Origin of the sequence: Photobacterium sp. S4TG1, from assembly GCF_036040035.1 — a bacterium.
GTDB lineage: Bacteria > Pseudomonadota > Gammaproteobacteria > Enterobacterales > Vibrionaceae > Photobacterium.
Map to the genome: position 1 here is coordinate 115,343 of NZ_JAYXUH010000007.1, position 57,671 is coordinate 173,013.

The 57,671-nt window shown below is 40.2% G+C and carries 47 protein-coding genes (2 of these 47 running past the window's edge); 23 read left to right on the forward strand and 24 right to left on the reverse strand.

The features are described from left to right. The 7 genes from nusA to nlpI form a co-directional block, all read left to right on the forward strand. Positions 1-522: the 3' end of a transcription termination factor NusA gene (gene nusA, locus VXS03_RS10730; protein ID WP_297474683.1), read on the forward strand. 966 nt of this gene lie to the left of the window's left edge; the window shows 522 of its 1,488 coding nt (coding positions 967-1,488); its start codon lies beyond the left edge, outside the window; its stop codon occupies positions 520-522. A 28-nt stretch (positions 523-550) separates the two neighbouring features. Then, positions 551-3,283: a translation initiation factor IF-2 gene (gene infB, locus VXS03_RS10735; protein ID WP_327763703.1), complete on the forward strand. Its 2,733-nt coding sequence runs from the start codon at positions 551-553 to the stop codon at positions 3,281-3,283. 98 nt (positions 3,284-3,381) lie between these two features. Then, positions 3,382-3,783 (forward strand): 30S ribosome-binding factor RbfA, encoded by a 402-nt coding sequence (gene rbfA, locus VXS03_RS10740; RefSeq protein ID WP_080158450.1) that lies wholly within the window; start codon positions 3,382-3,384, stop codon positions 3,781-3,783. Positions 3,784-3,785: 2 nt separating this feature from the next. After that, positions 3,786-4,733 carry a tRNA pseudouridine(55) synthase TruB gene (gene truB, locus VXS03_RS10745; protein WP_327763704.1) on the forward strand — a complete coding sequence of 316 codons (948 nt, stop codon included), beginning with the start codon at positions 3,786-3,788 and terminating at the stop codon, positions 4,731-4,733. Between the two features lie 198 nt (positions 4,734-4,931). Then, entirely contained in the window at positions 4,932-5,201 is a 270-nt protein-coding gene (rpsO, locus tag VXS03_RS10750; protein WP_006646210.1) for a 30S ribosomal protein S15, read from the forward strand. Between the two features lie 393 nt (positions 5,202-5,594). Further along, positions 5,595-7,718, forward strand: coding sequence for a polyribonucleotide nucleotidyltransferase (pnp, locus tag VXS03_RS10755; RefSeq protein WP_442957440.1), 2,124 nt, complete (start codon positions 5,595-5,597; stop codon positions 7,716-7,718). A 105-nt stretch (positions 7,719-7,823) separates the two neighbouring features. After that, the gene (nlpI, locus tag VXS03_RS10760) at positions 7,824-8,729 is read left to right on the forward strand and encodes a lipoprotein NlpI (protein ID WP_327763706.1); all 906 of its coding nucleotides are present in this window, start codon (positions 7,824-7,826) and stop codon (positions 8,727-8,729) included. A gap of 167 nt (positions 8,730-8,896) precedes the next feature. On the opposite strand, the gene VXS03_RS10765 is transcribed toward nlpI, so the two are convergent. The 3 genes from VXS03_RS10765 to VXS03_RS10775 form a co-directional block, all read right to left on the reverse strand. After that, on the reverse strand, positions 8,897-9,772 hold the full coding sequence (locus tag VXS03_RS10765) for a U32 family peptidase (protein ID WP_327763707.1): 876 nt from the start codon (positions 9,770-9,772) through the stop codon (positions 8,897-8,899). Between the two features lie 9 nt (positions 9,773-9,781). Continuing rightward, a complete protein-coding gene (gene ubiU / locus VXS03_RS10770) occupies positions 9,782-10,789 on the reverse strand; it encodes a ubiquinone anaerobic biosynthesis protein UbiU (RefSeq protein WP_327763708.1) in 1,008 nt (335 codons plus the stop codon). A gap of 141 nt (positions 10,790-10,930) precedes the next feature. Next, positions 10,931-12,970, reverse strand: coding sequence for a sensor domain-containing protein (locus tag VXS03_RS10775; protein WP_327763709.1), 2,040 nt, complete (start codon positions 12,968-12,970; stop codon positions 10,931-10,933). Between the two features lie 222 nt (positions 12,971-13,192). On the opposite strand from VXS03_RS10775, the gene ubiT reads away from it, so the two are divergent. The 5 genes from ubiT (at position 13,193) to rimI (ending at position 16,549) form a co-directional block, all read left to right on the forward strand. Then, entirely contained in the window at positions 13,193-13,714 is a 522-nt protein-coding gene (gene ubiT / locus VXS03_RS10780; protein ID WP_327763710.1) for a ubiquinone anaerobic biosynthesis accessory factor UbiT, read from the forward strand. Beyond that, positions 13,704-14,210 carry a GNAT family N-acetyltransferase gene (locus VXS03_RS10785; RefSeq protein WP_327763711.1) on the forward strand — a complete coding sequence of 169 codons (507 nt, stop codon included), beginning with the start codon at positions 13,704-13,706 and terminating at the stop codon, positions 14,208-14,210. The genes ubiT and VXS03_RS10785 overlap by 11 nt, the downstream gene beginning before the upstream one ends. 233 nt (positions 14,211-14,443) lie before the next feature. Continuing rightward, entirely contained in the window at positions 14,444-15,541 is a 1,098-nt protein-coding gene (locus tag VXS03_RS10790; protein ID WP_442957441.1) for a glycerol dehydrogenase, read from the forward strand. Positions 15,542-15,702: 161 nt separating this feature from the next. Continuing rightward, on the forward strand, positions 15,703-16,104 hold the full coding sequence (locus tag VXS03_RS10795) for a DNA polymerase III subunit psi (RefSeq protein ID WP_327763712.1): 402 nt from the start codon (positions 15,703-15,705) through the stop codon (positions 16,102-16,104). Continuing rightward, positions 16,094-16,549, forward strand: a complete 456-nt coding sequence (gene rimI, locus VXS03_RS10800; RefSeq protein ID WP_327763713.1) for a ribosomal protein S18-alanine N-acetyltransferase — start codon at positions 16,094-16,096, stop codon at positions 16,547-16,549. Before VXS03_RS10795 ends, rimI begins: the two co-directional genes overlap by 11 nt. Positions 16,550-16,637: 88 nt before the next feature. On the opposite strand, the gene prfC is transcribed toward rimI, so the two are convergent. Then, on the reverse strand, positions 16,638-18,233 hold the full coding sequence (gene prfC / locus VXS03_RS10805) for a peptide chain release factor 3 (RefSeq protein ID WP_442957442.1): 1,596 nt from the start codon (positions 18,231-18,233) through the stop codon (positions 16,638-16,640). Positions 18,234-18,328: 95 nt separating this feature from the next. Between prfC and VXS03_RS10810 the strand changes: the two genes are divergently transcribed. The 6 genes from VXS03_RS10810 to deoD all read left to right on the forward strand — a co-directional run bounded on the left by VXS03_RS10810 (position 18,329) and on the right by deoD (position 25,807). Then, positions 18,329-19,198 carry a TatD family hydrolase gene (locus VXS03_RS10810; protein ID WP_327763716.1) on the forward strand — a complete coding sequence of 290 codons (870 nt, stop codon included), beginning with the start codon at positions 18,329-18,331 and terminating at the stop codon, positions 19,196-19,198. Positions 19,199-19,416: 218 nt separating this feature from the next. After that, the gene (locus tag VXS03_RS10815; protein WP_327763718.1) at positions 19,417-20,709 is read left to right on the forward strand and encodes a NupC/NupG family nucleoside CNT transporter; all 1,293 of its coding nucleotides are present in this window, start codon (positions 19,417-19,419) and stop codon (positions 20,707-20,709) included. Positions 20,710-21,312: 603 nt separating this feature from the next. Further along, the gene (gene deoC, locus VXS03_RS10820; protein WP_327763719.1) at positions 21,313-22,089 is read left to right on the forward strand and encodes a deoxyribose-phosphate aldolase; all 777 of its coding nucleotides are present in this window, start codon (positions 21,313-21,315) and stop codon (positions 22,087-22,089) included. 233 nt (positions 22,090-22,322) lie between these two features. Next, positions 22,323-23,654 (forward strand): thymidine phosphorylase, encoded by a 1,332-nt coding sequence (deoA, locus tag VXS03_RS10825; RefSeq protein ID WP_327763720.1) that lies wholly within the window; start codon positions 22,323-22,325, stop codon positions 23,652-23,654. A gap of 10 nt (positions 23,655-23,664) precedes the next feature. After that, entirely contained in the window at positions 23,665-24,885 is a 1,221-nt protein-coding gene (locus VXS03_RS10830) for a phosphopentomutase (RefSeq protein WP_327763721.1), read from the forward strand. A gap of 202 nt (positions 24,886-25,087) precedes the next feature. Then, a complete protein-coding gene (deoD, locus tag VXS03_RS10835; RefSeq protein ID WP_327763722.1) occupies positions 25,088-25,807 on the forward strand; it encodes a purine-nucleoside phosphorylase in 720 nt (239 codons plus the stop codon). A gap of 103 nt (positions 25,808-25,910) precedes the next feature. Here the strand turns inward: deoD and VXS03_RS10840 are convergent, their stop codons facing one another. Next, positions 25,911-26,522: an AhpA/YtjB family protein gene (locus VXS03_RS10840; RefSeq protein WP_327763723.1), complete on the reverse strand. Its 612-nt coding sequence runs from the start codon at positions 26,520-26,522 to the stop codon at positions 25,911-25,913. 264 nt (positions 26,523-26,786) lie between these two features. Here VXS03_RS10840 and serB point away from each other — a divergent pair, with 264 nt between their 5' ends. Beyond that, positions 26,787-27,752, forward strand: a complete 966-nt coding sequence (serB, locus tag VXS03_RS10845; RefSeq protein WP_327763724.1) for a phosphoserine phosphatase — start codon at positions 26,787-26,789, stop codon at positions 27,750-27,752. 79 nt (positions 27,753-27,831) lie between these two features. Here the strand turns inward: serB and VXS03_RS10850 are convergent, their stop codons facing one another. Continuing rightward, a complete protein-coding gene (locus tag VXS03_RS10850) occupies positions 27,832-30,180 on the reverse strand; it encodes a PilZ domain-containing protein (protein WP_327763725.1) in 2,349 nt (782 codons plus the stop codon). Between the two features lie 151 nt (positions 30,181-30,331). Between VXS03_RS10850 and radA the strand changes: the two genes are divergently transcribed. Continuing rightward, positions 30,332-31,723, forward strand: a complete 1,392-nt coding sequence (gene radA / locus VXS03_RS10855; RefSeq protein WP_080158430.1) for a DNA repair protein RadA — start codon at positions 30,332-30,334, stop codon at positions 31,721-31,723. 97 nt (positions 31,724-31,820) lie between these two features. On the opposite strand, the gene VXS03_RS10860 is transcribed toward radA, so the two are convergent. Together VXS03_RS10860 and ettA are read right to left on the reverse strand one after the other, a co-directional pair. Then, the gene (locus VXS03_RS10860) at positions 31,821-32,792 is read right to left on the reverse strand and encodes a M23 family metallopeptidase (protein ID WP_327763726.1); all 972 of its coding nucleotides are present in this window, start codon (positions 32,790-32,792) and stop codon (positions 31,821-31,823) included. A gap of 268 nt (positions 32,793-33,060) precedes the next feature. Next, positions 33,061-34,728: an energy-dependent translational throttle protein EttA gene (ettA, locus tag VXS03_RS10865; protein WP_327763727.1), complete on the reverse strand. Its 1,668-nt coding sequence runs from the start codon at positions 34,726-34,728 to the stop codon at positions 33,061-33,063. Positions 34,729-35,017: 289 nt separating this feature from the next. Here ettA and sltY point away from each other — a divergent pair, with 289 nt between their 5' ends. Both sltY and trpR read left to right on the forward strand, forming a co-directional pair. Continuing rightward, entirely contained in the window at positions 35,018-36,955 is a 1,938-nt protein-coding gene (gene sltY, locus VXS03_RS10870; protein ID WP_327763728.1) for a murein transglycosylase, read from the forward strand. A gap of 236 nt (positions 36,956-37,191) precedes the next feature. Further along, positions 37,192-37,509, forward strand: coding sequence for a trp operon repressor (gene trpR / locus VXS03_RS10875; protein WP_327763729.1), 318 nt, complete (start codon positions 37,192-37,194; stop codon positions 37,507-37,509). Between the two features lie 44 nt (positions 37,510-37,553). Here the strand turns inward: trpR and yjjX are convergent, their stop codons facing one another. The 6 genes from yjjX to VXS03_RS10905 form a co-directional block, all read right to left on the reverse strand. Continuing rightward, positions 37,554-38,069, reverse strand: coding sequence for an inosine/xanthosine triphosphatase (gene yjjX, locus VXS03_RS10880; protein WP_327763730.1), 516 nt, complete (start codon positions 38,067-38,069; stop codon positions 37,554-37,556). A gap of 126 nt (positions 38,070-38,195) precedes the next feature. After that, complete coding sequence (locus VXS03_RS10885) at positions 38,196-38,834, reverse strand: helix-turn-helix domain-containing protein (RefSeq protein ID WP_327763731.1); 639 nt, start codon at positions 38,832-38,834, stop codon at positions 38,196-38,198. Between the two features lie 758 nt (positions 38,835-39,592). Continuing rightward, entirely contained in the window at positions 39,593-41,173 is a 1,581-nt protein-coding gene (gene ahpF / locus VXS03_RS10890) for an alkyl hydroperoxide reductase subunit F (protein ID WP_327763732.1), read from the reverse strand. Positions 41,174-41,425: 252 nt separating this feature from the next. After that, the gene (gene ahpC / locus VXS03_RS10895) at positions 41,426-41,983 is read right to left on the reverse strand and encodes an alkyl hydroperoxide reductase subunit C (protein ID WP_080158421.1); all 558 of its coding nucleotides are present in this window, start codon (positions 41,981-41,983) and stop codon (positions 41,426-41,428) included. Positions 41,984-42,260: 277 nt separating this feature from the next. Beyond that, the gene (locus tag VXS03_RS10900) at positions 42,261-42,677 is read right to left on the reverse strand and encodes a universal stress protein (protein ID WP_327763734.1); all 417 of its coding nucleotides are present in this window, start codon (positions 42,675-42,677) and stop codon (positions 42,261-42,263) included. Further along, positions 42,670-43,206, reverse strand: coding sequence for an HPP family protein (locus VXS03_RS10905; RefSeq protein ID WP_080158419.1), 537 nt, complete (start codon positions 43,204-43,206; stop codon positions 42,670-42,672). Before VXS03_RS10905 ends, VXS03_RS10900 begins: the two co-directional genes overlap by 8 nt. 217 nt (positions 43,207-43,423) lie before the next feature. Between VXS03_RS10905 and VXS03_RS10910 the strand changes: the two genes are divergently transcribed. Then, positions 43,424-43,801, forward strand: coding sequence for a hypothetical protein (locus VXS03_RS10910; protein WP_080158418.1), 378 nt, complete (start codon positions 43,424-43,426; stop codon positions 43,799-43,801). 859 nt (positions 43,802-44,660) lie between these two features. On the opposite strand, the gene VXS03_RS10915 is transcribed toward VXS03_RS10910, so the two are convergent. From VXS03_RS10915 to VXS03_RS10960, 10 genes are all read right to left on the reverse strand, one after another. After that, the gene (locus tag VXS03_RS10915; RefSeq protein ID WP_327763737.1) at positions 44,661-44,990 is read right to left on the reverse strand and encodes a hypothetical protein; all 330 of its coding nucleotides are present in this window, start codon (positions 44,988-44,990) and stop codon (positions 44,661-44,663) included. 197 nt (positions 44,991-45,187) lie between these two features. Further along, positions 45,188-48,433 carry a type I restriction endonuclease subunit R gene (locus VXS03_RS10920; RefSeq protein WP_327763738.1) on the reverse strand — a complete coding sequence of 1,082 codons (3,246 nt, stop codon included), beginning with the start codon at positions 48,431-48,433 and terminating at the stop codon, positions 45,188-45,190. Next, the gene (locus VXS03_RS10925) at positions 48,426-50,111 is read right to left on the reverse strand and encodes a DUF262 domain-containing protein (RefSeq protein WP_327763739.1); all 1,686 of its coding nucleotides are present in this window, start codon (positions 50,109-50,111) and stop codon (positions 48,426-48,428) included. The genes VXS03_RS10920 and VXS03_RS10925 overlap by 8 nt, the downstream gene beginning before the upstream one ends. Positions 50,112-50,248: 137 nt before the next feature. Continuing rightward, positions 50,249-51,640, reverse strand: coding sequence for a restriction endonuclease subunit S (locus VXS03_RS10930; protein WP_327763741.1), 1,392 nt, complete (start codon positions 51,638-51,640; stop codon positions 50,249-50,251). Then, complete coding sequence (locus tag VXS03_RS10935) at positions 51,637-54,033, reverse strand: type I restriction-modification system subunit M (RefSeq protein WP_327763742.1); 2,397 nt, start codon at positions 54,031-54,033, stop codon at positions 51,637-51,639. The genes VXS03_RS10930 and VXS03_RS10935 overlap by 4 nt, the downstream gene beginning before the upstream one ends. Positions 54,034-54,198: 165 nt before the next feature. Next, positions 54,199-54,792: an HGGxSTG domain-containing protein gene (locus VXS03_RS10940; RefSeq protein ID WP_327763743.1), complete on the reverse strand. Its 594-nt coding sequence runs from the start codon at positions 54,790-54,792 to the stop codon at positions 54,199-54,201. 59 nt (positions 54,793-54,851) lie between these two features. Further along, positions 54,852-55,430 (reverse strand): YagK/YfjJ domain-containing protein, encoded by a 579-nt coding sequence (locus VXS03_RS10945; protein WP_327763744.1) that lies wholly within the window; start codon positions 55,428-55,430, stop codon positions 54,852-54,854. A 204-nt stretch (positions 55,431-55,634) separates the two neighbouring features. Then, a complete protein-coding gene (locus tag VXS03_RS10950) occupies positions 55,635-55,862 on the reverse strand; it encodes a helix-turn-helix transcriptional regulator (RefSeq protein WP_327763745.1) in 228 nt (75 codons plus the stop codon). 14 nt (positions 55,863-55,876) lie between these two features. Next, positions 55,877-56,137, reverse strand: a complete 261-nt coding sequence (locus tag VXS03_RS10955) for a helix-turn-helix transcriptional regulator (protein WP_327763746.1) — start codon at positions 56,135-56,137, stop codon at positions 55,877-55,879. A gap of 325 nt (positions 56,138-56,462) precedes the next feature. Beyond that, positions 56,463-57,671: the 3' portion of an integrase domain-containing protein gene (locus tag VXS03_RS10960; RefSeq protein ID WP_327763755.1), read on the reverse strand. Its footprint extends 27 nt past the window's final position; the window shows 1,209 of its 1,236 coding nt (coding positions 28-1,236); its start codon lies beyond the right edge, outside the window; the stop codon is at positions 56,463-56,465.

Consider the following 57,671-nt stretch of genomic DNA (forward strand, 5'->3'; position numbering starts at 1 on the left):
CAAAACGTACGTCTAGCATCACAGCTTACTGGCTGGGAACTAAACGTAATGACAGTTGAAGACTTACAGAAAAAACACCAAGCAGAAGCGCAAGCATCAATTGAAGTGTTTACTAAACACCTTGATATTGATGAAGACTTCGCCACTGTATTGGTTGAAGAAGGCTTTACTACACTAGAAGAAATTGCTTACGTTCCATTAAGTGAATTAATGGATGTTGACGGTCTTGATGAAGAGACTATCGAGCAATTACGTAGCCGTGCAAAAGCTGCATTGACTACCTTAGCGCTTGCTAAAGAAGAAACGCTTGATGGTGTAGAACCTGCAGAAGATTTATTAAGTCTGGAAGGTCTTGAGCGCGAGTTAGCGTTTAAGTTTGCAGCAAAAGGTATTTGTACGCTTGAAGATCTTGCTGATCAAGGAACTGATGACTTGACCGACATTGAAGGCGTGGACGATGCAAAAGCGGGTGAGCTAATTATGGCTGCACGTAATATTTGCTGGTTCAGCGACGAAGCGTAATCAAAAAATAAAGCAAGGGAGGAGCATTATGTCAGAGGTTACAGTTAAAACATTGGCGGAAGAAATTGGTACGCCAATTGACCGTTTACTTCAACAGCTTTCAGATGCCGGGATTGCTAAGAATGTTGATGAAAATGTAAGCCAAACCGAAAAACAGGCGTTACTTAACCATCTCCAAAAGGAGCATGGTAGTGACGGCAATACTGACGGCGCTCCAACTCGTCTGACTCTGCAGCGCAAGACACGTAGTACATTAAGTGTCTCTGGCAACGGTGGTAAGAGCAAAAATGTTCAAGTAGAAGTGCGCAAAAAGCGCACCTACGTGAAACGTTCAGCACTTGAGGATGAACAACGTGCAGCAGAAGATGCTGTTAAGCGCGAAGCAGAAGCTGAAGCGCAACGTGAAGCTGATATGATTGCTCACCAAGCCGCAGAAGAAGCAGCGAAACGTAACGCAGAGGAAGCTGCAGTACGTCAAGCTGAAGAGCAGCGTAAGGCAGATGAAATTGCTAAGCGTGAAGCAGAACAGAAATTGAAGCGTGCCGCTGAGGATAAAGCGAATCGTACCGAACAGGATAAGCGCAAAGCTGAAGAAAAAGCTAAGCGCATCGTCGCTGACAAACAGGCTAAGTTAGACGCTGAAGTACTACAGCGTCGTCTGGAAGAGGAAGCCAAGCGAAAAGCCGAAGAAGAAAGTCAGCGTCAGCTAGAAGAGGCTCGCAAAATGGCAGAACAGAACGAGAAAAACGGGATAAAACCTGAGCAAGCAGTAAGTATGGAAAAATCTGATTACCATACAACGACATCAACATATGCTCGTGCTGCAGAAGACGAACAAGACCGCAAAGAAGAAACTTCTCGCCGTCGTAAAAAGAAAAAACCAGCGGCTAAGCAAGACGAACGTGGTGGCCGTGGCGGTCGTAACCAACGTGGTCGCGGTAAGCCTCAAATGAACAAACCAGCTTCAATGCAGCATGGTTTTGATAAAACAGCACAAGTTGCTAAGCAAGATGTTGTTATCGGTGAAACGATTACCGTTGCTGAGCTAGCGAACAAAATGTCTGTTAAAGGCGTTGAAGTTATCAAGGTAATGATGAAGATGGGCGCTATGGCGACTATCAACCAAATCATCGACCAAGAAACTGCATCACTTGTTGCTGAAGAAATGGGTCACAAAGTTATTCTACGTAAAGAAAACGAGCTTGAAGAAGCAGTGCTTTCTGACCGTAATGCAGAAGACTTATTAAAAGTTTCTCGTGCACCTGTTGTTACTATCATGGGTCACGTTGACCACGGTAAAACATCGACACTTGACTACATTCGTAAAGCACACGTTGCTTCAGGCGAAGCTGGTGGTATCACACAGCACATCGGTGCTTACCATGTTGAAACTGAAAACGGCATGATTACGTTCCTTGATACTCCTGGACACGCAGCGTTTACTGCTATGCGTGCTCGTGGTGCTCAAGCGACAGATATCGTTGTACTTGTAGTTGCAGCAGACGATGGCGTAATGCCACAAACAATCGAAGCAATTCAGCACGCAAAAGCGGCTGGTGTACCTTTGATCGTTGCGGTAAACAAGATCGATAAAGAAGATGCAAACCCAGACAACGTGAAGAATGAGTTAGCTCAATACGACGTTATGCCTGAAGAGTGGGGCGGTGAGAACATGTTTGTTCACATCTCTGCGAAACAAGGTACTAACATCGATGGTCTACTAGAAGCTATTCTACTTCAGTCAGAAATTCTTGAGCTAACAGCAGTTGAAGAAGGCATGGCATCTGGCGTAGTTATCGAATCACGTCTTGATAAAGGTCGTGGTCCTGTAGCAACTGTACTTGTTCAAGAAGGTACATTGCGTAAAGGCGATATCGTTCTTTGTGGTCTAATGCATGGTCGTATTCGTGCAATGCGCAACGAACAAGGTCAAGAAATTGAATCAGCAGGTCCATCGATTCCTGTTGAGATCCTTGGTCTTTCTGGTGTTCCATCATCAGGTGATGAAGCGACAGTTGTACGTGATGAGCGTAAAGCTCGTGAAGTTGCACTTTACCGTCAAGGTAAATTCCGTGATGTTAAACTAGCACGTCAACAAAAATCTAAACTAGAAAACATGTTTGCTAACATGGAAGCTGGTGAAGTTGCTGAGCTAAACGTTGTGCTTAAAGCTGACGTTCAAGGTTCTGTTGAAGCAATTGCTGACTCACTACGTAAACTTTCAACTGATGAAGTTAAAGTTAACATTGTAGGTTCAGGTGTTGGTGCAATCACTGAAACTGATGCAGTACTTGCAGCAGCTTCTAACGCTATCGTACTTGGTTTCAACGTTCGTGCTGATGCGTCTGCGCGTCAAACAATCGAAAATGAAAACCTAGACTTACGTTACTACTCAATCATCTACCAACTAATCGACGAAGTTAAAGCGGCGATGGGCGGTATGTTGGCTCCTGAGTTCAAGCAAGAGATCATTGGTCTTGCTGAAGTACGTGACGTATTTAAGTCACCTAAGATCGGCGCAATCGCTGGTTGTATGGTTACTGAAGGTACTATCAAGCGTAACAACCCTATTCGTGTTCTACGTGAAAACGTAGTTATCTACGAAGGTGAGCTTGAGTCACTACGTCGCTTTAAAGATGACGTGCCTGAAGTTAAGAACGGTTACGAGTGTGGTATCGGCGTTAAGAACTACAACGACGTTCGCGTTGGTGACCAGATCGAAGTATTCGAAATTATTGAAATCCAACGTACACTTGATTAATAATCAGTGTAGATAGTTGTTTTTCAACATGATAATGATAATGGGGAGCTTCGGCTCCCCATTCTTTCAAGAGCATTATTCTTAGAGAGAGCAAGAAAATGGCAAAAGAATTTAGCCGTACCCAACGTGTAGCGCAACAGCTACAAAAAGAATTGGCTGTAATTTTACAGCGTGAGATCAAAGATCCTGCGATTGCAATGACTACTATTTCAAGTGTTGATGTATCGCGTGATATGAACTACGCCAAAATTTATGTAACATTTTTCCCAATTGGTGAGCAAACTGCTGAAGGTAGTTTAGAAGCATTGCGTGAAATGGCACCTTACATCCGTTCACTACTAGGTAAAGAGATTCGCCTACGTGTGACACCTGAACTTAACTTCATTTTCGATCAGTCGTTAACTGAAGGTATGCGTATTTCAAACCTAGTATCTAAAGCGGTACGTGATGATGAAGATCGTCGTGGTGATGAAGACGAAGCAGAAAAAGGCGAGGAGTAAACATGGCACGTCGTCGTAAAGGTCGTCCAATTAACGGTGTGATCTTGGTTGATAAACCAACAGGCATTAGTTCTAACGATACCCTGCAAAAAGTGAAACGTATCTTTTTTGCACAAAAAGCGGGCCATACTGGTGCGCTTGATCCTTTAGCGACGGGCATGTTACCGCTTTGTTTTGGTGAAGCGACCAAGTTTTCACAATTTTTATTAGATTCAGATAAGCGTTATCGTGTGGTTGCTAAATTAGGCGAGCGTACAGATACGTCTGATTCTGACGGTGAAGTGGTTGAAACCCGCGCTGTTAATGTTGAACGTGATCAACTTGAAGCCTGTATTGATAGCTTTCGTGGCACGACTGATCAAATTCCATCCATGTACTCAGCATTAAAATATCAAGGCCGTAAATTATATGAATACGCGCGTGAAGGAATTTCTATTCCTCGTGAATCGCGTAAGATTACCGTGTATTCAGTTGAGTTACTGCGATTTGATAACAACGAAGTTGAAATGGAACTGCATGTGTCAAAAGGCACATACATTCGTACTATTGTTGATGATCTTGGTGAAATGCTAGGTTGTGGCGCTCATGTGACTTACTTACGTCGTACTGGCGTATCTAACTTTCCTTATGAGCGTATGGTAACGATTGAGCAACTACAAGCGATGCTTGACCAAGCTAAAGCGGACGAAATTGAACCCGGCACAGTATTAGACGAATTATTATTGCCAACTGATACTGCGGTGCAAGATTTACCAGAAGTAAACATTACAGCTGAAGCTGCGGTGCATGTACTACATGGTAATCCTGTGGCTGCCGAGGTTGTTCCCGCTGAAGGCACTTTAGTGCGTATTACCGTGGGGAATACTGCAGAATTTATTGGTGTTGGTACCATTGATGCAAAAGGCATGTTGGCACCAAAGCGAGTAATGGCAAACGAACAAGAACAATAATGGTACCAGTCGATCGCAAGTAATTATGAACCTTAAATCATTATGATTATTGTGCATGAGTGACTTGAGATTAAAAATAAAACTGGTTAATTATTCGCTTGTAGTTAGTTCCGCTGATCAGTATAATCCGCGGCTTGGGTGTCGGCTGAATCAGAGATTGGCGGCACAAATTAAAACATCTTGTATTAGGAATGAGTTATGTCTCTGAATGCAGAAACTAAAGCAGCAATCGTTGCAGATTACGCACAATGTGAAAATGATACTGGTTCTCCTGAAGTTCAGGTTGCACTTTTAACAGCGCAAATCAACCACCTTCAAGGTCACTTTGCTAACCACAAACATGACCACCACAGCCGTCGCGGTTTATTACGCATGGTTTCTCGTCGTCGTAAGCTTCTAGATTACCTAAAAGGTAAAAACCTAGATCGTTACCAAGACTTGATCAAGCGTCTAGGCCTACGTCGCTAAGATTGCTTTAAGAAAGGAGCCCTAGGCTCCTTTCTTTTTATCTGCTCTTTTTATTATAGATACCGCTATTATTGATACGTCCCCCTGTCATCTTTCGTAATTTCGTCTACTATCTGTACCGGAGTTAAGCTCAAGTTTGTTGTATGAATGCTTACGCAGAGATATGATGGGTGTCGAGTAAATAACTGCATATTTCCACTTGTTATGACTTTGCGAGTCGTTTTCCTCGACCTTTAGGTCGCGGCTAATAAAAGTTTTTCTTGATTATGAGAACTTTCATTAGTCGCGATACGTAAATCATTACAAAAGTGGACATCATTACATGACGCTTATGTTTGTGTTGGTTATAATTAGCCTGCAAATAGAAAGCGGAATATATTTAAGGAAATTCACGTGAATCCTATCGTAAAGACTTTCCAGTACGGTAACCACACGGTTACTCTAGAGACTGGTGTTATAGCACGTCAAGCGACTGCTGCAGTAATGGTTAGCATGGACGACACTTCAGTGTTCGTTTCTGTTGTTGGTAAGAAAACAGCAGTAGAAGGCCAAGACTTCTTCCCGCTAACAGTAAACTACCAAGAGCGTACATACGCTGCAGGTAAAATTCCTGGTGGTTTCTTCAAGCGTGAAGGCCGTCCTTCTGAAGGCGAAACACTGACTGCACGTCTAATCGACCGTCCAATCCGTCCGCTATTCCCTGATGATTTCAAAAACGAAGTTCAAGTTATTGCGACAGTGGTTTCTGTAAACCCTGCTGTTAACCCTGATATGGTTACAATGATTGGTACTTCTGCAGCTCTTGCTATTTCTGGTATTCCATTCAATGGTCCTATCGGTGCTGCACGTGTTGGTTACATTAACGATCAATTCGTTCTTAACCCAAGCAATGAAGAGCTAGAAGCAAGCCGTCTTGATCTTGTTGTTGCCGGTACTAAAGACGCTGTGCTGATGGTTGAATCAGAAGCTGACCGTCTATCTGAAGAGCAAATGCTACAAGCTGTTGTATTTGGTCATGACCAACAGCAAGTTGTTATCAATGCAATCAACGAGTTTGCAGCTGAAGTTGCAACTCCTGCTTGGGATTGGACTGCGCCTGCTGAAAACACAGCACTTAAAACTAAGATCGCTGAGTTAGCTGAAACTAAGCTGGTTGAAGCTTACCAAATCACTGAAAAAATGGCTCGTTACGATCGCATCCATGAGATTGCTGCTGAAGTAAACGACGCGATTCTTGCTGAAGATGTTGATGCAAACGCAAAAGAAATCCACACTATCTTCCACGATCTAGAGAAGACAGTTGTACGTGGCCGCATCATTGCGGGTCTTCCACGTATCGATGGTCGTGAAAAAGACATGGTTCGTGCGCTAGACGTACGTACTGGTGTACTTCCACGTACTCACGGTTCTTCACTGTTTACTCGTGGTGAAACACAAGCACTTGTTACGGCAACGCTTGGTACACAACGTGATGCTCAAATCATTGATAGCATCATGGGTGAGAAGAAAGATCACTTCCTTCTTCACTACAACTTCCCTCCATACTGTGTAGGTGAAACTGGTTTCGTTGGTTCGCCTAAGCGTCGTGAAATTGGTCACGGTAAGTTGGCGAAGCGTGGTATTGCTGCGGTAATGCCATCTGTTGACGAATTCCCATACACTGTACGTGTAGTATCAGAAATCACTGAATCTAACGGTTCATCTTCAATGGCTTCTGTATGTGGTACTTCACTAGCACTTATGGATGCTGGTGTGCCAATCAAATCATCTGTTGCGGGTATCGCAATGGGTCTTGTGAAAGAAGGCGACGATTTCGTTGTTCTTTCTGACATTCTTGGTGATGAAGATCACCTAGGTGACATGGACTTTAAAGTAGCGGGTACTGATGACGGTATCACAGCACTTCAGATGGATATCAAGATTGAAGGTATCACTAAAGAGATCATGGAAATTGCACTTAACCAAGCTAAAGGCGCGCGTAAGCACATCCTTAGCGTAATGGATAATGCAATTAACTCTCCTCGTGAAGAGATCTCTCAGTTTGCTCCTCGCATTCACATGATGAAGATCAACCCTGAGAAGATCAAAGATGTTATCGGTAAAGGTGGTGCAGTTATCCGTGCACTTACTGAAGAAACTGGTACTACAATCGAAATCGAAGATGATGGTACAGTGAAGATCGCTGCGACTGAAGGTACTGCTGCACAAGAAGCAATCCGTCGTATCGAAGAAATCACTGCTGATGTTGAAGTTGGCCGTGTTTACACTGGTAAAGTAATGCGTATCGTTGATTTCGGTGCGTTTGTATCAGTTATCGGTACTAAAGAAGGTCTAGTTCACATCTCTCAAATCTCACAAGATCGTGTAGAGAAAGTGTCTGATTACCTTCAGATGGGTCAAGAAGTTCAAGTTAAAGTACTTGAAATCGACCGTCAAGGCCGTATCCGTCTAAGCATGAAAGAAGCAGTAGAAGCGCCAGCGGCTGCTCCTGCACAAGACGAACAGCCACAAGGCTAAGCGTTTTGCTAATATCATGATATAAAGGGGCTTAATAGCCCCTTTTTTTGATCTAAATATTGTCATAGACGCCGGATCGTCATTGATGTAACAGGGAGAACTGAGTTGATAATACGTCATATTCGATATGCTGTAATTGCTACTGTACTGGTAATAAGTGGGTGCTCTACAGCGCCAACCCAATGGACTCAGCCTCCGATGGCGATCCCTTATCAAGCTAATTTTCAACAACAGATTCAGTTAGCGAGGATTGAGAAAATATTACAACAACCCAATATTCCGCCAACAACATTAGCAACTATTTATTACGATCGTGGTTTGCTGCATGACAGTTTAGGTTTGCGTGATTTAGCTCGACTTGATTTTAATAAGTCACTGACCATTAATCCAAACCAACCGGATTTATTTAATGTAGCAGGTGTACTTTTCACTCAAATGGGCATGTTTGATTCGGCTTATGAATCGTTTGATTCAACCTTGGATTTAGCGCCAGAGCACCCTTATGCTCACCGAAATCGAGGTATTGCTCTGTATTATGGTGAACGTTATGCACTTGCGAATGAAGATTTACTGCCTCATTATCAGCAGAATATTAATGATCCTTACCGTGTGATCTGGCTATATATTAATGATTTGAAATATACGCCAGAGCAAGCTAAAACCTTACTTCAACAGCGTTATGCTGTCAGTGACAAAAAAGACTGGGGCTGGCAGATTGTTCGCATGTATCTTGGTGAAATCAGTGAAGAACAATTTTTAACTGAGATTGCTGAATTGAGTAAAGATAATGAACAATTAGCAATGCGTTTGACGGAAGGGTATTTCTATTTAGCGCAGACTTATCAAAATAAACAAGATTATCCAACTGCGGTGATGCTATATAAACTTGCTTTGGCCGGAAATGTATACGAATTTGTTGAACATCGATTTTCATTATTAGAGTTAAATCGTATTTTTACAGCAGAACAAAATGCGGCATCTTCTTCTTTGGCAAGCCCATCAGTGAAATGATTTTCTACAAAAATAGCCGCTATGATTAGCGGCTATTTTTTATTCTATTGAACCTTGAACCTTGAACCTTGAACCTTGAACCTTGAACCTTGAACCTTGAACCTTGAACCTTGAACCTTGAACCTTGAACCTTGAACCTTGAACCTTGAACCTTGAACCTTGAACCTCTAACGAATATTCAATCCTGCAAGATTATGCCAATAGCCATTACATTGATGCCCATCCGCAAGCGAGTGGCGAACTGCCCCTTGCTCATTAGCTCGAAAATCATCAACGAGGGTGAGGGTATCTAGTCCCATCGGGCTTAAACGAACCACATCAACCATGTCTTTCATGCCTTTCAAATCATTAATTAAGTTATAGCAATAACCTGATTGGGTTTGAATACCATTAAGAGTAAAGATTTTTTGATCTTCTTGGCTATTAACTGTGATCCCTTGCGGGTACTTAATACAACACGTTTCGCAGTCATCTTTGGCTTTATTTTCAGCGCGAGCTGTAAAGCAACGGGCAGAATAAGCTAATGGAAGATAGCCATAACTAAAAACTTCAGTTTCAAATTGTTGGCGAATCCCTAGTTTTTCACATTCGATTAGCGTGTTACTCAACCAATCTCGAGACAGTTCAACTGGCATACACCAGCGAGTCATGCCTTGTTTAACAAACAGTTGTAGCGTTTGGGCGTTATAGCAATTAACGGCGGGTCCAACCACAAACGGAACTTTGTTTTGTGAAGCTAACTGAATAGCAGATACATCGTTAGCTTCTACAATAAAGTCGCCATTATCGATATATTTTTTCATGACGTTAACTTCGCTAGGGGCTTCTAGCAATGCCATGGTTGATAGCACGACTTGCTTACCATTGGTGGCAAGATCTTTTGCAATATCAATCCATTGTGCCGCTTTAAGTGCGCGACGCTTAGAGCATACTGTTTCCCCTAAATAAATAATATCAACGTTGCTATGCTTAGCTTGTTGATAGAAGGTTTCAACATCATGCTGAGGCCAAAAATAGAGTAATGGCCCAAGTGAATATTTCATAATGATCCCTTATTGCCATTTACGGTGGTATGCACCTAATGTTGTTTGTTTGCCTTCTGACAGATTACCTAAACATGCATTCCATGCTGGATTAACACTGTAGCCTTCAGGATTAGCTAAATAGTGATCAATCGCCGCGCGCCAAGTGCGTGTTACTTGTTCAACATAAGCAGGACTACGTTGACGACCTTCAATTTTGACTGAGGCGATATTGGCTTTAAATAACTCAGGCAAAATATCAAGCGTGTTAAGGCTGGTTGGTTCTTCAAGCGCATGATAACGCTTTTGTTCACCATCGATATTAATATCGAAACGGCCTTTGCATAGGGTTGGATAGCCTGCATTTTCACCTTGAGCATAGCGATCAATTAAGATTTCATTTAAGCGCGACTCTAATCCTTGGGGTGTTTCTTGCCAGCGTACATACTTTGCGGGTGAACAAGCCCCAACAGTATTTGGCGATTCACCTGTCATATATGAAGATAAATAACAGCGTCCTTCTGACATGATGCATAAGCTACCAAACGCAAATACTTCTAATTGCATGTCGGTATTACGGGCTAATTGCTTAACCTGATGCATAGACAATACTCGCGGTAAGACTACGCGTTTAATATTAAAATTTTGCTTATAGTAATCAATTGCAGCGGTATTGGTCGCTGATGCTTGAACAGAGAGGTGCAATTCCAAGTCTGGGTAAGTCGTTGCTGCGTATTCAAGTACGCCAATGTCAGCCACAATCAGTGCATCAACACCCATTGCTGCCGCATTATCAACGGCTTTTGCCCAACGACTAAAGCCATCAGGGTGAGCAAAGGTGTTTAAAGCAATATGTAATTTACGATCATGATCTTTAACATACTGCACCGCTTTTTCTAGTTTGCGCTCGGTGAAGTTTAAACCAGCAAAGTGGCGGGCGTTAGTATCGTCTTTAAAACCGATATAAACAGCATCCGCACCATTATCAATGGCGGTTTTTAGTGCCGGAAGATTACCAGCAGGGCAAAGAAGCTCCATGTTATTTAATTATCCAATCTTTGCGTAAAAACGATAGCTTCATAGTAGAAGTGTTTAGGAATTAGAATCTTGATGCGAGGCAGGTTTTGTTGATATTAAACAATAAAATTGTTACTAAATAATAGTGTTTTTAGATTTATATCAACCGTTGAGATAAATTTTTTCTTTTAATAATAAGCTTTCTAATTCTTGTTTTGGCATTGGACGATGGAAATGAAATCCTTGAATATAATCACAATTAAGGTTTGAAAGTAAGGTTGCTTGTTGATGAGTTTCAATGCCTTCAGCGACAACACTCATATTGAGTGATTTGCCGAGATTAATGATATTTTCAATTAAGATTATTTGTTTAGGAATAGTGTCGATATCTTTAATAAAAGCGCGATCAATTTTAAGTTCATCAAGTGGAAAGCGTGCTAAGTAAGAGAGCGATGAGTAGCCAGTACCAAAGTCATCAATAGATAATGCAAACCCTTGTTGTTTGATAGCGTTAAGCATTTGAATAGTATGCTCGCCATCACTCATGACGGTGCTTTCTGTGAGCTCAAAAGTAAAATCATCAGCATTGATCCCTGTTGATTGGCGTAGTTTATCAACAAAACTAATGAGATTTGGGTTTTCAAACTGTTGTGATGATAAGTTAATCGCAACGCGACCTTTTAATAATTGTTGTTTTTTCCATAGGTTAACAGTGGTAAAGACTTCTCGCATAACAACGCGACCAAGTTGTTCGATCAATCCTGAACGTTCAGCAATGGGAATAAATTGTGCTGGGCTTATATAACCTTCAACCGGATGTTTCCAGCGTACCAATGCTTCTGCGCCGTCAATTTCAAAGTTTTTAGCGTTCACTTTTGGTTGGTACCATACTTCTAAGCCGTTATTTTGCAATGCTTTTTGAAGTTCTATCTCAAGCCATAAGCGCATTCTTGCTTCTTTGCTCATCGCTTCACTAAAAATAACGAGTCGATTGCGACCACGATTTTTCGCTTCATACATGGCAGTATCGGCATTTTGCAGCATCATTCGCGCGTCATGACCATTACCGGGTGATTTGACCATGCCGATTGAACAAGAAAGGTGCTTACTGAAATAGCGAAGATCAAACGGTAAGTTAACGAGGGTGATAATCTGTTCAGCGATCATTTCACCACTGTTTTCATGTTCGGGGTTAGTTAATATGACCGCAAATTCATCACCACTTAAATGACCAATAACGGCATCTTTAGGTAACAATTGTTGCAATCGTTGTGCTATTTCTTGTAAGACTTTGTCTCCAATATGATGGCCCAATGAATCATTAATATTTTTAAAGTTATCAATGTCGATATAGAGCATAAACAAAGGGGTATTGGCTTTCATTAGTCGATCAAGTTGGCGACTAAAACCATAACGATTATATAACCCGGTTAATGAATCAAGTTGAGTCAGTTGTTCTATTCTGTATTGTTGGTCATTGGCACTGGCTGCAGGAGCCAGTTTAATTAATAACGCCGACTCACCAAGAATGGTTATTGGCATCGTTGCGATAGTTAATGGCGCACGCTCAATATTATTAATGGAATAATAATGCTGATTGTCAGTATGGAATGCTTGAGTGAATGTTTTGCTGTGGCAAGGTTGATTATTACTGTCTAATAATAAATGCTCAAGCTGCTGTCCAAGTAAGGCGGGCTTAGAGGCCATGCCTAATAGATCTACCGCGTGTTGATTGGCATTTTTGATGATATTTTTTTCTACAATGCAGATACCATCAGTCATTAAATTTTGAAGTTGGATTAACTGATGCTCAGATTCTTGTAAGGAATTGATTAAAATATGACGTTCTGAGGTATCAATAGAATGCGAAATAATATGACTAATGTTACCAGAAGCATTGACCAAAGGAGCCAGACTGATATGTAAACAGGTATGGTGTGACGTATCATTAATTGTCACTTCGGCCTCAATGACTTCACCTTTAAATGCGCGCTCATAATATGGCTTTAAACATTGGTAGTAGTAATGGCCAAGAATGTCAGAGTCAGTACTGCCGATCAATTGATGTTGTGATTTACCACTGATATCACTATAACGATTATTCACCCTATGATAGCGATGTTGGTCGTCAATGATCGCAAACAGGAAAGGACTATTATTTGTTAAAAGTGGAAACCAATAGTCGAGTTGCTCTATCTGCATCAGTGTTTAATCCTTAGTTATATGATTTTAATGTTAATAATAAAGTGTGATTAATTGATAACTAGTGTAAATGTTAGTGAGCGTTAATATAATGCGTATTAACAAAATAATGACTTGTTTTAGATAGGCAATTGCTTTTTTTTGACTCAAGGCATAAAACAAATGGTTAAGATTGCCATACAATTCATTTTTAGCGTTCGACTTTAAACGGGAATACAGATAGTGATTGCTCAACTTAGAAAACAATTAGTTCAACATGGTCCAGCATTATTGCGTGTCCCTGCGAAATTGACGCCTTTCTCGCTTCAAAAAAAGATCATGTTAGATAGTCTTGCGATGGTTTTCAAAGAAGCATTGGCCGATGGTGATTTTGAATTTCTTGAGGATCGCTGGTTAAAAGTTGAAGTGCGAGATTTAGCGTTACAATGGTTCATTAGTTATCAAAATGAGACATTAGTTGTCGCTGAGCACTGTGAACATCATGATGTGAGCTTTAGCGGTGAGTGTAATGACTTAGTGTTAATTGCCGCACGTAAAGAAGATCCAGATACACTGTTTTTCCAACGTCGCCTTCGTATTGAAGGGGATACTGAATTGGGCTTGGAAGTAAAGAACCTAATGGACAGTATTGATCTTGATTCTTTACCTTCTGCCGTGAAATTTGTGTTACAGCAATCAGCTGATTTTATACATCAGGGAATGCAGACTAACGTGATTGATAAAGAGGTTACACATGCTCATTAGATCTGAAGCACCCGCTGATATTTTATTGATCGATGCATTATTAAAATCAGTTTTTGATACCGACGCTGAAGCTAATTTAGTGATGCGCTTGCGTGAGAATGGTTGTCGAACATTATCACTTGTTGCTTGTACCGATGAGGGGGAAGTGATTGGCCATGCTTTTTTTAGTCCTGTAACTGTGGCTGGACAAGAGACAAATTGGCAAGGGCTTGCACCTTTATCTATCCATCAAGACCATCGTAATCAAGGGGTTGGTTTAGCATTATTAGCAGAAGCGCAAGCGACATTAGCTGATTTTGATTATCCAGCTGTAGTGGTACTAGGTGATCCTAATTATTACCATCGCGCGGGTTATGAAGCTGCTTTACAGCATGGACTAACTTGTCGCTGGCCGAGTACAGAAGAGGCCTTTATGGTATTAGAAATTACTCCTGGTAGTGTGCAACAATATCAAGGGGTAGTGGAGTACTGTGAAGAGTTTAACGCCTTAGCATAAGTGATGTACTGATTTTATTACAGTAATTAACAAGCCATGATTCTACTTTTAATGCAGCCGTTGCTTCACTGCTGCGAGGAAGAACATGGCTTTTTAGTATCCATTAATAAGTTATTCATATTGCAGTGCAATAGGGTTAATATTGAGAAGTAAGAACTCTTTATTTGTCATTTAGCTTAATATTTGGTGGTGGTATTTTATTGCTAATAAACAATTATTAAGGAATAACATTCATGATCCCTCGTAGTATTACCTCACCAAAAAAATTCATTATTGGTCAAAACCTATTGCCACAATTAGGCGGTTTTATTAAAGATTTTGGTAATAATGCTGTATTGATTTGTGATGAATTTATTCTTAATAAAGTACAACAAGAAGCATTACCTGCGCTACAACAAGCAGGCATTAGCGCTCATGCAGAACAATTTCAATATGAATGTACTGATACTGAAATTGGTCGTATCCATGAGATCGTAAAACACCTAGGCGCAAATGTAGTCGTGGGTATTGGTGGTGGTAAAACAATGGATGTCGCTAAAGCGGTTGCGCATTTTGCTCACATTCCCGTTATCATTTTCCCAACCATTGCTTCAACAGATGCACCTTGTACTGCATTATCTGTTGTATATAAAGATGATGGTGAATTTGACCGTTACTTGTTCCTACCTCAAAACCCAGATGCTGTTATTGCTGATACGGGTATTATTGCTGCTGCGCCAACGAAGTTCTTTGCTGCTGGTATTGGTGATGCATTAGCAACCTTCTTTGAAGCACGTGCATGTTGTTACGCTGACGGTTTAAACCTAGTACAAAAACGTGTATCACGTACCGGTCTTGGTATGGCACTTATGTGCTATGAGTTGATCGTTGAAAACGTAGAAATGGCAATGGATGCAGCGCGTCGTCATGTGGTAACTCCAGCATTAGAAGAAATGGTTGAAGCAACGATTTACCTAAGTGGTATTGGTGCTGAATCAGGTGGTTTAGCGGCAGCGCACGCTGTTAGTAACGGTATGTCTTCATTACCACAATTACACCATATTCAGCATGGTGAAAAAGTAGCGTTTGGTTTGCTGACTCAATTAGTACTTGAAAAAGCAGACGCTGAAGAAATTGAAAATGTTATTTATGTAATGAAAACAGCTGGTTTACCATTAACTTTAGCTGATTTTGGTATTGAAGAAATGGTGGAAGCTGAATGGCGTCAAGTGGCTGAGATTGCCTGCGCTGAAGGTGACACCATGTGTAATATGGCCGTTAAAGTCAATGCTGATCGCGTTTACCAAGCAATGGTTGCCGCAGATGCATTAGCACAACGTTACCATGACTAAAATGTCATATTGATAATAGCTAAAAAATAATAACCAATGCCGACATCATGTCGGCATTGTTGTTTTTAAGCGGTTGAAGACAGAAGATGATAGTTTATGAGTACAAAGCTGTGCGGATTTGCTAGGATCAGCCTCCATTTATATTCCATAGCAGGTAGGGTATGAAGCAACGCGATATTCAGGTGTTACAGGAAATGGGGATCACTTATTGGCAAGTGCGAAAGCCTGAGCTTTTTCCTAACCAAGTGTTACCTGTGATCAATCTGCCCGCTGAGTGTAAGCTGCTTTTTATTTCGGCTGAGGAATTGAATGAGCATGATGCTTGGTTATTTGGACGCATTTTATCAAGTATGAAATTGACGCCAGAGCAAGCATTATCCTTGCCGTTATCGGCACTTGATCAAATCGCAGAGCATCATTTAACGTGGTGTTGGTTTGCAGGTTGCCAAGGAACATACCCGACGGGTTGTCAGGTTCTGAATTCGGCCTCACTAAAACTTATGCATAATGATCCTTCATCTAAGAAAGCATTATGGCAACAGATTTGTAGTTATGACTCATAAAATTATTCCATTAGAAGCACACCATACTGATGATGTTTGGCGTATTGAACAAGCGGCCAACACTTTTCCTTGGGCTGAATCAATGATTCGTAAAGAGCCAAATCGTATTGCAGCTAACTATGTGTTAATGGTTGATGAGCAGGTGGTCGGTTATTGCTTTGGCCAATTAGTTGCAGGTGAAGGTACGTTATTGAATATTGCCATAGATCCAGCTCAGCAACGTAAAGGCTACGGTAAGTTATTACTTAATGGTTTTATTGATGCATTAGAAGCAAAACAAGCGGAAGAGATTTGGCTTGAAGTACGTGAGAGCAATACGGGTGCATACAAGCTTTATGAAGCAACCGGATTTAATGAAACTAATCGTCGTGTTGGTTATTATCCAGCGGTTGATGGTCGTGAAGATGCGTTGATCATGGCGTATATGTTTATGCCTTTTGGCTGATTTACTTATAAAGTACCTATAAATAAAGACCAATAAAAAGGCCGTATCCAGATGAATACGGCCTTTTGGGTATTAGTAACCTAGGGGATTAGTGTTCGCGAGTGGCGCGGAAATCACCTTCAGGGAAACGCTCTTTGGCAAGGTTAAGATTAACCATGGTTGGTGCGATGTAAGATAAGTTATCACCGCCATCGAGTGCTAGGTGCGTTTGGTTCTTACGCTTGAATTCTTCAAGTTTCTTCGCGTCATCACATTCAACCCAACGTGCAGTTGCTACGTTAACGCCTTCATAAATCGCTTCAACGTTGTATTCAGCTTTAAGACGTGCCACAACCACATCAAACTGAAGTACACCAACCGCACCAACGATAAGATCGTTGTTTTGTAGCGGACGGAATACCTGTACAGCACCTTCTTCTGAAAGTTGTACTAAGCCTTTTAGCAATTGCTTTTGCTTTAGTGGATCTTTTAGACGAATACGACGGAAAAGTTCAGGAGCAAAGTTTGGAATACCAGCAAACTTCAGTTCTTCACCTTGAGTAAAGGTATCACCAATCTGAATCGTACCGTGGTTGTGTAACCCAATAATATCACCAGCATAAGCTGTTTCTGCGCGTGAACGGTCACCAGCCATAAAGGTTACGGCATCAGAAATACTGACGTTTTTACCGGTACGAACATGGTTCATCTTCATGCCCTGCTCGTAAGTGCCTGATACAATACGCATAAAAGCAATACGGTCACGGTGTTTTGGATCCATGTTTGCTTGGATTTTAAACACAAAGCCTGTGAATTTCTCTTCCGTTGCTTCAACTTCACGGGTATTAGCTTGGCGAGGTAATGGTGCAGGAGCCCATTCAGTTAAGCCGTCAAGCATATGGTCAACACCAAAGTTACCCAGTGCAGTACCAAAGAATACCGGTGTTAGTTCACCCGCTAAAAAGAGTTCACGATCAAATTCATTTGATGCGCCAATGACTAATTCTAGTTCTTCACGTAGGTTAGCCGCAAGATCGCTACCAATAGCAACGTCCAACTCAGGGTTTTCTAGCCCTTTGATGATACGTTGTTCTTGAATAGTGTGGCCTTGACCTGTGCTGTAAAGAATCGTTTCATCACGGTGAATATGGTAAACACCTTTGAACTCTTTACCACAACCGATTGGCCATGAAATTGGCGCACATGCCATACCTAATTCAACTTCAACTTCATCCAGTAATTCCATTGGATCACGTGTTTCACGATCCAATTTGTTCATGAAGGTAACAATAGGTGTATCACGTAGGCGCGTTACTTCCATTAGCTTACGGGTACGATCTTCGACACCTTTAGCGGCATCGATAACCATTAGACATGAGTCAACGGCTGTTAGGGTACGGTAAGTATCTTCTGAGAAGTCTTCGTGTCCGGGAGTATCAAGTAAGTTAACCAAACAAGCGTTGTAAGGAAACTGCATTACAGAAGTGGTTACTGAGATACCACGTTCTTTTTCCATCTCCATCCAGTCAGATTTTGCATGCTGGTTAGAGCCACGACCTTTTACGGTGCCCGCTTTTTGGATCGCGTTTCCGAACAACAATACTTTTTCAGTAATGGTGGTTTTACCCGCATCGGGGTGGGAGATAATAGCGAAAGTACGACGTTTCGATACTTCGCCTTGAAACAGTGTTTGCGACATTAGCATGTTCTTTTTGAATGGAGTGCGTTATTCACTATTGTCGCTGATTTTATCCTTATACTCAATCTAGCCGCAGCGAGAATTACTCACAAAGGTAAATAATGACCCGTTTGATGGTTAATTCACGGCATAATATGCATCACCTTCTTAATATAGAGACTCAAATTATGGCAGTAACCACCAAACAACCGGTTGTGATAGATAGCCATTGTCATTTTGACTTTGCGCCATTTGCAGCCGATCCCGCTCAAGCATGGACACAAGCGCAGCAAGCGGGAGTGAAAGCGTTGGTTATTCCAACGGTCGGTAGCAGTAATTGGCACACAGTTGCAACCTTATGTCAGCAATTCTCTGGCCTATATTATGGATTAGGTATTCACCCTTTTTTTAGCCATCAACATGCAGTAGATGTGGTGGATGAATTAGCACGTTTGCTCACTAACGCCAAGAATGATGACCTGTGTGTGGCGGTGGGAGAATGTGGGTTAGATTTTGCTGTGGCGAACGTTAATCGAGACCAACAATTACAGTGGCTACAAGCACAACTTCAATTAGCCAATGAACATCATTTACCGGTGATTTTACATTGTCGTAAAGCCTTTCCTGAATTGGTTACACTATTACGTCAGCAGCCCCCTAAAATGGGAGGTGTTTATCATGGTTTTAGTGGTAGTTACCAGCAGGCAACTCAGCTTGTTGATCTCGGTATCAAAATCGGTGTGGGTGGCACCATTACTTATAGTCGAGCTCAAAAAACCCGCGCTACTATAGCGAAACTACCGTTATCTACGTTGTTATTAGAGACCGATGCTCCAGATATGCCCGTGTCAGGGTATCAAGGTCAAGCTAATAGACCTGAGCGTTTAGTCGAAATTGTTACAACGTTAGCGGATATTCGCGGGGAGACTTATGCACAAATAGCACAAGCAACAACCTTAACAAGTACTGAATTATTTCAAATAAAGGTGTGATTTTGCTGCCAAAGCCAAACGATTGCGTTGAATGAGGGGCTGGTTAAATAAGTGTTATGTGATGCGAGTCACAATAGCTGATTATGGTACATCAAATTTCCTCATAAACTGTGATCTTTGCATTACATCATCAGGAACTCCATGAGTATAATGCGCCGACTCTATAAAAGAGCCTAACTGTCAATACGCCAAAACTTAACTATAGGATTCCATAAATCATGAGCCTGCTAATGAGCCTAGTTGGAATGGTGGTACTGCTATTACTTGCCGTACTTCTATCTGATAACCGTAAAGCAATCAATTTACGTACTGTTGGTGGCGCGTTTGCTATCCAATTTTTATTGGGTGCATTTGTACTCTATGTACCTGTAGGTCGTGACGTGCTGTATGGCATGTCTCAAGCAGTCGCTAACGTTATTGGCTATGGTAACGACGGTATTAACTTCTTATTTGGTGGCTTAACATCAAACAAGATGTTTGAATTATTTGGCGGCGGTGGCTTTGTTTTCGCATTACGCGTACTGCCTGTTATCGTTTTCTTCTCTGCACTTATCAGTGTGTTGTACTACATCGGCGCAATGCAGATTGTTATCAATATTCTTGGTGGCGGTTTACGTAAAGTTCTTGGCACTTCTCATGCGGAATCAATGTCTGCAACAGCTAATATTTTTGTGGGTCAAACGGAAGCACCATTGGTTATTCGTCCGTTCGTTCCTAAGATGACTCAGTCTGAGCTGTTTGCGGTAATGTGTGGTGGTTTGGCGTCAGTGGCTGGTGGTGTACTTGCAGGCTACGCACAAATGGGTGTTCCTCTAGAGTACTTGATTGCCGCTTCATTTATGGCTGCACCTGGTGGTCTACTATTTGCTAAAATCATTAAGCCTGAAACTGAGCAACCTATTGAGCAGATTGCGGGTAACGATGAAGATGAAAGCGAAGAAAAACCAGCGAACATTATTGATGCAGCAGCAGCTGGTGCATCATCTGGTATGCAACTAGCGCTAAACGTAGGCGCAATGTTACTTGCATTCATCGGTCTAATTGCACTAATTAACGGTATGCTTGGTGGTATCGGTGGTTGGTTCGGTATGCCTGAACTAACACTAGAACTGATTCTAGGTTACGTATTCTCACCACTTGCATTCCTTATTGGTGTGCCATGGGGTGAAGCTCAAGTTGCTGGTTCATTCATCGGTCAGAAGATTGTTGTTAACGAATTCGTTGCTTACCTAAACTTTGCCCCTTACCTAAAAGATGTGGCAGATGGCGGCATGTTAGTAGCACAAACTGGTGCTGAAATGTCTGATAAGACTAAAGCTATTATCTCGTTCGCATTGTGTGGTTTCGCTAACCTATCTTCAGTCGCAATTCTACTGGGTGGTTTAGGTGGTCTTGCTCCAACGCGTCGTGCTGAAATTGCTCGCTTTGGTATGAAGGCTGTTGCAGCAGGTACATTATCTAACCTAATGTCAGCAACAATTGCAGGTTTATTTATTACACTAGCATCATAGTTATAAATAAAGACTAACCTCAGATAAGAAACGCCATGGCTAATGCTGTGGCGTTTTTTTTCGTTAGTCAAAAGTCATGAAATTTAAGTTTGGTTTAATGTAATAAAATCGATTGCGTTCCCCTTTCTTAATTTTCACTCTGTTATTATTCCCTTATAGAAACAGTATCGCAGTTGCCAAAGATATGGTTTTTGCTGTTATTTGCATCACTAATAGGTGTTATGCAAAATACGGCTTTTTTTATGTTTAAGTTGCATCAGTTACGAGAACACTTTTTATTTCAGTAAACATATTATCCACCACAGGAAACACGAGATTAATGGTCGAGTCGTGGTTGAGTTGATATTATAAGTGAAGTAACGCCTAAACAGATTAAGGTGACTTAATCTTGTACAGGGTAGCTTACGCGGTGAAAAGGATAGCAACTAGAAGGTGTTTATTTTCTTCTGGGTCTTCAAGGAATAACGTCCGCTCATAGATGACAACGGCAATGAATGCTGTTGCACCGCAGTGAAATTAATGAGGTCACTGCTGAATTCATATCGAGTATTCAGGTAGTAGTATTAACACTACCACGATCAAACATTACGACTGGAGAGAGTCATGAGCGATTTAAAAGCGGCAGCACTACGTGCACTAAAATTAATGGATCTTACAACATTAAATGAAGACGACACTGACGAAAAAGTGATCACGCTATGTAAGAACGCAAAAACAGTTGTTGGTAACACTGCTGCAGTATGTATCTACCCTCGTTTTATTCCAGTCGCTAAGAAGCAGCTACGTGAGCAAGGCACACCAGATGTACGAGTGGCAACAGTAACTAACTTTCCACACGGTAATGATGACATTGAGATTGCTGTCGCTGAAACAAAAGCCGCTGTTGCTTATGGTGCCGACGAAGTAGACGTTGTATTCCCATACCGTGCGTTAATGGCTGGCAATGCAGAAGTAGGCTTTGAGCTAGTGAAGCAATGTAAAGCTGCGTGTGGTGACAATGTATTGCTTAAAGTTATCATCGAAACAGGTGAGCTAAAAACAGAAGCGCTAATTAAGCAAGCATCTGAAATTTGTATCAATGCTGGTGCTGATTTTATTAAAACATCAACAGGTAAAGTGCCTGTAAATGCAACGCCTGAATTTGCCGAAATCATGCTTAATGTAATTAAAGACATGGGCGTAGCTAAAACCGTTGGCTTTAAGCCTGCTGGTGGTGTGCGTACGGCTGAAGATGCTCAACAATACTTAGCAATGGCAAACACTATTCTTGGTGATGAGTGGGCTGATAGCCGTCATTACCGTTTTGGTGCATCGAGCCTACTTGCTAACTTACTTCACACATTAGGTGAAGGCGAGCAAGCTGCACAAGGCGGTTACTAAGCTTTAGTTAACATAAGGTGGTGTCATGCCACCTTATTATTTTCAACGCTTATTATTGATGCTAATCGTTATATATTAGCTGTAATTATTTATTTTATTTAGCGCTATTCTCAATGATGTTTTGTCATCACTGACAGACTTCTTGCACGTAAAATTTATCGTAATAATAGTTTGGCTTTGTAACTAAATAATTTATTTTCCCCATTGAAATCCATATCAGTAAGAGGATCGTCATGTACTTACCTCAAGAAATTATTCGTAAAAAACGCGACAATATTGTTTTAACTGCCAATGAAATTAATTTTTTCATTCAAGGTGTAGCCAAAAATACTGTTTCCGAAGGTCAAATCGCAGCCTTTGCAATGGCGATTTATTTTAATGATATGACCATGGATGAGCGTGTTGCTTTAACGTGTGCAATGCGTGACTCTGGTATGGTGATCGATTGGGGTCACATGAATTTTGATGGTCCAATTGTGGATAAACACTCAACTGGCGGTGTGGGTGATGTGACCTCTTTAATGCTGGGCGCTATGGTAGCGGCCTGTGGTGGTTATGTACCAATGATCTCTGGTCGTGGTCTTGGCCATACTGGTGGTACGCTAGATAAACTGGAATCAATTCCAGGTTACAACATTACGCCAAGCAATGAAGTGTTCGGTAAAGTAACCAAAGAAGCCGGCGTAGCTATTATTGGTCAAACTGGTGATTTAGCGCCTGCAGATAAGCGTGTTTATGCGACCCGTGATGTAACGGCAACAGTGGATAATATTTCATTAATCACAGCATCTATTTTGTCTAAGAAATTAGCAGCGGGTTTAGATTACTTAGTGATGGATGTAAAAGTAGGCTCTGGTGCATTTATGCCAACTTATACAGCATCAGAAGAATTAGCTAAATCTATTGTTGCGGTTGCCAATGGGGCGGGAACCTGTACCTCTGCGTTGTTGACTGATATGAATCAAGTGTTAGCATCAACCGCGGGTAATGCACTTGAAGTGCGAGAAGCGGTACAGTTTTTAACGGGTGAATACCGTAACCCACGTTTATATGAAGTCACTATGGCATTGTGTGCTGAAATGTTAGTTATCAGTAAACTAGCATCAGATTTACCGCAAGCACGTGCGAAACTTCAAACAGTGTTAGATAATGGTCAAGCAGCAGAACGTTTTGGCAAAATGGTTGCAGGCCTTGGTGGTCCAACTGATTTTATCGATAATTATGATAACTATCTTGATAAAGCAGAGATCATTAAACCTGTATTTGCTGAAACAACCGGTTTTGCAACTGCGATGGATACCCGTGGTCTAGGTATGGCTGTTGTTGGTATGGGCGGTGGTCGTCGTGTTGCTAGCGATAGCATTGATTATGCTGTCGGTTTATCAAATATGATTCGCCTTGGTGATGAAGTATATGCAGATACTCCATTAGCAATGGTACACGCTCGTACTGAAGCGCAATGGCAAGAAGCAGCTAAAGCGGTTCGTGCCAACATCAGCATTGCTGATACACAGTCAGAGCCAACCCCTGAAGTATACCGTCGTATTGGCGAACAAGACGTATAACGGAGCAAAAATGAAACGTTCAATTATTTTAGTTTTAGATTCTTTTGGTATCGGCGCGACGGAAGATGCGGTTGATTTTGGTGATGTGGGTGCAAATACCCTAGGTCACATCGCTCAAGCATGTGCCCGTGGTGAAGCTAATAATGGTGATCGTAGTGGTGCCCTTTATCTGCCTAACTTAACTAAATTAGGTTTAGCAAAAGCGTGTGAAGAGTCATGTGGTCATTTTCCTGAAGGTATGGATACTGATGTTGAAATCGTAGGGGCTTTTGGCCATGCGAAAGAAATTTCATCAGGAAAAGATACACCTTCTGGCCACTGGGAAATTGCAGGCGTACCGGTATTATTTGATTGGGGCTATTTCAGCGATAAGACCAATAGCTTTCCAAAAGAGCTAACTGATCGCATCCTTGAGCGTGCAGGCTTAGACGGTTACTTAGGTAATTGCCATGCATCTGGTACACAAGTACTGGATGATTTGGGTGAAGAGCACATGCAAACAGGTAAACCAATTTTCTATACATCTGCTGACTCTGTATTCCAAATTGCATGTCACGAAGAGACTTACGGTCTTGATAAGTTGATGGAACTTTGTCATATCGTGCGTGAAGAGCTAGAAGATTACAATATTGGTCGTGTTATTGCGCGTCCATTTATTGGTGCTGGTAAAGGTCAATTTGAACGTACGGGTAACCGCCGTGACTTATCACTTGAGCCACCTGCAACAACTATTTTGCAAAAGTTAGTTGAAGAAAAGCAAGGTGAAGTTATTTCTATTGGTAAGATTTCTGATATCTATGCGGGTTGTGGTATTTCTCGTAAAGTGAAAGCGACTGGTATTCCTGCTCTATTTGATGCAACGTTAGAACAAATTGACGTTGCTGGTGATAACAGCATCGTATTTACTAACTTTGTTGATTTTGACTCAGCTTACGGCCACCGTCGTAATGTTGCAGGCTATGCTGCGGCACTTGAATATTTTGATCGTCGTTTACCTGAAATTTTAGCGTTACTAAAAGAAGATGATGTGTTAATTATTACCGCTGACCATGGTTGTGATCCAACATGGCCTGGTACTGATCATACACGTGAGCATATTCCAGTGATCGTTACAGGACCAAAAGTTCAGGCAGGCTCATTAGGCCGTCGTGAAACATTTGCTGATATCGGTCAAAGCTTAGCAACACATTTTGGTACTTCTGATATGGATTACGGTAAATCGTTCCTATAAACGTAATACTGTGACGTTATCTTGATCATCAAGGCGACTGATCATGAGATCTATCGCCTTGCGTAGTAAAAATGGACATATTTGTACGATAACGATCGTTATCAGATCGATATTAAACGGTGATCAGCAATAACTGAGCGATGAGTATAAACAAACCTCGTTACCTCTAAACGCTGATTCAATTAACAGAAAGGATATAACTATGGCTACTCCACATATTAATGCTGAAATGGGCGATTTTGCAGACGTAGTACTAATGCCGGGTGATCCGCTACGTGCTAAGTTCATTGCTGAAACATTTTTAGAGAATGTGACAGAAGTATGTAGCGTTCGTGGCATGCTTGGTTTCACTGGTACTTACAAAGGTCGTAAGATCTCTGTTATGGGCCACGGTATGGGTATCCCTTCTTGTTCTATTTATGCGACAGAGTTAATTAAAGACTTTGGCGTGAAGAAAATTATCCGTGTTGGTAGTTGTGGTGCCGTACGTGATGACGTTAAATTACGCGATGTTGTTATCGGTATGGGCGCATCAACAGATTCTAAAGTAAACCGTATCCGTTTTGGTGGCCATGATTTCGCAGCGATTGCTGATTTCGGTATGGTACAAAATGCAGTAGACGCAGCAAAAGCAAAAGGCATTCCTGTTAAAGTAGGTAATATCTTCTCAGCTGATTTGTTTTACAATCCTGATTTTGAGTTCTTCAAAACAATGGATAAATACGGCATTGTTGGTGTTGAAATGGAAGCGGCGGGTATCTACGGTGTTGCTGCTGAGTTTGGTGCTAAAGCACTGACTATCTGTACTGTTTCTGACCATATCCTACGTGGTGAAGCAACAACATCTGAAGAGCGTCAATTAACGTTCAACGAGATGATTGAAATCGCACTAGAATCAGTATTACTTGGCGATGCTGAGTAATTAAATGCTTGATTGACACTGTATATCAGTAGTTATAAGCATTAAAAAAAGCGGTAACAGTGACAAGCTGTTACCGCTTTTTTATGCGAGAAAGATAATATGATTAATGCTGATTACGCAGAAAAGGGAAACTGCCTTGATAACGTTGACGACTAAAGACGACGGTCAGTAAGATTCCAATAATCAGTGCTGCAATAATCAGTCCGCGAATAATTGCCGTCATCGTCGACATTTGGTCAATGGCGTGAGTGAGTAATTTATCTCGCTCAAGTGTGATTCGCATAAATCCAACAATATGACCGTTTATTAATACTGGTTCTGCAATTTGCTGACGACCGATACTCGCTATAGCTAATGGGGTTGATAGGCCTGTGAGTTGCTCTAACGGTAACGCCGTTTTTGTTTTTGCAAGTGCTACCCCTTCAAGATTATAGATAGTCGCATCGAGAATGAGAGGCTCTGCTGCTAAATTATTGACTAATAATTGCAGTTGACGCTGATCTTTATTTTTAATATCGGTGGCGGCATTTTTAGCGGCTTGGCGAACAATAATTTGTGATAATGTTTGAGTTTGCTCGCTTAGCATGTGGTAGTTTTGTTGGCTAAGTATCGCGCCATATTGCAGTATGCCAATAGAGGTTAATAGGCATACAAATAATATCATGGCTTTTTGCAGCCGTTGACGTTGCCACCGCTTAGTGTTCCATTGAATCATTCATCTCACCCGATTGCTCTGATTAAGGTTATTCTACACTAAAAAAATAACGGATGATTATTTCACCTAATAGGGATTTGTTACGGTTTATTAACACTCTGTTTTTTACATGAAGAATAAATAAAATAGAAGTTAAGTATTTGATTTTAAGTGGGTAAATTGGTTTTTGTTAGTTGTTGATATAACAATAACTTTACAATTGAACTTGCTCTTCATGTGTACAATCGTTAGGTTTATAGTAATTAAATTGTTAAGGATGACGCAATGGATGTTGCTAACGTACTCAAAATTAATAAACACCCCACTTTATATAAACGCTTTCCTGAAATATTATCCGTCACAAATGCGAGTAAGCGCCAAGCAAATTGGCTGGTATATGGCCCTCATATCACGCTCGATAATATTGATGCTATAAATGCTGTCGCTACGGTTGCGATTGAGATTGTCGCGGCATGGAAAGTGGGATCGTACGATGTGATTTTGATTGCTAGCGAGCTAACACCAGCCCAACAACAAATCGTGATAGAGCAGCAATTAGATGTTGCTTATGTCAGTGATATTCCCGATTTATCAATGCCAGGGATTGTAGTGTTAGATATGGATTCAACCGCAATTGAGATTGAGTGTATTGATGAAATTGCAATATTAGCGGGTGTCGGTAAAGAAGTTGCAGCGGTAACTGAGCGTGCGATGCTTGGTGAACTGGATTTTGAACAAAGCCTACGTCAGCGAGTAGCAACGTTAGCAGGGGCAGATGAAGCTATTTTAACGCAAGTACGCGATAAGTTACCGTTAATGCCGGAGTTACCACAACTTATTGCGACGTTGTATCATTATGGTTGGCAAGTCGCCATTGCATCGGGTGGTTTTACCTATTTTTCAAATCACCTTAAACAACAGTTTAATTTAGTATCAGCGACATCAAATACACTTGAAATTATTGATGGTAAGTTAACGGGTAAGGTGACGGGTAAGGTCATTGATGCAAAATCTAAAGCAGAGATCTTATTGGCTCTTGCTGAGGAATTTGATATTGAGCCTCATAATACGGTAGCAGTTGGTGATGGTGCTAATGATTTATTGATGATGGACGTTGCCGGATTAGGCATTGCTTATCATGCTAAACCTAAAGTTGAGCAGCAAGCAGATGTGGCCGTTCGACATGCCAATTTAGGAGCCATTATTTGTATTTTATCAGCGTCGTTAGCTGAACAGCGATTAACGTGGTAGCGAGTCGTGTTGTGATACGATAATTACGTTGAGTTGTGTAAAACACTCCACACTGAGTAAGCGTGGAGTGTTGTTAGACTTAATGTATTTCAAGGCGAATTAAGACTTCATCGGTAATATCATAAATTTCGCCACAACCAATTAATGATGTAAATTCCATTTCCAATGCGCGCGCACGATGTAATGTTAAGCGCGCTAATTTACTGAGCTTTTCACCAATTAATGCCGTTAATGGATTCAATAATGGTAGCGCGGTAATACGCAGAGCAAACAGATCACCGTGTTGTCTTGCTTGCTGAATATAGTCCCGTAGCGCTGCTAAATCATCAAAATCACTGCGAAGTTTCGTATCAATTTGATGCACTTGCTTACCATTATACTCAACGGCTAAATACAGTTCATGAATAAAATGCTGTTGCTGTTTATCTCGTGGCCGCATGGGATCGGTGAGCATTGCTTTGACTCGTTGCTTAAAAATTATATCAAGATCTAAACGATCATTGTCACTTAGTTGATGCAACATGCTTGCGAGTGGCGACAATGGAAAATTAGAACCGACAGCTTTAACTTTTATTTTATGATCTACCTTTTCTGCGAAATATGGCAGGCTATGCAGCCGTGTTAATAGCATTTGATGCATGGTTAACAACATCGCCGTGGAAGGTTGTGGCTCTTTGCATAGGGCCAATTTTTCAAGGTTAGACTCAATTAAAGAACGGAGAAATTGCCCACCTAATAACCCTTCTTCATTTTCAATGGTTGTTAATTGAATATTTTTACCACTGGGGCTGGTACGAATAACGTGATAAGGCATTCTTTTTAAAATGTTGTTTTTAGTGTTGCGCGCCAAATGCGTAAATTCAATTTGAACCGTATCACCTTGCTTACATCGTAAAGGCTGATGTAAATTGATATTTAGTCCACGACTAGAAAAATCGATGGATGTACCACTTATCGATTCAGAACCTTGCAGTAATGTAATTGCAGTTTTATAGCTAAATCTATCTTCGCTGCGTAGTGGTTTTGGATCAAAATAAATCGCTTCCGCTTGGCTGATAGGGTTACGCGGATGACGAAATTGATTCAATGCTTGTGGTGTTAGGGTTGATGTAACGCTACATAAGTAATCCGACTGAGCCTCTTGATGGGTTAAGTCTTCTAACGTCCCTATATGTGATAAATCTTGGCAGTAAGGCATCATTTCAGGCGTCAGTTGTGCTAGTGCTTGAATGTCATTTTGAGCCAATGGATACATGGTTAACCGCATTACGCGCCAACTATCGCGTTTAGCCCCAAGTTGCCAAAATAGGAGTCGTTGCTGGCGTGTCATTTCAGGTAGTGCTGCCGAGTAAAAATAGCGCTGGCCTTGATGCTCATGACAGAAACTGTAAATTAAAGTGCTGGTGTGAGAAATACCACTTAATTCAAGGTTACTGATTCGCGTTGTTGATAAAAGATGGTTGATCACAGGTTGATTGCGTTCATCATGCCAATATTGCCATTGGTGTTGATTGTGATCTGTCAATAAACTGTATTTTAAATTTTCGCCAGCAAAAAATAACGGCATTGTAAGGGTATGTTTAAGGTAGCAATGCTCATAACCTTGGGTGCGTAATTGAATGATTTTGTCATCATGATTTTTACGGCTTAGCGATTGGTGCTGATCATGTTTAATGATTGCTTGTAAGGCAGTATTGTCAGTTAATGCCAGTAATCGCAACCATTTTATATTGTCGTTATCTTGAATATCATCAATGCCTAAAATACGATAATGGTGGCTTTGATTAAGTCGAGCATCTTGGTATTGTTGTGCCAGTTGGGGAAATGATGCGGTAATGGTTTGGCCTAATTGATAATCAAAGGCTGCGGGTACCTTACATTTTGCTCCTGAAAAAGACAGATCAACGGTGGTGGCTAATACCTGTTGTTCATTGCTCAAGGTTAATGCGATTGGCGTCGCAATACCCAGTCGCTTTTCTTCGCGACTAAGGTAGTATCCAAATCGAATTAGCTGAGCCTGAAATAAGCTATATGGATTGTCTTTCGGTGTGGTGTAGATCGGTGGCATTTTTTGTTGTTGGTGAAGAATACGAAAATTATTGTGAGTATTGATTAATTCTTCATATAAGCCATAGCAATATTGCCCAGCAAATATGGCTTTACGGTGATGATAAATATTAATTGCCACATCATCTAACCAATGGCTATGACCACTAAATGTATATTCTCGACATTGACCTTTAACTCGTCCTCGTAGATCAATAATTTTATTACAGGGAGTCATCAAGCGGTTGATTTCCATTTTTATTTGGAGACGCACAGGCCCTGTTTCGTGTTCAGTTAATAATTTGAACGCGATTTCAAAATCGGGATGGTTATAAATTGGCAATAATTGCTCAATCAATGTTTTATAATTGTCGAGATGCATGATTTGGATCTAGTGATAAATGGCTAGTTGTATCATCGACCAACAGAGTAAAAAATTTAGTGTTAACTGACATATATTTGTCGTTATTCGATAGTTTCTTGACGCTAAGATGGTTTGTGATTGTAAATAATAAACTGATGTAGGATATAGAATGGCAAAAGCAGCAAAACGAGCATATGTGTGTAGTGATTGCGGAATGGATTTTGCGCGTTGGCAGGGTCAGTGTTCTGGGTGTAAGTCATGGAATACGATCACTGAATTTACCATTCCAAATACCAAAAGTGGTGTCGCAACCTCCGCTCGTTCAAGTCTGTCGGGATACGCTGGTATTGCGGGCGGTGGTTCTAAAAAACTGCATGAAGTTGAGGCGGTTGATGCTCAGAAAATGCTGACAGGCATTGGTGAGCTTGATCGAGTATTGTGTGGTGGATTAACCACTGGCTCAGTCAATATTATTTCAGGTGATCCCGGCGCAGGTAAAACGACCTTGTTGTCTGATTTAGTGGCAAGAATGTCGAAATTAATGCCATCGTTGTACTGTACAGCGGAAGAATCATTATCACAGTTTAAAAACCGGGTTAATCGTCTCAAACTAAGCTGCAATGAAGATAATTTATATCTAATGGCAGAAACCAGTGTTGAAGCGATCATCGCTGAATTAGATGCGAAACAGATTAAGTTTGCGGTTATTGACTCCATTCAAGCAGTATCAACCGAATTAGCCAATGGCAGCCCTGGCTCACCGTCACAAGTAAAAACGGCAGCGCAATCACTGACGCAATATTGTAAACAAAACAACGTTACTATGTTTTTGATTGCTCACGTTAATAAAAATAATGAAATAGCAGGCCCGCAGACATTGGTACATATCGTTGATGCGTTATTGCACATTGATACTAATGATGGCCAAGTTCGAACATTACGCGCCAATAAAAACCGTTTTGGTGATGTTGATACGGTCGGTATTTTCCGTATGACTGAGCGCGGAATGCTCAGTGTTGATAACCCAAGTGAAATTTTCTTATCGGGATCAACGACCGAATCATCTGGTTCTGCGATCACCTGTATTCGAAAGGGTAATCGTAATATTTTATTAGAAATTCAATGTCTAACCACAGAGACCGAAGGGGAGTTCCCACAACGGGTTTGTGTTGGTTTAAATATGAATCGAATTAAAATGCTGACGGGTATTTTACGTAAACATGCTAAAACCAAAATCTTCCATGATACTTTTTTTAATATTGTGGGCGGATTAAAAATTGATGAGTCAGAAACCTGCATTGATTTGGCATTAGTGGCAGCATTACTCAGTAGCCTAAATGAGTTTGTGGTGCCACGCACAACCTGCATTATGGGAGAGCTTAGCCTAAATGGTGATGTGCGCCCAATAGACAGTGGCGTGCCGCGGGTAAAAGAAGCTGCGCAACATGGATTTACGGAAATCTTTATTCCTTATCGTAATTACCATAAATCAATGGAAGGGTTGGGTGCAAAAATTGTGGCAGTGAAAACTATCCATGAATTAATTGAACTGATTAATTAATATTAATAGCGTTAATTATCGGCCAACAACAAGGCCAATCACGATAATGTGGTTGGCCTTTTTAACATTCGTTGTAGGTAAGTGAAATTGTTCTTGCTTATAGTTCGTCTTGGTTTGGTGACGATTTAGTATGACTGACTGTTGTAATACCAAGATCGTGATTTTCATCGCCTGTCAATTGCACCTGCATCGCAACCATGCTGTTGATAGTATTTAGCAATGATGCCCATTGAACATTCTTTTCTTGTTTAAATAAAGCATCAAAATTTTCAATGTTCCACTTTACGAACGGCCGTGGATTGAGTGGTTTACCTAAAAAGCGAATTTCATAATGTAGATGAGGGCCCGTTGATAACCCTGAATTACCAGTCCAACCAATAAGTTGGCCTTTTTTAACAAATTCGCCGGGTTTGACGTTAAATTTACTCATGTGTGAATAAGTCGAGATAAACCCCATGGTGTGGTTTAGTGTTAATTGATTACCATAACCATAATTACTGCTGCGGGCGCGTTCAATAACGGCATCAGCAGGAGCATATATAGGTGTGCCAATTTTAGCTGCGAAATCGAGTCCATCATGGCGTTTACGCTGCTTTGTGATCGGATGAACCCGTGTTCCAAAACCAGATGTTAATTGTACATTGGGGGTTGGTGCACCATTGGGAATTAATTGAAATAAGGTTGCTCTAACGGCCGAGTTAATGGCTGCGGTATCGACTCGTTGACTAATCGTTTTATTATCAGCTGGTGGTTCAATACCCAATACAGTTTCCATATCATCAATCCGTTGATTTAGTGCAATTAATGATTTTTTCTTATCAGCTAATGCTTGGTTTAGATCTTGATTCATCGCTGTTTCTTCTGACAGTGATGCGCTTAATGCTAGTGCTTGGGCACTGAGTTTTTGAGCTTTGATCTGTGAAATTTTGGCATTTTGGTAAAGATGGAACATTGCATAGCCGCCGTAACTCAGTAGGCCGCATACTGCAAGGATGATCACTGCACGGTAATAATGCTGCTGTGGGCGTACAGGTTTAGTGCCTAATGGTGATGGTTCTAAATGAGGCATAATCTATAGTTATTATTGATAAATAAGAGAACGTTGGTCAAACAGCGGCTTAAAATGCCATTGTTGAGGATGATGCGTACCAACGAGTGATAAGTAATAAGCTATTGAGTCTATGTCTTCGGTGAAATGATTGCTAGTTATCACGTCACAAAAATGAGGCGATACAGTCTCTATTTATGCAACAATAATAAAAGCTATTGATTTAACTGTTTATTTTATTTTAATAAAAAAGAGCTGCATGAACAGCTCTTTAATTAGATGGTATTGATTATTTAGCGATACGTTTGTATTTGATACGGTGAGGATCAGCTGCATCAGCCCCTAATGTTTTCTTCAACCAATCAGTATATTCGGTAAAGTTACCCTCAAATAAGCTCACTTGCCCCTCATCGCGATAATCAAGAATGTGTGTTGCTACACGGTCTAAGAACCAACGGTCATGCGAGATAACCATGGCACAACCAGGGAATTCAAGTAAGGCTTCTTCTAATGCACGTAAAGTTTCTACGTCAAGGTCGTTGGTTGGTTCATCGAGTAGTAATACGTTACCGCCAGCTTTTAGTAATTTAGCTAAGTGAACACGGTTACGTTCACCACCGGATAAATCACCGATACGTTTTTGATGATCGCTGCCTTTAAAGTTAAAGCGTGATACATACGCACGAGCGGGGATCTCAAAGTTGTTGATCTTTAGAATATCAGCGCCTTCAGAGATTTCTTGGTAAACCGTGTTGTCATCGTTCATGCTATCGCGGAACTGATCAACCGATGCCAATTTTACTGTTTCACCTAGCTCAATGGTGCCTGAATCAGGTTGTTCTGCGCCACTTAGCATCTTAAATAGGGTTGATTTACCCGCACCGTTAGCACCAATAATACCGACGATTGCGCCTTTAGGCATACTGAAAGATAAATCATCAATCAATACACGATCGCCAAACGATTTAGTTAGGTTTTTAACTTCAATAACTTTATCGCCTAAACGCTCACCTGGTGGAATGAAAAGCTCATTAGTTTCATTACGTTTTTGGTGATCGCTGGTGTTAAGTTCTTCAAAACGCGCCATACGTGCTTTTGATTTTGCTTGACGACCTTTAGGATTTTGACGTACCCACTCAAGCTCTTTCTCTATGGTTTTTTGTAAAGCACGTTCTTGAGATGATTCTTGTTTTAGACGTGCATCTTTTTGCTCAAGCCATGAAGTGTAGTTACCTTGCCATGGAATACCTTCACCACGGTCAAGTTCTAAAATCCAGCCCGCAGCATTATCAAGGAAGTAACGGTCGTGGGTGATCGCCACAACAGTGCCACTGTAATCAACTAAGAAGTGCTCAAGCCATGCTACTGATTCAGCATCCAAGTGGTTGGTTGGCTCATCAAGTAGTAGCATGTCGGGTTTATCAAGTAATAAACGACAAATAGCCACACGACGACGTTCACCACCCGATAGATTTTTAACGACAGCATCCCAATCGGGTAGACGCAGTGCATCTGCTGCTCGCTCAAGTTGCATGCCAAGATTATGGCCATCTTTGGTCTCAATTAATGATTCCAAATCGCCTTGTTCTTTTGCGAGTGCATCAAAATCAGCATCAGGTTCAGCATAGGCTGAATAGACTTCATCAAGACGAATGAGCGCTTCTTTAACATCAGAAACAGATTCTTCAACAATTTCACGTACCGTTTTGGTTTCATCCAATACTGGCTCTTGAGGTAGGTAACCGACTTTAAGGCCAGCTTGGGGACGTGCTTCACCTTCAATATCAGTATCTATGCCTGCCATGATGCGCAGTAAGGTTGATTTACCTGAGCCGTTAAGACCCAAAACACCAATTTTGGCACCCGGGAAAAAACTCAGTGAAATATCTTTTAAGATTTGACGCTTAGGTGGGACAATTTTGCCCACTCGCGACATGGTATAGACGTAATCAGCCATATCCGTGTGTGATCTCTACTCTGAAATGAAGCTTACTATAGTACCTATAATCTTTAAAAGTTCACTTGAATTGTTATTAATTTCGCGGCTAAGTAAGGCATTTTAGGATTAGAAAGGGATTGTGTATTGTCATGGTTACTATCACAATCAGATTTCATTGTTATCACAGTCTCGTGAATGCATATAGTGCTGATGTAATAACTTGATTTTACATTGGCATGTTTTTTTTTGCTATCATTGAGCAAGGATTGTACATGCTTTTTAGTGTTTTTTTGATATGGAGTTAATCGTGGCACGTCTATTTAGTTATTCTCGCGTTTTTTCATTTGCTTTGTTGACGGTCGGATTAACGGGCACAGTAACGGCTCAAGCAGCTTCATTAGAGCAGCAACGCACATGGTACGAACAAGCGCAAAATGCGTTTTCAGCTAATGATATGGCAGTGTTTCATCAAAAAAAGACCCAACTTGGGGGATATCCACTTTATCCTTATTTGGAGTACCGTGAATTTAATGCTCAGCTAGCAACACAAAAGCCAAGTCAGGTGCAGGTTTTTGTTGATAAATATAAGATGCTACCGTTTAGTCAGACGATTAAAAATCGCTATTTAAATCAATTGGTGAAGACTGGGCAGTGGCGTGACTTTTTAATGTTGCAACCAGCAGTACCACGTAATACTGATCTTCAATGTGCATTCTATTATGCAAAAGAGCAAATGGGCCATACGAAATTAGCGTGGCAAGGGGCTGATAAGTTGTGGCAAACCGGCCGTTCATTACCAACTGGCTGTGATAATTTATTAGACAGCTGGAGTACAGCAGGTAAACGTACCAATGCAATGATACTAGATCGTATGGTATTAGCATATGCCGATGGTAATAATAGCTTGTTAAGCTATCTTGATACGTTATTAAGTGGCGATGCACAAGCGGCAGGCGAGACCGCATTAGCATTATATGACCAACCGCAAAATGTGGGGGCATTTGCTAAAAAAAGTAAAGTGACTCCGTTTAATCAAGCACTAACGCAAAGTGCTTTTTTACGATTAGCGCGTACTGATACTAAGCAAGCTGTTGCTGAATATGATCAAGTCATTCGAGGGCAACATTTTGATAAAGCCACGCAACAAATCTTAGCCGATGCTGTCGCTTCACGGTTAATGTCAACGACGGATACGACACTCGCAAAGTGGCGCGATAGTAAGTTAGCGCAGAGTGACAATGCCAGCCTGTTAGAACGTCGCGTGCGTAACGCTATTCGTGAAGCTGATTGGAAACAGACTCAGTTGTGGATTGATCGCTTACCAAAAGAAGCGCAACAGACGCCGCGTTGGACCTTTTGGAAAGCCAAGCTGTTAGCACAAAATGGTAAGAAAAAACAAGCGGATAAAATTTACACTTCACTATTAGGTGAACGTGATTTTTACAGTGCAGCCGCTGCGACGATATTGAATAAGCCTATTGTGTATCCACTGACGAATGCACCGACATCGACGGCCTTACTAAAGCCTTATAAAAAGAATTTAGCGCGGGTTAAGGAATTAATAGCGCTTGATAAAGTGACTGCAGCGAATCGTGAATGGGGATATTTATTATCTAAAATTACAAATGTTCAAACCAAGCGTCAATTAGCGGTTTATGCTGAGAAACATCAATGGCATTACCTTGCTATTCAGGCCACGATTTCTGGTAAGTTATGGGATCATATGACGTTACGTTTTCCATTAGCACATAAGTGGTTATTTGATTTCTTCAGTGAACAGCGGAATATTCCAGCCTCGACCATGATGGCATTAGCACGTCAGGAAAGTGCGTTAAATATTCATGCACGCTCCCGTGTTGGTGCGAGTGGCTTAATGCAACTTATGCCAGCAACAGCAGCAGAAACAGCAAAAAAACTTGATTATAAATACTTAGGCAAACAAAGCTTATTTGATCCTAGTGTTAATATTCGTTTAGGTAGTGCCTATTTAAAAATGATGTTAGAGCGTAATGATGGTAACCGTGTTTATGCTTTTGCATCCTATAATGCCGGCCCTGGTCGAGTTGCGCAGTGGAAGAAAGTAACCGATGGTAAACTGGATGTTTATGCATTTATTGAGCAAATACCGTTTAATGAAACTCGTGGTTATGTACAAAATGTGCTGATGTTTGATATTTATTATAATGAATTGATGGGGCGTAAAGGGGTGTTATTTAGCTCACAAGAACTAACTGCCCGTTATTAATTATTTCTCAAAGGTTATAAATAAACCGCTATTGTTATATCAAAATAATAGTGGCGGTTATTTGCCATCAAGAGACTGTTTCCATATGAGTATTGGCATTTTGAATGTAAATATCATACTGATTGATTGAAAGATTATTTAGCCAGCAAAGATTAGGGTTATAACCGTTACTTGGTCTGATGTAGGAATCGCGGTACACTGCACCGCGTATATAATGCCTTACGGGATAAACGAAAATGGCTATAGACTCACCAAAGTATACTGACTGGCAACAGATTTTAGATTTACTTCAGCAAGCTTCTGCTGAACAACAAGATCAGTTACTGTTTAAAGTATTATTAACTCACGATGAAAGAGAAGCATTGATTGCACGAGTGAATATAGTACATGAGCTACTCAATGGTGAACGTAGCCAACGTAAAATCAGCGAACTACTGGGTGTTGGCGTAGCCACTATTACTCGAGGTTCAAATGAACTTAAACATCAAGATGATACAACAAAAGCATGGCTAGCTGATTTTCTTGCAAAAAATATCCCTTCTACGTCAGAATAATCATCATTAGTTTCGTTAACATATCGCGCGTTAGTCGTTACAGCCTAATATAATTCAGGATGTAAAAAAGGAATTAACGCGAGAATTAAGGCTTGTTGATAGACAGTGCTACGGTTCAATAAATGGTGGGTTAGCATCGCAATAGCCCCCCCTTTTTGCTTGATATTTTGTTGAGCAAACATTTCATCCATCACATCGCCTAGCTCCATTCCTTGAGCTATTTTTTCCAGTGCCAATGGTGGTAAAGGTAATGAAGCGGAACGTGCGGTAGATTTTTTTCCTTGATGCTCTATCACCATCCACGCAAATGTAAAATTATTATCGAGCCCAGCTTCTAAGCCAACGATGTAATCTGCATCGGGATAACGTTTACGACATGAAATAACACGATTATTTGCCCCTAATAATGTTTCATCACAGGTTAATGGTTGATCGCGAACACCACTATCAGTGCTAACACCCGTGGTAATAAAGATCTGTTGAGGAAAGGCGGCAGTAAAGGCATCAGTAACGGCGGTGATTTTTGCAGGATTGGTTGAGGCAACAATAATCGTAGGCATAATGATAGATTCGGTTAAATATAATATTGAATAACCTAAAAATAACCGCTTTATGCGAGAAACAAAAGCAATAAAAAGCCCATCGTTCGATGAGCTTTCTTAACCCTAATTGAACAGTGATCGTGATTAACGATCGTAAGCCCAGTCTGATTGGATGATGTAACCGTGAATTTGAAACTCACCGTTATTTACAAACAGGTTTGGAAAATCAGGTTGTGAGGTTGAGAATACAACACCATCAGCCAATTGTGTCATGTGGTAAAAATCAGGCTCACTACCGCGTACAGAAGCAAATACAGGTTGCTTAGGACGGTAAGTCGCTTCTTTAGTTGCTAGTGCATAACTGCCCACTGGCGCACAATGTGAAATATTTTCATTATCAATGAATAAACCTAGGCATGCGTCACGCTCTAAATGCTGGGGGATAGCACGCTTACTGATCACCTCAACAGAATCACCTAAATTGTAAGCTGAAAAATCTTTACGGTGGATCACTGGGATATAGGTGCACGTTGCTGAGCTATCGTGTTCAGTACTGATAGTCGTTGTTGCTTGTGTACCTGTATCAATTTGGCCCGTTAAGATGTAGCCGATTGATGTATTTAATGTTTCTGCAATTTTTTCTAATTCGCGAACTTCGATACCATATTTACCTGAAAGCTTACGGCTCATTGTTCCTTGCTGAAGGCTTAATGCCTCACCAAGTTGCTTTTGACTGATGCCTTGAACTTTAGCTAAACGCTTAATTCTCTCTAAATATTCCATGTAACTAGCTTCCTGCTTCAAATAGGGGGGTGTGAATACAATATGAATTCTCAATAGTTATAAAAGATATTACTCAAAAGTGTAGAAAAGGAATCATTATTACTTTAAAAGTGCGATTGATTTGGTTAAAGAAATATACCCCATAGGAAAGATGGGTAAAAAAGGGAACAAAATACGCAGAAAGAAATAAGTTTTGATAGTGAAAAGACTACCATTGATATCGTAATTATGAATGATGACGGTAATCAGAATATCGAGAAGAAAAATGAGGCTGACTTATAAAGGTATGATTTTAAATAAAATAAAAGTAAACTCAATAGTGTTAAAAAATATGATAGCTTTTGTTTTTTTATTTTTGTAAATTGGGATTTATTTTGTAAAATGCGCAAATTAATTGATAATTAAGTCAATAATAAAATGAAGTAGTTTTTATGGGTATTAATTTTATTATTGATGTATTACAGAATAATACGAGTTTGAGGAATGTTAAATTTAGCATTATATACGTAATGAGCATGTAATAGGTGGGTTTGAATATAATATAAGACTATGGACCTTGTTGTTCTAAATAAAGGATAATAAGACGAATTATCGATAAATTATTGATGATAAAAATCATTTTCCGTTATTATTTAACAGATAAGGCTTATATGTTTTTTTATTAGTAAGAATTATGGCGGTGTTTAGAGAGACAAAATGTAAAAGACCTATTCTTTAAGAACAGGCCTTTATTATTTGTTTAGAGATACGAAACTGAATTACTTAGCTGTTGGTGCAGGGGTACGAATTAAGTAATCAAATGCACCTAAACTTGCTTTTGCACCTTCACCCATCGCAATGATGATTTGCTTGAAAGGCACAGTTGTCACGTCACCCGCAGCAAAGAAGCCATTAACGTTAGTATTACCGTGAGCACCAATTTCGATTTCACCACGTGGTGTTAAGGCAACGGCTGACTCTTTTAGCCATTCAGTGTTTGGCACTAAACCAATCTGAACAAAGATACCTGCAAGTTCAATGTGTTTGATTTCATCAGTGTTACGATCTTTGTAGCTAATACCCGTTACGCGAGTACCATCGCCAACTACTTCTGTGGTTTGTGCCATTTTAATAATGTCGATATTCGGCATGCTTTCTGCTTTATTGATCAATACTTGGTCAGCACGTAGGGTGTCAGCAAATTCAAGAACCGTAACATGCTCAACAATACCCGCAAGGTCAATTGCCGCTTCAATACCTGAGTTACCACCACCGATAACCGCAGTACGTTTACCTTTGAATAATGGACCATCACAGTGAGGGCAGTAAGCAACACCTTTGTTACGGTATTCTTGCTCACCAGGGACGTTCATTTCACGCCAGCGAGCACCTGTACTGATGATCACGCTGCGAGATTTTAAAATTGCGCCACTTTCTAGGTAAATGTGGGCATAGCCATCATCAGTATCTGTTGCAGCAACGATATTCTTAACACGTTGTTCGCTCATGATATCAACGTTATATTGTTTTACATGCTCTTCTAAGCTTGCCGCTAAATGAGGGCCCGTTGTTTCTTGAACTGAAATGAAGTTCTCGATAGACATGGTATCCATTACTTGGCCACCAAAACGCTCGGCAACAACACCAGTACGAATGCCTTTACGTGCAGCATAGATAGCAGCTGATGCGCCAGCAGGACCACCACCAACGACTAATACGTCAAATGGGGCTTTATCATTAAGGCTTGCTGCTGCTTTTTTAGCTGCGCCTGTGTCTAGCTTATTTAAAATTTCAGTTAGCGACATGCGGCCTTGACCAAAGACTTCACCGTTTACATAAACAGTCGGTACCGCCATGATATTACGTTCAGTCACTTCAGCTTGGAAAGCTGCACCATCAATCATGCTTGCTTTAATACGTGGGTTAATCGCTGCCATCATGTTGAATGCTTGCACAACGTCAGGACAGTTTTGACAAGAAAGTGAAATGAAGGTTTCAACAATGATGTCTTGATCCAATGCTGCGATTTGATCGATAACGGCTTGTTCTATTTTCATTGGGTGACCACCGCTGTGCAGTAGTGCTAATACCAATGAAGTAAATTCGTGTCCCATTGGCAGACCAGCAAAGCTCATTGAAGTCTGTTTGGTTGGGTTAACCACTTGCATAACAGGTTTACGTACGCTGGCATTATTATCTTCAATAACACTAACTTTATCGTTTAGTTCTGCAATCTCGTAAGCTAATTCATGCAATTTTTTTGCAGTGTCACTATCATCTAAACTTAATACCAGTTGTACATCAGTTTTTAAATTTTCTAAATACGCTTGTAGCTGCTGCTTCATGTTTTGTTCTAACATAATCTTGCCTTTTTAATTTGTTCACGGCTTTACAGCAGATAATCAATGCAGGTCTACTGTAATACGACATATTGCCTATATAAAAAGGCGTAAATATGTTTGAAGGTCTTTGAATTAATAAGGCACCAAACACAAGGGGATGTTTGATGCCTTATTACTTTTAAATAAACGGATTATTTAAAAGCAGGATGAGTAATATTGCACTTCGATTCGGCATCAAAAATGAATATTGTCATCAAAGGTTAAATAAGATTAGATCTTACCAACTAGGTCTAGAGAAGGAGTTAGTGTTGCTTCGCCTTCTTTCCATTTTGCAGGACAAACTTCACCTGGGTGTGCTGCAACATATTGTGCTGCTTTCACTTTACGCATTAGGTCTTCAGCTTCACGGCCAATACCTTCTGCTGTGATTTCCATTGCTTGGATAACACCTTGTGGGTCGATTAGGAAAGTAGCGCGGTCTGCAAGACCTTGACCTTCACGCATAACGTTGAAGTTATTAGTGATGTTACCAGTTTGGTCGCCTACCATGAAGTAGTTGATTTTACCGATTGTGTCAGAGCTGTCGTGCCATGCTTTGTGAGTGAAGTGAGTATCAGTTGATACAGAGAATACTTCAACACCGCGAGATTGTAGATCTGCGTAATGGTCAGCTAGGTCGCCAAGCTCAGTTGGACATACAAAAGTAAAGTCAGCTGGGTAGAAGAAGAATACTGCCCACTTACCTAAAACATCTTTTTCAGTGATGTCTACGAATTTGCCTTCTTTGTATGCTGTAGCGCTAAATGGCTTGATTTCAGTGTTAATCATAATATGGAATCCTTTTGAAAATAATTTTAATTTTTTATGCTGTAGTGCAAATCAAATCTCTGAAGCCATTATTGTCAAAACAGGGATATTAAGGAAATCGTTAAAGCCGATACATTCAATAGCCAAAACCTATTATTGATAAAGGTGTGTTTTAAAGGAGAGGTGATGATTAGTAACAGCGGTAGTTAGGTATGAATAATAAATGAAGTGATCCGATTAATGAAAAGGTCCTATTTGACAATCAAATAAGACCTTTAATAGATGTAACACGCAATCATCAAGACAAACTTAAAAAATCATGGTGAGTCGCTAATTTTATGAGAAGCGCATTTTTAGATAAAAAACTAAAATAATGGTGGGAGTTAGCCATCACTACTAAATCAACCTCTAAATTTGTCGCCAATCGTTCAATAGCCATACCAACAGGTCCATTAACAATATAAACATGATCTCTATTTAGGGTCGTGTCTGTAATTAAGGCCTGTATTTTTGTTTCTAGTTCGGCTTTCTCTGTATTAACAATACCATCCCCAACAGCATTTCCTAAATAGGCATCATCAGAAAATAGCTGTTCATCTAGATTGGTTGCATAGCCGACAAACAGTTCAGCATTAAGTTGTTCAGCTAAAGCAATCGCTTTGAGAAGATAGGGTTTAGAATCTATATCTAACGCATACAATACTTTTTTATACATCTTTGCCTTCTTTAGGTTTATTAACCCATGCATATTCTAGACGAGAGACTAATGCATGGTACAACAGTGCAATAAGTACAATGATGCAGCTACCTGCAAAAATGGGATAAAACGCAAACAGAATGCTGGTATGGGCACCTAACATGATCAATAACGGGTTTCCGCCTGCGGGTGGATGGGTAACATTAAGCATGATCATCATGAAAATCCCCACACCTACAGCTAGCCCAAGAGACCAAAACGTTACCGGTAAAAGATTGGCAAAGATAATACCGATGATCGCTGTTGTTAAGTGACCGAATACGACATTTTTAGGGTGGGCTAAAGGGCTTTGTGGTAAACCAAAGACCAATACCATGGTGGCGCCAAACGGTGCGACTAATAAATAGTCTCCCTTAGCAACGCCATCGACAAAGGCAAGAATACCAATACATAATGCAGATCCTGCTGCGGCAACTAACGCAATCATCCATAGTTTATGAGCTGGGTGGGTGATCTTATAATGGATCCCCTTTTGCATATTATCCATTCGTAATACTTACTTATTAGTTCAATTTATTAATATTATATGCCAATTATGGTTAAATGAGCGGGTTATTAATGCCTCATAAGTATTATCTAAGAATGCGGTGATGATAGTTATTTACTTCTCAGCAAGAGTTTTTATCTTCAATGGCTATTGAGATAGTATTTTTTGAGAAAAACCTCATAATCGTGTAATACAAAACTTAAAGAAGAAATGACTCATGACTAGCTTTCAATATTACTTTCATAAACTGCCTTGTTATAAATGCAACAAAAATACAGTAAACGCAGATCTTGGTTGGTTAACACCAGCAATGAAAGAAGAGGTTGTCGCACAAGTAACAGCGATGATCGCACAAGGCAATGTTGATCCAGAATTGTTGGTGAACGTGACTTGTACTAAAGATGAAGCGCGCGATTACTTATTACTAAACTTCTACGGTTACTCAGAAGAAGCACTAGCAAATCAAGTAAAAGCAGAAGATGAGCAAGAAGTAGCAGAAGAAATCGCAGAGCTACTCGCTGATGGTAGTGAGACTGCTGTGTTTGAACACGAAATCGTATTACAAAGTTGTACTGATTGCGGCATTGATGAGTAGTCACTCAATGTAATCATTAATCACCATGTGCGTCATACGTAACATGATGGTTTATTTAAGGCGCTAGCAATGTAGATTTGCTGGCGCTTTTTTTTATTTTAATAGTTAAACCTTTGACTTTAATTCGCTCAATTCTCTTAATAATACAACTTAAAGGTTGTATTTGATGCTCGGTACAACTTACACGTTGTTTGAGGAGAATTTACAACTTTAACGTTGTATTTGTTGTTCAATTATTCTAGTAATTTTATTACTGGAAAAACAAAAACAAAAACAAAAACAAAAACAAAAACAAAGGACATCCATAACTTTGCATATCAAAGGTGAGCTAAAGTAAGTCAACAGAGGGAATATAAGGACGTAAAATAATCTAACGTGATGATTTTAATGATTTTTAGGTATTAAAAAAGGCCACTTCCAAAGAAGTGGCCCTTTCCAAATGTTGGGCTGGCGTCATCGTGATTGGTGTTGTATCTGTTTGTTTTTAATTATTATTGTTCGATTTGATTGTTGTCGATACTACTATCGGTACTACTAAATTTTTTGTTTGGGCTTTTTTGATGATTTATAGCTATTACGTGATGTGAGTCACATTTCTTCTTTGGGAGGCTAGCTTATAAATTATAGAAGATAAAAGGTCAGGCTTCAAAATAAGCGTTGTCGTATATTATTCAATATTCTTCTGTATCAATCAAAGATTGTATGGCAAATGAGGTCGTACAGTGTTTCAGTATGACCTTTTTTAGGTCTGTGGTAAGTGATTACTTTTGTACCATGAGTCATGCCAGATCTCTCTCTGTAAGAATAAAAGGCAGTTGAGCTACTAAGCTTTGCTGCCTTTTCTATTTAATTCTATTTGCTATTCCTCAAGAGCAGGAGCAAAAGCAAACCAGTTAGTGCCATTCCACCCATCATTACACTCAAAAACAACGCCACCATCGATAGTTAACAGTTTCGAAATTATCTTTGGTCCCATATCTTCCATATCTTCCATATCAAGATCTTTGAGAAGAGCTTCGACTTTAGGTGAGATATAACCCCATAATCCAGCGCCACCAAGGTATATGAATAAACATGTTGGGTCGTCTTCACCTTCAAACTCTTCCTCGCCATTATTGAAGCAATTACCCGAATAAGGTGAATAAAGTTCAACGTATTCTTTTTCTATTTTGATGTAATTTAATGTCATTGTTTTATTAGTTCTGATTTTATATACACATTATACTTAATTAGCATAATAGAATGAAATTAACCATCATTAATGGTCTATTATCTACCCAAGTGGACTCAGGAATATATTGATTGGAGTGCAATGAAATTAAAAATAGTCATGTAAAAGTAACTATCGTTTGTTAAGACAATAGTTACTTATTTTTATTACTTCAACTACCCCTTCAACATATCAAACACGACACGGGCGAAGCCTTTTGCCAGCTCTGGGTTTGATAGGTATTGCATCATCATTTCTTGATGTGATTCATTACTATCCATTACCGCATCATCAATGGCTTGTGGGAAGTCGCCTAGCATGGCTTGATCACGAGTATTGTTATTAATCTGGGTCATTACTGCTTCGTTCTCTGATAACTTGTCACGTACCGTCTTGGCGTAGTTGATCATGTCACTATCAGTTAAGTTCTCAGTGCTAAATAACTCGTTTAAGCGGTTAAGGATCAGCGATAAGAAGTCTTCTTCCTTATTCTTAGGCTTAGCCGTACCCACATCAGTCGTTGGCTCTAGCTTGTAATCTGCTGCGTCTTCTTTGAGCTTGATGTCTTGTTCACGGATCTTTGATAAGCGGTAGTGGCTCATTTCCACGTTGCTTAAATCAATCTCATCTTCTTGCACGTTTTGCTCATGCAGTAGGGGACGTAGATAACGGGCGAACAGGCTCAGTTTCTCAAGCTCTTTATCTTCATAATCGACAATCTGCGACATGAACTCAAAGAAGCGCACAAAGCTACCTAAGTCTTTCTTGAAGATCTCTAGGCGGTCTTTTTCCTGCTTACACTCTTTGAAGGCATTCTCAGCGTTAGCAATCAATACTGCATCTTTGGTCTTCTTGGTGCGCTCGAACATATCTTTCGATTGAATATACGCCTCAATTGCTGATTTATAACGATGCTGCCAACGGTCAACCGCAGGTTTGCAGATATTACTTACCGCTGCGTTAGATTTCTTCTTAGTCAGGAAGGCAACACAGAATTGCTCAACTTCATTCCATAAGAAAATACCGCTAGAACGTAGCTTTTCATACAAATCAAACACAAGGTTAGGATCGGTGACATCCACCAGCTCAGCAGTTTGATAGTAAGGTTGGAACGCTTCGAGAATGTCATCAGGCTCGTTAAAGAAGTCTAATACAAACGTACCGCTTTCAGCCTTGCCGAGATAAGTACGGTTTAAGCGTGAAAGGGTCTGTACGCACTCCACACCACCTAAAGGCTTATCAACATACATTGCACACAGTTTAGGTTGGTCAAAGCCTGTCTGGAATTTATTAGCCACCAGCATCACTTGGTAATCATCACTATCAAACGCTTTACGCATATCACGACCCTTTAAGTTAGGGTTCATGTTGTTTTCAGTGAATTTCTGATTAAGCAGCGCAAGGCTATCAGGATCGTTGTCGTTAAATTCCACTTCACCAGAGAACGCTACCATTGCTGCAATGCGTTGGTAGTTGTTATCGGTAATGTATTTATCAAACGCCAGCTTATAGCGTACCGCTTCTTTACGAGAGCTAGTTACCACCATCGCTTTAGCTTGACCACCTAATAAGCCCATCACATGGTTTTTGTAGTGTTCAACAATCACTTTTACTTTCTGTGAAATGTTGTAATCGTGCAGACGTACCCATTGATTAAGCTTGGTCTTGGCTTTCTTACTATCGACTTCTTTATCAGCGGCTTCCATTTTCTGTACTAGCTTATACGCCACTTTATAACTGGTGTAGTTCTTGAGTACATCTAGAATAAAGCCTTCTTCGATTGCCTGACGCATTGAATACACATGATAGGCGTATGGCTTGTTAGTGCTAGACGCTGGCTCATCAGGGTTCGGTAAGCGACCAAACAATTCTAAGGTTTTGGCTTTAGGGGTAGCAGTAAATGCGTAGTAGTTGAGGTTATTACTGTTCTTACGTGCCGCCATGGTTGCATCAAGAATATCTTCTGACGATAGCATCACATCATCATCGGCTTCTTCGGTCATCAATACTTCTTTAAGCTTGCGAGCCGTAGAGCCGCTTTGTGATGAGTGGGCTTCATCGGCAATCACTGCATATTTACGTTGTTTTAAGCTAACGCTGTTCTCAATCGCTTTTAGTACGTGTGGAAAGGTTTGAATCGTCACTATGATGATAGGTTGAGAGTTCTCAAGCGCCGCCGCCAGCTTTTCAGACTTAGAGCCGTCACCTTCTTTGTTGTTGATGCGTCCAACTACACCATCCGCATGTTCAAACTGATAGATGGTATCTTGAAGTTGATCATCAAGTACGGTGCGGTCTGTTACCACAATCACCGAATGGAATTGCTTTTCACCTTGCTCATCGTAAAGGGTAGAGAGCTGGTGGGCTGTCCATGCAATCGAGTTTGATTTACCAGAACCTGCACTGTGCTGGATCAGGTATTTATTACCTGTACCTTCAGCAATGGCTGCACCGATAAGCTTACTCACCACATCCCATTGATGGTAACGCGGGAAGATCAGGTTTTCTTTCTTACTTTTAAGCCCTTGCCAATCTTCTTTTTCTTCAATTTGTAGATGAACGTAGTTACTCAAAATCTTGAGTAGGTTCTCTGGCAATAATACTTCATTCCACAGGTAATCAGTGGCGTAACGGTTTTGATCTTCGGGTACATCGTTACCCTTACCGCCTTCTTTGGTGCCTTTGTTAAACGGCAGGAAGAATGTGTCATCACCAGCCAGCTTGGTTGCCATGAAGACTTCGTATTGGCTTACGGCAAAGTGTACCAATGCGCCACGTTTGAAGCTTAGTAATGGCTCAGGCTTTTTGGTTTCTGGATCTTTCGGTAAGCGTGTTTGCTTATATTGCTTAATCGCGTTGTGTACCGCTTGTTTGAACTCAGATTTCAGCTCAAGGGTTGATACAGGTAAGCCATTAACAAACAATACTAAGTCAATGCGCCATGCTTTGGCTTTCTTACCTGTTAAGGCTAAGTGCTCAGCGGTGGCGTAAGGGCTATAAACCAACTCTGGCACGACACGGCAGATGTTTTGCTCATAGCGTGCCAGTGTTTCAGGGTTGAGGTTGTGCTCTGGCTTAAACTGGCACAGCGAGAAACGGGCATTACGAATCTTCAAGCCATGACGAAGCATGCCTAATGTACCGTAAGTGCGAGAAACGGCATCTGTGGCGTTACTGTCAGCTTTTTTCAGTTGTGCCACCAGCGCATCAAGAAAGTGACGCTCTGTGTCATTGGGGTACACCTTGGCAAACTTTTCCCACTCTTTTGGCTGAGTAGTTTGTACGAAGTGAAGCGCATCTTCGCAATATAAAGCACGTTTACGATCATAACGGTCAGATTTACCTTGTTTCCAACCGTTAGCGACCATTTGAGCGATCATTTCATCTTGAAAGATGCGTTCTTGAGTGGTGTCGTTAGTCATTTAATTTCCAAACCTGACAGAGTTTTTCTAATAATATTTGTTGTCGAGTCTCGATAATATCGGGAGTCCAAGTCTCATAGCTCAATACTTGATTGGTGAGAATGAAAGGGGTTGATGAACCATGCTGTAGAAAGTAAGCATTTTTCTTTTTCTCAAAATCGTAATTGCTGGCTGCTGAGTTTTTGTTGCGAGACAATAAAACAAGGTTGCCTAAACGATGAACCCAATGCTGGTGGACATCATGTGCAGGGCACCATGAATGCCATTTTGATTGGTCTGCAATCTTTTGCGGCATAACGTGTTCAACACTGATTTTTGGTAGATCATAACTAGCTGTACCGTCAGACAGTTCAGCATCTAAGCGCAGTAATACCATTGAGCGAATACGAGATGATAGATATAAATCACCGTCTAATTGTTTTCGAGCGTTAGATTTATCTTTATTTGCAAGCTGTAATGCGGAGTCGTCAAACTCTGAGCCTAAATCAATGGCATCAAGGATTGCTTTATAACGAATTAAGCGATGGTTTACTGCAATACGGTTAATCATTTGAACTGAGGCAACACACTCTAGCTGCTTTAGGAATTCAGCTAATCGTTTTCCATCTTGGCGGTATTTGGCAATGTAATAAATAGCAACGGGCATCCAATCATTGTTATCAATATTATTGAGCCACTTTAAGGATTGATTGATCTGTTGGCTGTGTTCTGGGTGTGAAAAGCTACGAGATAGAATATCACTGAATGCATCACTGTAAGGTGTGAGTTGTTCATCAATAAATTGTTCAGGCTGCTCGTTGGGTTTGATATGGATTTTAAAGTCAGCCACTAAATTAGATCGTGATTTTGTGCGCATTTCAATCATACGAATATGAGCAAACAAAGCATTAAAGGCATTGCGCCCTAAGTCTTCTTCTATGTCTTCCCATTTTTTTGTGTAGATCTCTTGTTTGTCATTAGTTGGCGTGATTTCACTGGTAATCAGCGACTTTAAAATATCAGTTGCGCTGAGATCTAACCCTCGGTCATTCATAACCGAAAATATACGGTACGCTGAATCCACATCTAGAGTTTTTACAACAACAAGAAAACACTTCACTAGTAATAATTGGCATAGGCGTTTTAGCGTTTCTGGCGATTCATCTTCAAGACGTTTTTTGATAGCAAGTGCATTTCTGTGCATGTTCTTTTGGCTATCGTTAAGTTCCTCTTGAATCGCTTGTAGATTATCTAATTGATTCGCTTGCTGGATATATTGATTGAAGAATGCTTGATCTCGGGATCGTGTTCTTAAACGAGGCTTATCTTCAGTCATTAAAATAGGGTCGCCTTTTTGGAAAATGGTATTTTCAAGGGCACCTTTAAATTCAGGTGAAACTAAAGAGCGTAAGACCGAAAATATAATAGTGAGTGTTGTTATACGTTGTTGACCATCAACAATTTGTGACAGCACGCCATTGGGTTTGATCAATACAATACTGCCAAGAAAATAAGGGTTAGCATGTTGTATTTCTTGTGGTTGTTCTTCTAAAAACTGTAGTAAATCGTCCACCAGCGTAACAGCTTGCTCCACTTCCCATGAGTAAGGGCGTTGGTATCGTGGTATTTCAAAAGAATAGCTGTCGCAAAAGATCTCTTTGAGTGAGTATTCGTTTGCTTCTAGAGTTTTTGTGGTCATGTGATTTCCTTTATCTGTTGTTCAGTTGATTAGGCTTCAATCTTTAAGAACAACCAATCCTATAATTATGATTCTAAACGGTATTAGATTGCCTTTTACATAACTGTGAAGGGCAATCAGTATTAGACATTTTTTTGTTAGACGCTGACTTTCTGCACTGTCTTATTGGTGTCACTGCTGGTGGTGGGTACGACCCAGTGGCGTACATCAATCTTGCCAGTTACGGCTGCTGAGATAAGGGCTGTGCGGCGTTCTTGAGATAAAATAATAACGTTTTCTGCTTTATTTATTAATTTGTTATATACAGATGATTGATGGTTTACTTCTGAAATAATTTGGTCTTGCTCATTTATTGGTGGTAGAGCTAAAGAAAGATCTCCTAGAATTCCCATGTTTAGTCCATCCATTGTTGAGCCTTGAGAGGCTTCACTTAATCTATTCTGGTATCTAATACTCATAATTAAGTGTTGAACAAACATTGGCTTAATTTTTGACGTATTAAATTTATATCGAACTAAACGGGGGTTTATTATCCCGTGATGTGCTGTTGGGGGAACAACTGCAACTTTACCTACTGTTCCCATAACCGAAATAAGAACATCGTCAGGATAAACAGTATATCTAGTCATTTCTTTATATTTATTTTCAGAAATATAGTAATCACCTATATCGAAATCATTGCTAATAACTTGTTGCTGACCATAGACTTTTATACCACTTAAAACGTACATCGCTTTAGTTAATGATGCCCCATAGGGACCAGCCGCTTTTTCTTTAACTAAATATTTTAATGGAGCAACACTCCAATGCTCTGGCACTTCACCCAACCACTCGACACCTGAATCTTTCATTGGTGCATCTGGGTTTAGTCCTTTTGTGACCGCATGGCTAATCACCGCTTGGCGTTTTTCTTTAAGCAGTTCGATAAGTTGCTGCTGCTTTTCGATAAGCGTGTCGATTTTTGCCGTTTCGTGATCGAGGAAGGCTGCGATTTGGGTTTGTTCTTCATATGATGGAAAAGGAAGTGGAAAACCTCTTATATCAGATGGTGAAATGTGTGGGATTGCAGGATCTGTTTTTACTAATGTAACCCATATACGAAAAAGCTCACTACCAATTAAATAAGATAAAAATTTGTAATATAGCTGGTCGTCAGTTCGTAAGCGTGCAACACGTTGAACTAAAAGTAACGGTAAATCACTTTCTTTTATTAGCGTGAAATTTTTACCAACTTTAGAACCATCCATACCAATCAATAGATCTTTATCTTTTAAAAGATATTGTTCTAATTCTTTAGTTATTTCAGACCAGAAACGTGTTTTATCACCCCATCTAAGGCTACCTTCTGTTACATTATCTCCCCGAACAAGTTTTATTCCTTTTTCAAAAGAAAATAAGTCACTTTTAAAGGCAAAACCTGTAATAAAGTCAGTGTGATGACCAACTCTTTTGATCTGCCATGAAGATGGAATTTTACCTAGCCAATAAAAGTCAGTTTCTTGGTAGTTGCTATATGTTGAAAATCTCATGAACGCACCTCTTGCAGTAGGCTCATAATTTGATCACTGACCAGTGCCAAATCTTCATCAATCGCTTCTAGCGCACGAGGTGGCTGATACACGTAGAAATGGCGGTTAAACGGAATTTCATAACCCACAATACCAATCTCACCATCTTTCTCATCACGCTTATCGGTGTTGATCCACACATCGCTAACGTGTGGTAATACTTCACGCTTAACGTAGCTTTCAATTGACTCTGTGGTGGTGATGCTTGGATTTAGTGGTACGTTCTCGTTATCACGTAAGTCGCCATCTTGCTGGAACTCAACCACCTTACCGTTGTAGTTAAATGAACCGTATAACGGCTGTGCGGCTTCTTTGATGACTTTCTTGATAACAGGTTCAGCTTCTGGGTTTTTGAACGTTATCGCATCAAAGAATTGCTTCTTCTCTTTGGCGTCAAACTTAATACCCGTTGCTTTGAATGCGCCTTTCATGGTGATGTCGAATTGGTTGAAATCGTTGCTCACTAACTCTCGACCACCAGCATTGCTAGATACTGCTGTTTGTAGTTGTTGAGCTTTGTTCATTAGCGAGCGTTGGAATAACCACAACTTACTGTCTAGCAGGTCTTTGATTTGTTTTTCTTTCAGTTCGCTAAATTCGGCTTTGATGAGCGCACGTACTTCAGTTTCAACTTCCGCAAGGTAGCCGTAGTTATCCTCATTCCACGCTGTGCCAAACTCGTTATATAAACGCACCATCGGCGCATTGAGTGGTTTTGGTGCAAAGCGTAGGCTTTCAATTGCTGCATCGGTAATTTGTGCGGATAGGCGTAGTGGACGTTCAATGGTTAAACGACGGTAGCCAAAGTCGGTGCTGTTGAAAATCTTACTGGCGAACGTCTTTGGTGCTGCTGTTTTGCTGGTGGACGATTGACGACCACGATTTGATTTTTGCTCGGCAGGCTTATTAAGCCCTAAGTTTTCAAGAGCCGTCGCATCCACCACGTCAAAGTGACCAAAAGTACGGGTGATAAGTTTGATGTCGTCTTCGCTCATGAGGTTACGCTTAGAGCCTAATGATTTACGCATCTTGCCACATAGGTTAGAGCCATCAATCAGTTGAATTTTGCCCTTACGCTCAGATGTTTTCTTGTTGGACAGTACCCACACATAGGTCGCAATGCCCGTGTTGTAGAACATATCAGTTGGTAGGGCGATGATGCCTTCTAATAAATCCGCTTCAAGGATGTAACGACGAATTTCGCTTTCACCGCTACCAGCACCGCCTGTAAACAGTGGTGAGCCATTTAAGATGATACCGATACGACCACCATCATTGACGCTGCCATCAACGTTATGAGTGTCACGCATCTTGCTGATAAGGTGCATCAAGAACAGTAGTGAGCCATCAGACACACGCGGCAAACCTGCACCAAATCGACCATCAAAACCTTTTAGGGTATGTTCGTCTTTGATTTCAGCTTCGATTTTCTTCCAATCGACACCAAACGGTGGGTTAGACAGCATGTAATCGAATTGATCGACTGGCAGTTGGTCGTTAGATAGGGTGTTACCTAGCTTGATACGGCTAACGTCTTGCCCTTTGATCAGCATATCGGCTTTACAGATAGCGTAAGACTCTGGGTTTAACTCCTGACCAAAGGCACGCATAACCGCTTTAGGGTTCAACTCGTGAACGTATTCCATGCCTGATGATAAGAAACCGCCTGTACCTGCTGTTGGATCGTAGATAGTACGAATGATGCCATCTTGAGTCAGGGCTTCATCGTCTTCCATGAACACCAGTGATGTGGTTAAGCGAACGATATCACGAGGGGTAAAGTGCTCACCTGCTGTTTCATTTGAGCTTTCCGCAAAGCGGCGGATTAATTCTTCAAAGATTAACCCCATTTGATGGTTTGATACTGCCTTTGGGCTAAGGTCAGTGGTAGCGAATTTCTTTACTACTTTGAATAGTAGGTTAGCGTCATCCAATAAACCGACAAATTCATCAAACTTGAAGTGTTCAAAGATTTCACGAGCATCGGCAGAGAAACACTGAATGTAGTTCTCTAGGTTATCTTTAATGTCACTTTGACCTATTTTCCCTAGATCCATCGGTGAGGTATTGAAGAACGACAAGCCCTTTTTTTCTTTAGGTGTATTGGTTTCAAACGTAAAAGCGGCACGTAGGATCATTTTCTCCTGTGCTTCTTCTGGTAGGTTCATGGCTTTAACTTTTTCAGTTTGAGCAACTACCGCATCTTTGCTTTCTTCCAGTACACACTCAAGGCGGCGCAATAGCGTGAACGGCAGAATGACACGACCGTATTGAGATTGCTTGAAATCACCGCGAAGTAGGTCAGCGACAGACCAAATGAAGGCAGCGGTTTGGGTAAAATTAGAATTAGGCATGAGAGAATCTTCATCAAAGTGACAAGAATAAAATTGTGCGCATTGTAGCAGAAGGTTACATGGTGAACATCCACCAGCATCTCGTATTGGATGGTTAGCTGGTGGACGAAAGCAATGAGATAGGTATTAAATGCAGAGAGGCAGGGAATCTGTAACTCCATTACTTCATTGATCTTGATTTCTTTTTCTAGTGGGATGGGAAAATGGGAAGGGGTCTAATGGTGGATGACTTTTCATCCATTGGTAGATGAACTCTCTTTGGGGCGTATTTAATTGAGGTTGAGCACCAAAAGGCACCCATTGTGGCTGATAAACAGTAAAACGTAGATGCTCGGCTCTAGTTTCTGAATAGTAAGCATCTAAAACGTGTTGGATCATCATAAATTCCTCTATCGATTTAAGCTCTAAGATAAGGTATTTGAGCATTTCTAAAGGAATAACATCAGGTTCTACAGTGTCATAAATGGCTTGCCAATCAAGTGGCTCTATTTTTACGATTTGAATTAATTTATTAAAGGCACTAAATGCTCTCTGATAGTATTTATCAGGGATACGTTCTCCAAAGTACATGCCTGGAAACAAACTCATTGAATGAGCTTTAGCTGACATCTTACCAAGCTCTGTTTTCGATCCTGTTGAGTTTCCTCCATGAAGTTTACATCGTCCGTTTTTTAGATTGCCTCGTCGTTTACAAGGTGTTCCATTGCGTGTTTTTGCACCACAAAATGGTAATGATTCAAGATTAAAGCGTTTGTTCATAATATTGATTTTTGTTAATTGCGCAGTTATTTTTTCGGTTCATGGGGTTTGATCCGTATTTATTTATTATGGCTCGTGTGGAAGCTTTTCATTTTTATTGATGATTTTTGCTTAGTTCGTTTCTTGGCATAATAACTTAATCTCAAAATAACAATTTGAAGACTTTGTCTATCTGATCTGTTTATTGTATATGAGCCATTGATAATATGTTTAATTGTTCCTGATTTTTGATTTTCTTCCCATGTTTCTTTTGCCATATTAAATGGAATCCATGAGCTTTGGCATTTCTTACCATCAATAAAAATAGCAATATGATAATGTTGGTTTATAGAATTAGCTTGTTCTCTTACCCAAATATATCCTATATGCGACTTATATTTACGTTCTAGTTTTTTTATATAACTTTTCATGAATAGTGAGATGACTTTATTATCATCACTGTAGTTATTAACGTGAAGATTAAATAAAATTGTTTTTACTCTTTGATACTTATTAGTCATGAAGTTTAATTCACGACAGATTGCATCTTGTATCTTTTCTATAATTCCACTATATCGATAAAAGATAAGCCAGATATCATTATTATATTGATAATAAGCGATGCTTTCTACTGTTGGATGCATGATTAAAAAGGGCATATAAGCTACCTATATTATTATATACCCCCTATGTCTAACGAGGTCTTTTGTTGCTAATTGTATTATTTTTAAAGGTTTTTTATGATTTATCGTTAGATTGTCATCTGCTAAATGTGATTCTATTAAGAAAAAACACGCAAATTCACACAGTGTATTGTTAACGTATTGATATTTTTTGATTTTCTTGTTTGTTATTTCTAGTATTTATTGTTTTAGGTTGTTTTTCCATTCATCTAACCAACTTGAAAACCATCCAATTACACGGTTGTTTCTTGTTATTGGAGACGGTAGAAAATCATTTTTAATCCAATTGTCTACGGTTCTTATACTAATCCCTAATTGTTCTGCGAGCTGTTTTTTTGATATTAATTTTTCAGGTGAATTATTCCAAGATAAGTGTCTAGAAATATCAAATGTTTTGATTTTTTTCATTTTCAAACTACTTCTTATGATAATGACTTTCTTTGTTCCATTAAATTTGATACTAGCTCTTTTATTTCATTGTTTGATCTCCCTGAAATTTTAGCTGCAATGATTGATTCAATTTCATGTAATGGATAAGCGGAAGATTTAGCACCTAATGGAATAGGTTTAACCATTAACCCATTTGTTATAGCAAGATAATGAGAGCTTGAACTTATAGCTGTAATATTTAATACCTCTTTTAATCGAATAAGTCGAAAACGAGATTCAAAATGAGTGTCCATATATGTCCTATAGGATGTGTCTGTAAGTGATTTAATAATTAAACACCTAGTTTCTTTTTATGTCAATTTCAACATTTAACACTTATGTAACAATAGGGGGGAAATTCAGTAGTCACAATCGCCTGATATTGAATATAAACCAGGGATTTCATATAACGTTTTTGGCGTTAATTCCTGATTTTGGTTGTTTTATATACGTTATTTTTTTTAGATATATTATTTTATTTTTCATGAGTGTTGTTTTATTGAACTATTTTGTTGGGTTGATGAAGCTAAGGTGTATTTTTAGCTTCATCTTTACAGAGTGAAAGTTGGATATTTAGTACTAAATTATCTTTGTTGAGCCAATACTAAATGATCCTGTTGCAGCATTTTCGATATGATCACTCCACCAGCGCATCAACTCAATTCTACGCTCAAAATAGCTGGCTCTGTTATAAGCTGCTCTAACTTTATTTGGATCGCCATGAGCCAATGCTGCTTCAATTACATCTTTATCGAAATCATTATCTTCTTCGTTTAATGTTGTACTTGCGAGTGCTCTCATCCCGTGAGCCACTAAACGATTTTCAAATCCCATTCGTTTTAATGCAGCATTTGCTGTTTGCTCATTGGCATGACGTAATGGATCTCTATCAGATGGGAAGACAAATTCACGCTTACTACTGATTGTTAGCATTTGTTCTAGAATTGCTACTACTTGTGGTGTTAATGGTACTTCATGAGCTATACGTTTTTTCATGCGTTCAGCAGGTATTATCCACTTCTTATTATCTAGGCTAATTTCATCCCAGCGAGCACCAGCAGCCTCAGATGGTCTAACCATCGTATGTAATTGGAACTCAATCAAACATCTTGTGACTTTCTTTATACTCGCTTGGTGAATTGCCATCATTAATTCAGGCAGTTCGTCAGTTTTAATAGTTGTCATGTGTTTTTTTACTGGCTTGTTAAAAGCTGCCTTAATCCCTGCAAGAGGGTTGGCATCGATTAAACCTGTATTGATAGCAAAGATCATTATTTCATTAAGACGCTGAGATAAGCGTTTTACGGTTTCTAAGCTGCCTTTAGCTTCTATAGGACGTAATGTCTCAATAGCATGAGTCGCTTTTACTTGATAAATCGGCATATCGCCAATAGCAGGGAAAATATGCAGTTCTAATGAGCGCCAAATATCTTCAGCATAATCAGGTGTTACGCTTGCTTTTTTTACAACAAACCAAGCTTCAGCTGCTGCTCGTAATGTATTGGTTATCTTTGTGCGCTGCTGTTGATGTTCTTCTTCTCGTTTATCTTTTGGATCTATATTTTCAGCGAGTAAGGTTTTTGCTGCTAATTTTTGTTTGCGGGCATCAGCTAAAGATAGGCTAGGGTATGTACCAAAAGTTAAGCTGGTACGTTTTTTAGTAAACGGGCGGTAATAATCAAATAACCAGCTTTTAGTACCATTAGGTTTTATACGTAAAGCTAATCCCTCACCATCTGCGAGGTTATAGATTTTGTCTTTTGGTTTAGCTTGTTTGATTTGAGTATC

What these genes read in the sequence shown, in the direction of transcription:
- VXS03_RS10925 (WP_327763739.1), bottom strand. Translation starts at nt 50,111, where the DNA reads ATGACCACAAAAACTCTAGAAGCAAACGAATACTCACTCAAAGAGATC.
- VXS03_RS10930 (WP_327763741.1), bottom strand. Translation starts at nt 51,640, where the DNA reads ATGAGATTTTCAACATATAGCAACTACCAAGAAACTGACTTTTATTGG.
- VXS03_RS10885 (WP_327763731.1), bottom strand. Translation starts at nt 38,834, where the DNA reads ATGGAATATTTAGAGAGAATTAAGCGTTTAGCTAAAGTTCAAGGCATC.
- VXS03_RS10850 (WP_327763725.1), bottom strand. Translation starts at nt 30,180, where the DNA reads ATGCATCTCGACAATTATAAAACATTGATTGAGCAATTATTGCCAATT.
- VXS03_RS10920 (WP_327763738.1), bottom strand. Translation starts at nt 48,433, where the DNA reads ATGACTAACGACACCACTCAAGAACGCATCTTTCAAGATGAAATGATC.
- deoD (WP_327763722.1), top strand. Translation starts at nt 25,088, where the DNA reads ATGGCTACTCCACATATTAATGCTGAAATGGGCGATTTTGCAGACGTA.
- VXS03_RS10795 (WP_327763712.1), top strand. Translation starts at nt 15,703, where the DNA reads ATGAAGCAACGCGATATTCAGGTGTTACAGGAAATGGGGATCACTTAT.
- VXS03_RS10910 (WP_080158418.1), top strand. Translation starts at nt 43,424, where the DNA reads ATGACTAGCTTTCAATATTACTTTCATAAACTGCCTTGTTATAAATGC.
- ahpC (WP_080158421.1), bottom strand. Translation starts at nt 41,983, where the DNA reads ATGATTAACACTGAAATCAAGCCATTTAGCGCTACAGCATACAAAGAA.
- VXS03_RS10775 (WP_327763709.1), bottom strand. Translation starts at nt 12,970, where the DNA reads ATGCAGATAGAGCAACTCGACTATTGGTTTCCACTTTTAACAAATAAT.
- radA (WP_080158430.1), top strand. Translation starts at nt 30,332, where the DNA reads ATGGCAAAAGCAGCAAAACGAGCATATGTGTGTAGTGATTGCGGAATG.
- VXS03_RS10765 (WP_327763707.1), bottom strand. Translation starts at nt 9,772, where the DNA reads ATGAAATATTCACTTGGGCCATTACTCTATTTTTGGCCTCAGCATGAT.
- ettA (WP_327763727.1), bottom strand. Translation starts at nt 34,728, where the DNA reads ATGGCTGATTACGTCTATACCATGTCGCGAGTGGGCAAAATTGTCCCA.
- deoC (WP_327763719.1), top strand. Translation starts at nt 21,313, where the DNA reads ATGAGCGATTTAAAAGCGGCAGCACTACGTGCACTAAAATTAATGGAT.
- VXS03_RS10815 (WP_327763718.1), top strand. Translation starts at nt 19,417, where the DNA reads ATGAGCCTGCTAATGAGCCTAGTTGGAATGGTGGTACTGCTATTACTT.
- truB (WP_327763704.1), top strand. Translation starts at nt 3,786, where the DNA reads ATGGCACGTCGTCGTAAAGGTCGTCCAATTAACGGTGTGATCTTGGTT.
- VXS03_RS10955 (WP_327763746.1), bottom strand. Translation starts at nt 56,137, where the DNA reads ATGGACACTCATTTTGAATCTCGTTTTCGACTTATTCGATTAAAAGAG.
- rimI (WP_327763713.1), top strand. Translation starts at nt 16,094, where the DNA reads ATGACTCATAAAATTATTCCATTAGAAGCACACCATACTGATGATGTT.
- prfC (WP_442957442.1), bottom strand. Translation starts at nt 18,233, where the DNA reads ATGCTAATGTCGCAAACACTGTTTCAAGGCGAAGTATCGAAACGTCGT.
- VXS03_RS10900 (WP_327763734.1), bottom strand. Translation starts at nt 42,677, where the DNA reads ATGTATAAAAAAGTATTGTATGCGTTAGATATAGATTCTAAACCCTAT.
- VXS03_RS10830 (WP_327763721.1), top strand. Translation starts at nt 23,665, where the DNA reads ATGAAACGTTCAATTATTTTAGTTTTAGATTCTTTTGGTATCGGCGCG.
- trpR (WP_327763729.1), top strand. Translation starts at nt 37,192, where the DNA reads ATGGCTATAGACTCACCAAAGTATACTGACTGGCAACAGATTTTAGAT.
- VXS03_RS10785 (WP_327763711.1), top strand. Translation starts at nt 13,704, where the DNA reads ATGCTCATTAGATCTGAAGCACCCGCTGATATTTTATTGATCGATGCA.
- yjjX (WP_327763730.1), bottom strand. Translation starts at nt 38,069, where the DNA reads ATGCCTACGATTATTGTTGCCTCAACCAATCCTGCAAAAATCACCGCC.
- infB (WP_327763703.1), top strand. Translation starts at nt 551, where the DNA reads ATGTCAGAGGTTACAGTTAAAACATTGGCGGAAGAAATTGGTACGCCA.
- VXS03_RS10905 (WP_080158419.1), bottom strand. Translation starts at nt 43,206, where the DNA reads ATGGATAATATGCAAAAGGGGATCCATTATAAGATCACCCACCCAGCT.
- VXS03_RS10840 (WP_327763723.1), bottom strand. Translation starts at nt 26,522, where the DNA reads ATGATTCAATGGAACACTAAGCGGTGGCAACGTCAACGGCTGCAAAAA.
- rbfA (WP_080158450.1), top strand. Translation starts at nt 3,382, where the DNA reads ATGGCAAAAGAATTTAGCCGTACCCAACGTGTAGCGCAACAGCTACAA.
- VXS03_RS10945 (WP_327763744.1), bottom strand. Translation starts at nt 55,430, where the DNA reads ATGCCCTTTTTAATCATGCATCCAACAGTAGAAAGCATCGCTTATTAT.
- ubiU (WP_327763708.1), bottom strand. Translation starts at nt 10,789, where the DNA reads ATGGAGCTTCTTTGCCCTGCTGGTAATCTTCCGGCACTAAAAACCGCC.
- VXS03_RS10860 (WP_327763726.1), bottom strand. Translation starts at nt 32,792, where the DNA reads ATGCCTCATTTAGAACCATCACCATTAGGCACTAAACCTGTACGCCCA.
- deoA (WP_327763720.1), top strand. Translation starts at nt 22,323, where the DNA reads ATGTACTTACCTCAAGAAATTATTCGTAAAAAACGCGACAATATTGTT.
- VXS03_RS10790 (WP_442957441.1), top strand. Translation starts at nt 14,444, where the DNA reads ATGATCCCTCGTAGTATTACCTCACCAAAAAAATTCATTATTGGTCAA.
- rpsO (WP_006646210.1), top strand. Translation starts at nt 4,932, where the DNA reads ATGTCTCTGAATGCAGAAACTAAAGCAGCAATCGTTGCAGATTACGCA.
- VXS03_RS10810 (WP_327763716.1), top strand. Translation starts at nt 18,329, where the DNA reads ATGACCCGTTTGATGGTTAATTCACGGCATAATATGCATCACCTTCTT.
- VXS03_RS10940 (WP_327763743.1), bottom strand. Translation starts at nt 54,792, where the DNA reads ATGAACAAACGCTTTAATCTTGAATCATTACCATTTTGTGGTGCAAAA.
- ahpF (WP_327763732.1), bottom strand. Translation starts at nt 41,173, where the DNA reads ATGTTAGAACAAAACATGAAGCAGCAGCTACAAGCGTATTTAGAAAAT.
- serB (WP_327763724.1), top strand. Translation starts at nt 26,787, where the DNA reads ATGGATGTTGCTAACGTACTCAAAATTAATAAACACCCCACTTTATAT.
- VXS03_RS10915 (WP_327763737.1), bottom strand. Translation starts at nt 44,990, where the DNA reads ATGACATTAAATTACATCAAAATAGAAAAAGAATACGTTGAACTTTAT.
- VXS03_RS10950 (WP_327763745.1), bottom strand. Translation starts at nt 55,862, where the DNA reads ATGAAAAAAATCAAAACATTTGATATTTCTAGACACTTATCTTGGAAT.
- VXS03_RS10935 (WP_327763742.1), bottom strand. Translation starts at nt 54,033, where the DNA reads ATGCCTAATTCTAATTTTACCCAAACCGCTGCCTTCATTTGGTCTGTC.